This window comes from Microcella humidisoli, assembly GCF_024362325.1.
GTDB lineage: Bacteria > Actinomycetota > Actinomycetes > Actinomycetales > Microbacteriaceae > Microcella > Microcella humidisoli.
In genome coordinates this window covers 1691329-1748572 of the sequence record NZ_CP101497.1, presented here as the reverse complement: position 1 = coordinate 1748572, position 57244 = coordinate 1691329, and the positions used below count along the sequence as shown (strand labels likewise).

Here is a 57244-nt window from a genome sequence, read left to right as displayed (position 1 = left end):
AGTCGGGCCCGAGGGCGTCGACGGTGGCGGGGCTGAGTTCTTCGGCGATGAGCACGACCGGCTTGGGCACGGGGTGAGGTCCTTACGCAGAGAGGTACCGACAAGAGGTGCGGTGGTATGCGGTGGCCTACGCCAGTGGGGGCGACCGGTGCTCACAGGGTATCGCAGGGCGTGCGGGCAGAATGGCGGCCATGGTGCTGATGGCGGCGACGGATGCGGGGCTCGCGCCCATCGACCTCGCCCGTGTGATCACGGCCATCGTCTTCCTCGGCATCGGCGTCACCCACTTCGTGCCGCCCATCGTGCGGGGCATGGCGGCGATGGTGCCCGCGGTGTTCCACGGTCGGCCCTTCTCACCGGTGGCCTGGGTCTGGGTGACGGGCGTCGCCGAGATCGCGGGCGGGCTCGGACTGCTGTGGGAGCCGACGCGCGCCGCCGCGGGCATCGCGCTCGCGGTGTTCCTCGTGTGCGTCTTTCCCGCGAACGCCTACGCGGCCCGGCACCGGGATCGCTTCGGCGCGATCGCCGTGCCGTTCTGGCCACGACTGGCGATGCAGGTGCTGCTCATCGCCCTCGTGCTGTGGGTGGGGTTGGGCTGAGCGGCCTCAGAGCAGGATCGAGCCCGTCGCGAGCGCGATGAGCGACAGCCGCACGGTCGCCGTCGCCGCGAGGGCGACGATGAGCACGAGCGTGAATCGCGTGACCGTCTGACGCCGGGCGACGACGACCGCGACAGCGTAGAAGACGATCGGCAGCACGACGCCCACCCACAGCGGCACCCACGGCACCGCGGACGGATCGGCGCCCAGCTGGGCGTAGAGCGCGGGCAGGCCGATGAGCGAGCTGACCCCGTCGAACACGAACCACCCGGCGATGATCGACATCAGCGCGGCGACGCCGACGTGCGCGCGCGTCACGCGAGCACCCCCAGCACGACGGGCCACGGCACGAGCACGAGCGTGCCGAGCGCGAGCCAGCCGATGCGGTGCACCGCGCGACCGTCCCGCGTCAGCGCCACGACCGCCGCGAACCACAGGGCGCTCGCGATGATGGCGAGGAACTCGCTGAACTGGTAGAGCACCTCGAGCAGCACGGTCGGGCCGCTCAATGGCACGAGGCCGATGCCGATGATCCAGCCCACCGACCAGGCCAGGTAGACCACGGCGAAGAGGGCCGTGAGCAGGCGCAGACCTGCGGCGGGGCGCTCGGGGGCGGCGGGCTCGGTGGCGGCATCCGGCGCCCCGTCGGTCGCGGATGCGGCACCCGCCTCGTCGTCGTCGCCCGCCTCGGCAGCCGCGAGCGCGGCGATCGCGGCGTCGGATTCGACGTGGCTGGCATCGTCGAACTCATCCCACCGCAGCGCGGCGTCGTCGTCGGGCGCGGAAGGACGGGGCATGCTCCGAGCCTAGCGAGCGCCGCCTTGGCGGGCGCTCGGCGCGGAGGGCTCAGACGCGCGGCACCCCGAGCAGCGGCCCGCGGGACTGCGACTCGAGCGGCTCGGCCTCGGGGGCGGTGAGGGTGAGACCGGTCATCCCGAGTGCCTTCTCGTACTGCAGCGTCACGGGCACGGCGAACTCGTCGTCGGCGACGCCGTACCGGCCTTCAGCGCCGAGGGCGACGATGTTCCACGGCCGACCGTTCGACGGGCGGCTTTCGGCACCGTTCTCGAGCACGAACTGCAGGTAGTCGTAGGCGGTCGAGACGGTCGCGTCGAGCCGGGGCGAGTACGTGTCGACGAGCAGCTGACCGGCGGCGAGATCCCACTGCAGCAGGCGCAGGAAGCCCGTGGCGCGTTCGCCCGAGTCGGTGCGGAACTCCTGATAGTCGGCGAGCAGTTCGACGACGGTGTGCCCCTCGATGCCTCCGGCGTCGGGCGTGACGATCGCCCCGAGACCGTGGTAGTGCCCGGCGAGCACCGCGACGACGTTGCGGTTCGGTGCGACCACGCGCTCCCACAGCTCGTCGGCGCGGCTGAGCCAGCGGTTGTCCGTCGCGCGCCGCGCAGGATCCCATCGCGTGAGCGGCGTCAGATGCTCGTGCGTCGCGATGACGACGTTGTGGTCGGGATGCTGCTGCACGATGTGCTCGGCCCACGCGAGCTCGCGTTCGCCGTAGCCGTATCCGATCGACAGCACGAGCACGGGCGCCGGGCCGGCCTGCACGATCGTGTAGCTCGAGGTCGCGTCGTCCGGCGCGATCGGTGCGACGAAGCCGGGGGCATCGGCGTAGCGCTCGGGCCCGAAGCACTCGTTGTACAGCGCCGCGTCGATGCCGCGCTTGGTGTCGTGGTTGCCGGGCAGCACGGTCGTGACGAGCCCCGCCTCCTCGAGCACTGCTTGCGCCGTGGATGCTCGCGCGAACTCGATCCGCGCCCGAGCATCCGACTGGTCGGGGTCGACCCAGCTCTGCACGAGGTCGCCCGTGTGCACGACAGCCGCGAGACCGTGCCGCTGCCCGAGCTCGACGATCCACCGCGTCATGCGCTCGTACTCCTCGGGATACCCCTCGCTCAAGTACTGGGTATCGGTGAGGTGCACGATCGACGCATCGATGTCGTCGAGGCGCTCGAACTCGGCGTCGGGCTCGAGATCGGCCGTGGCGCGCGGCGCCGGCAGCACCTGCACGAGCACCGCCTCGGTGGTCTCGGCTGTGCCGGTCACGGTCACGACCCCCTGCGGGTCGGCGACGGCCTCGCCGACGAGGGACCACTGCCGCGCCGACGGGTTCCAGGCCGAGAGCGCAACGCGGTGGCGGGGGCTCACGGTGCCGGTCCACGCGACGGCGCCCTGGAGGGGGGCCGCGAGCTCGAGGCGCAGGGCGGGGTACTCGTGGCCCCCGGCCGTCGTGGCCGGGAGGGGGCTCGCCGCGTCGATGGCGACCTCGCGTTCGCTCGCGAGCTCCCACGCGACAGCAGGGTCCGGCCCCGTGGTGCCTGCGACGACGCGGGCGAGCGCGGGGCCGCTGGCGCTCAGCGGTTCGCCGCCGGGGGTGTCGACCCCGGCCACCGTCGCGGCATCGAGCGGAGCATCGGTGACCCGCGCGGCCTCTCCGGCGGGGCGCCGTCGCGGTTCATCGAGCGCCGCCGCGCGCGCCACGGCCGACTCGGGCACGCCCGGGCTCGCCGCGGCCGTCACGAAGTCGACGAGATCCACTCCCGACCGCCCCACGCGGTGGTACGTCTCGCCTCGCAGCCGGTCAGGCTGGAAGGTCACGAGCGACACGGCGTTCGTGCACGGCGAGGGCGGCTCGACACTCTCGTCCATCTCGTTCACGTGGTAGGCGCCGACCCGGTCGGCGACGCCGCCCTCGTCGGTCTCGACGAGCACGCCTGCGCCGAGGAAGTCGAGGGGGCGCGCGTACCGCAGTTCCGCATCCGTCGGCGTGCCCTCGGCGGCGATCACGATCGACGCGCCCGGTGCCAGCTCGGTGCCGGAGGCGAGCTCGGCGAGCGGCTCGGCGCGACGCATTCCGTCGCGATCGCAGGCCCACACGCGCCAGCCGCCCACCTCGACGGCACGGTCGGATCGGTTCGTGAGCTCGACGAAGTTGTGCGGGCGCGTGATGGCCCGAACGTCGAGCGGGTCGGTCGCGAGTTCCGAGATGACGACGCCGGTGTCGAGCACGCGCTCGGCGCGAAGCGACTGCTCGGCTCGCGCATTTGCGGCGCCGGGAGTGCGGGGGGCGACGATCCAGCCCCCGCCGTCGGGCAGCCGTTGGTGGCTCTCGTTGCGCACCGCATCGAGCGTCGCCGGCAGCTTCTCGGGGCCCGACTGGCACGCGCTGTCGCGCTGATGCGCCGAGGCGACCTCGTCGACCACCGCACCCGCAGCATCCCGCACCTGCAACCCGTAGGCCGCGTCGGCGAGCGAGGTGGCCATGACAGCGTCGGCATCGCGGATGCTCGACGCGGGCCCGACGACCACGAGCCGCTCGCCCGGGGCGAGCACGTCGCCGGCATCGAACTGCGCCTGGGGTGCGGCCATCGCGCGCTCGCCCGCGGCCGTGCACCGCACGAGGGCCCAGCCGTCGAGCGAGACGGCCTCCGCGCCGTCGTTGCGCAGCTCGACGAGGTCGTCGCCGCTGCCGCCCGACCCGAAGGGCGCGACCTCGGCGATCACGACGCCACTCGTCGACGGAGCATCCAGTCGACCCGCGCGGTTCGCGGAACCGGGAGTGGCGGGGGCGATGACGAAGCGGCCGTCGTCGGTGGCGGTGGCGCCGAGTCGCTGGTAGCTCTCTCCGGCAGCGGAATCGACGATGTCGGGGAGCGAGCCGCTCGGGTCGCACTCACTGCGCATCATCCACGGGGTCGTCGGGTAGACGGCGACCGAGTCGGCCACGCGCTGCTCGGGGTCTTCGAGCACGTAGCCGTAGCCGCCCGCGCCGAAGGGCGCGCTCATGACGTCGTCGGGCGTGGCGCCCGCGGGCCGCTCGCCCGCGCGGGCGATCAGGTAGTGCTGGCCGGGCGCGAGCACGACGCCCGAGAACTCGGAGTCGGGAGCGCCGCGCTTCGAGCGCAGGCCCTCCTCCGAGCAGCGGTAAAGGTTCCAGCCCGTGAGGTCGACGGGACCGGACGAGACGTTGCGCAGTTCGACGTAGCTCGCGTCAGGTCGGTCGCCCCATCCCGGAGCGATCTCGCTGATGATGACGGGGTGGTCATCGCGCCGCACGTGCGAGCCGCTGCTGCCCCCTTCGGGCTGCGCCGACGCCGGCATCGGTGCGAGCACGACGCCGGTCACGGCGAGCGCGATGGTCGCCGCGAGCAGCGGACGGAACCAGAGGCGGAGCGGAGTGCGCTCGATCGTCGCGGTCACGATGGCCACGGTGTCGCTCGCAGGTGAACGGACACCCCCCTCTACGGGTGTGTCGCGTGAACGACCGGGGTGCCGCACACGGCACGAGGCCGCGACCCCGGGTTGCGGGGGTCGCGGCCTCGTGGATTCCTCGGCGGATGGCCGAGGAGCTCAGCGACTAGCGCGCGGCGCTGCCGTCGACGTAGTCCGAGTCCTGCTGCTTCCACGCGAAGAGGGCGCGCAGCTTGCGGCCGGTCTCCTCGATCGGGTGCTGCTCGCCCTTGCGGCGCAGCTCCATGAACTCGACCGCTCCCGCATCCTGATCGTCGATGAAGCGCTTGGCGAACGCACCCGACTGGATGTCGGCGAGGACAGCCTTCATGTTCTCCTTCACCGAGGCGTCGAGCACGCGCGGGCCCGAAACGTAGTCGCCGTACTCGGCGGTGTCGCTGACGCTCCAGCGCTGCTTGGCGATGCCGCCCTCCCACATGAGGTCGACGATGAGCTTGAGCTCGTGCAGCACCTCGAAGTAGGCGATCTCGGGCTGGTAGCCGGCCTCGGTGAGCACCTCGAAGCCGTACTGCACGAGCTGCGAGGTACCGCCGCAGAGCACGGCCTGCTCGCCGAACAGGTCGGTCTCGGTCTCTTCGGTGAACGTGGTCTTGATGACGCCCGCGCGCGTGCCGCCGATGGCCTTGGCGTACGACAGCGCGAGATCCCAGGCGTGACCGGTCGCGTCGCGCTCGACGGCGATGATGTCGGGGATACCGCGACCGGCGACGAACTCGCGGCGCACCGTGTGGCCCGGGGCCTTGGGTGCGACGAGGATGACATCGACGCCCTCGGGGGCGTCGATGTACCCGAAGCGGATGTTGAAGCCGTGCGCGAAGGCGAGCGTCTTGCCCGGCTGCAGCGCATCCTTGATGCTCTCGCTGTAGATCGACCGCTGGTGCTGGTCGGGCGCGAGGATCATGATGACGTCGGCCCAGGCGGCCGCGTCGGCGACGGTCATGACGCTGAAGCCGTCGTCGCCCGCCTTCTGGATCGACTTCGAGCCGGCCTTGAGGGCGATGGCAACCTCGACGCCGCTGTCGCGCAGGTTCTGGGCGTGGGCGTGGCCCTGCGAGCCGTAGCCGACGATGGCGACCTTCTTGCTCTGGATGAGCGCGATGTCGGCGTCTTTGTCGTAGTAGATCTCGGTCACGATCGGGGTTCTCCTTGTTCGGTGGGGTGGTGTCGTTCGTGGGGCGGTGTCAGTTCTTGAGCACGCGCTCGCTGATGCTCTTCGAGCCGCGGCCGATCGCGAGCAGGCCCGACTGCGCGATCTCCTTGATGCCGTAGGGCTCGAGCACGCGCAGCAGCGCCTCGACCTTGGCCGTGTCACCCGTCACCTCGATGACGAGCGAGTCGGTGGCGACATCGACCACGCGCGCGCGGAAGAGGTTGGCCGCCTCGAGAATCTGCGAGCGGGTCGAGTTGTCGACGCGCACCTTGACGAGCATGTGCTCGCGCTGCACCGAGCTCGAGGGGTCGAGCTCGACGATCTTGAGCACGTTGATGAGCTTGTTGAGCTGCTTGGTGATCTGCTCGAGGGGCAGGCCCTCGACCTCGACCACGACGGTGATGCGCGAGAGCCCCTCGACCTCGGTCGTGCCGACCGCGAGCGAGCGGATGTTGAAACCGCGCCGGGCGAACAGGCCCGCAACACGGGTGAGCAGACCGGGCTTGTCCTCGACGAGGAGGGAGAGCACGTGGTAGGTCATGGCGGCTTACTCCTCGTACCAGTCGGGGGCGTGATCGCGGGCGTACTGCACCGACGAGTTGCCGACGCCCTGCGGCACCATCGGCCACACCATGGCGTCGCGGCTCACGATGAAGTCGATGACGACGGGGCGGTCGTTCGTCTCCATCGCCAGTCGGATGGCCGGCTCGACCTCTTCCGGCTTCGTCACGCGGATGCCGAGCGCGCCATAGGCGTCGGCCATCTTGACGAAGTCGGGCACCATGCGCGTCTGCTCACCGGCGCTCTTCGACCCGGTCTCGAGGTCGGTGAACGAGTGACGGCCGTCGTAGAACAGCGTCTGCCACTGCCGCACCATGCCGAGCGACGAGTTGTTGATGATCGCGACCTTGATGGGGATGTTGTTGATCGTGCAGGTGGCCAGCTCTTGGTTGGTCATCTGGAAGCAGCCGTCGCCGTCGATCGCCCACACGAGCCGATCGGGCTGCGCGACCTTGGCGCCCATGGCCGCCGGGACGGCGTAGCCCATGGTGCCGGCGCCGCCCGAGTTGAGCCACGCGCCGGGGCGCTCGTACTTGATGAACTGCGCGGCCCACATCTGGTGCTGGCCGACGCCCGCGGCGTAGACGGCTTCGGGCCCCGAGAGCTTGCCGATGGCCTCGATGACCGCCTGCGGAGCGAGCAGCCCGTCGTCGGGGTCGTCGACGTAGCCGAGCGGGTACTGCGACCGCAGGGTCTCCAGTCGCTTCCACCAGTCGACGATGTCGGGGGTCGACTGCGCAGCAGCGGCCTCGAAGGCGGGAAGGAGGTCGAGCAGCACCTCGCGGGCATCCCCCACGATCGGAACATCGGCGTGCCGGATCTTGCCGATCTCGGCCGGGTCGATGTCGATGTGGATGACCTTCGCACCCGGCGCGAACTCGCTCACCTTGCCCGTCACGCGGTCATCGAACCGCGAGCCGATGGCGACGAGCAGGTCGCTCTCCTGCAGGGCGAGCACCGAGGGGACGGTGCCGTGCATGCCGGGCATGCCGAGGTTCTGGCGGTGCGAGTCGGGGAACGCGCCGCGGGCCATGAGCGTCGTCACGACGGGGGCGCCGGTCTTCTCGGCGAAGGCCAGCAGTTCGCGGTGGGCACCGGAGCGCACGACACCGCCGCCGACGTACAGCACGGGCTTGCGCGACTCGACGATCAGCTGCGCGGCGGCCTGGATCTGCTTGCCGTGCGCCTTGGTGACCGGGCGGTAGCCGGGCAGCTCGACCTTCGGCGGCCAGATGAACGGCGCCGACTTCTGCTGCGCGTCTTTCGTGACGTCGACGAGCACGGGGCCCGGCCGACCGGTCGTGGCGATGTGCACCGCGGCGGCGATCACGCCGGGCACGTCCTCCGGCTTGGTGACGAGGAAGGAGTGCTTCGTGATGGGCATCGTGATGCCCGTGATGTCGACCTCTTGGAACGCGTCGGTCCCCATCGAGGTCGAGAACACCTGGCCGGTGATCGCGAGCAGCGGCACCGAGTCCATGTGGGCATCCGCGATCGCGGTGACGAGGTTGGTCGCGCCAGGGCCGGAGGTGGCGATGCAGACGCCGAGTCGGCCGCTCGCCGCCGCGTAGCCCTCGGCCGCGTGGCCAGCACCCTGCTCGTGGCGCACGAGGATGTGGCGGATGGCGGTCGACGACATGAGCTCGTCGTAGAAGGGCATGATCGCGCCGCCCGGCAGTCCGAAGACGTCGGTGATGCCGAGCTTCTCGAGCGAGGCGAGGATCGCACCCGACCCGGTGAGGATCGGCGGATCACCCTTCTTCGCGGTGCCGGCGGCGGCAGGACTCGGCACGGGGGTCGATTCCGTGGTCATCGTGAGGAACTTCCTTGGGAGTCGGTGATGCGAGAGCGGGAATGTCCGCGCTGCTACCCCGTCACGGCGCCCTGCGCAGCGGAGCGCACGAGCTTCGAGTACTTGGCGAGGACGCCACGGGTGTAACGCGGAGGCAGGGGCGCCCAGTCGGTGCGGCGCGCCTCAAGCTCGTCTGCGTCGACCAGTAGGTCGAGGGAGCGAGCAGCGATATCAACCCGGATCAGATCACCATCGCGCACGAAAGCGATAGGACCAGCGTCTACCGCTTCGGGAGCTACGTGGCCGATGCACAGTCCGGTTGTGCCGCCTGAGAATCGACCGTCCGTCAAGAGTAGTACATCTTTTCCGAGCCCCGCCCCCTTGATGGCGGCGGTCACGGCGAGCATCTCGCGCATGCCGGGGCCGCCCTTGGGGCCCTCGTAGCGGATGACGACGACGTCGCCGGCCGAGATCTCGCCCGCGGTCAGCGCATCCATCGCCGCGCGCTCGCGCTCGAAGACGCGGGCCGGGCCTTCGAACACGGCGGCGTCGAATCCGGCGGTCTTGACGACCGCGCCCTCGGGCGCCATCGAGCCGTGCAGGATCGTGATGCCGCCCGTCGCGTGGATGGGGTTGTCGAGCGTGCGCAGCACCTCGCCATCGAGCGGGTCGGGGTTCAGCTCGGCGAGGTTCTCGGCCATCGTCTTGCCCGTAACGGTCATGACGTCGCCGTGCAGGAGGCCCGCGTCGAGCAGGGCCTTGAGCAGCACGGGCAGCCCGCCCTGCCGGTCGACGTCGTTCATGACGTAGTTGCCGAAAGGCTTGAGGTCGCCGATGTGCGGCACGCGGTTGCCGATGCGGTTGAAGTCGTCGAGCGTGAACGGCACCTCGGCCTCGTTCGCGATCGCGAGCAGGTGCAGCACGACGTTGGTCGAGCCGCCGAGCGCCATGGCGACCGTGACGGCGTTCTCGAGCGCCTCGCGCGTGACGATCTGGCGCGCCGTGATGCCCTTGTTCAGCAGGTTCACGACGGCCTCGCCGCTGCGGTGGGCGTACATGTCGCGGCGGCGATCATAGGATGCGGGGCTCGCCGAGCCCGGGAGGCTCAGGCCGAGCGCCTCGGCCACGGAGGCCATCGTGTTGGCGGTGTACATGCCGCCGCAGGCACCCTCCCCGGGCGCGAAGGCGCACTCGATGCGGTGGGCGTCTTCGGCCGACATCTTGCCCGCCTTGACGGCGCCGACAGCCTCGAAGCTGTCGATGATCGTGATCTCCTTCTCGGTGCCGTCACTGAGCTTGACCCAGCCCGGCGCGATCGAGCCCGCGTAGAGGAACACGCTCGCGAGGTCGAGGCGCACGGCGGCCATCAGCATGCCGGGGATCGACTTGTCGCAGCCCGCGAGGAGCACCGAGCCGTCGAGGCGCTCGGCCTGCATGACGGTCTCGACCGAGTCGGCGATGACCTCGCGGCTCACGAGCGAGAAGTGCATGCCCTCGTGGCCCATCGAGATGCCGTCGCTCACGCTCACGGTGCCGAACTGCAACGGATACCCGCCCCCGGCGTGCACGCCCTCCTTGGCCGCCTGCGCCAGACGCGCGAGCGAGAGGTTGCACGGGGTGATCTCGTTCCACGAGCTCGCAATGCCGATCTGGGCCTTATCCCAGTCGTCATCGCCCATGCCGACCGCACGCAGCATGCCGCGCGAGGTGGTGGCTTCGATTCCGTCGGTAACGACGCGGGAACGGGGCTTGTGGTCGGCCTTCGACATGGCTCGAGTCTACGACCCGGCGCCCGCACCCTTCGACGGCTGGTCGTCACCCGGGGCGCGCTCGCCGCCCGCCGCCGGCCGGGGGCCCGGGGCGCGCTCGTCGGTCCACGATCCTCCGGGCAGCTCGGCACCGCGTGCGGCGTCGACGTCGGGGGCGAGCTCGTCGACGAGCAGCGAGTCGGGGTCGAAGTCGCCGTTGCGGTAGCCCGCGCGCCCCACCATGTGCGCCGAGATCGGCGCGGTCAGCAGCTGGAACACGACGACGGGCACGAGCAGCAGCAGCACCGTGCCGCTGCGCTCGCTGAGCGCGAGCGCGACGACGACGAGGATGAGCCCGAGGATCTGCGGCTTCGTCGCGGCGTGCAGCCGCGAGAGCGGGTCGGGGAAGCGCACGAGGCCGATGGCCGCAGCGAGGGTCAGCAGGGCCGCGACGATCAGGAGGCCGGCGGCGATGATGTCGAGGATGCCGTTCCAGGGTTCAGCGTCGAGCATCGTCGTCCTCCCCCTGCACGGCGCCGTCGGGCGATCCGGTTCCCGACTCGGTGGTCGTGCGCGTGATGAAGCGTGCGACCGCGACGCTGCCGAGGATGGCCGTGGCGGCGAGCACGACCATGAGCGGGATCGACCGCGTGTGCCCCGAGATGACCATCTCGGCCCCGATGACGAGGATGAGGGTCGTGAGCATGACGTCGCTCGCGATGAGCCGGTCGATGAGCGTGGGCCCGGTGATGAGGCGCACCAGCACGATGAGCACCGCGACGGCGGCGATCGCCCCCGCGACGAGGTAGGCGATGGTCATGGCCGCACCGCCTCCCACTCGGCGCGCGAACCCCACGCACGCAGCAGGTCGCGCTCGAGGCCGAGCACGTGCGCGCGGGCCTTCTCGACGTCGGCATCGGTGCGCACCGAGAGCGAGTGCACGTAGAGCACCGTGCTCGCGCGATCGACCTCGACGACGACCGAGCCCGGCACGAGCGAGACGGCGAGCGCCGTGCCCGTGAGGATGAAGTCGGACCGCGTCGTGAGATCGACCTTCACGAGCGCGCTGCGGTGACGCGCGCGCGGCCCGATCGCGAGCAGCGCGACCTGGAACGAGGCGACGACCATCTCGGCGAGCACGCGTGCGACGAAGACGGCGAACCAGAAGGGGTTGAAGCGGCCCGAGAGCTCGACGGCCGGCAGGTAGAAGGCGCGCGTGACGATCAGCGCGACGACGATGCCCGACAGGATCGTGAGGGGCGTCATCGAGCCCCACAGCATCATCCACAGCGCCACGAGCGCGGCGAGCAGCGGCAGCTGCTGCCGCACCGTGACACGGGCGCGCGCGGCGGTGGTCGAGGGTTCGCTCACGGCAGCTCCTCCCCCGTCGTCGCGCCGGGCAGCACGAGCTCGATGTAGTCGGCCGAGCCGTCGAGGTTCTGGGCGGCCCGGTCGGCGACGCCATAGAGCGGCCCCGCGAAGACCGTCAGGGCGAGGCCCACGATGACCATGCCCGCTGTGCTGAGCGTCATGAGACGCGGGGTCGCGCGGGTCTCCGAGCGCGCTCCCTCGTCATCGGGGGCCTCTTCGACCGCGCGCAGCAGTCGAGTCTCGTCGCCCTCCACATCGCCCGCGGGCCGCCAGAACGCGAGGTTCCAGACGCGCACGAGGGCGTAGAGAGTCAGCAGCGAGACGAGCGCTCCGGCGCCGATGAGCACGTAGGCAAGCGCATCCCCCTGCACCGCCGTGGCCTGGAAGAGGCCCAGCTTGCCGATGAAGCCCGAGAACGGCGGGATGCCCCCGAGGCTCAGCGCGGGGACGAAGAACAGCACGGCGACGAGGGGGGCGCTCGCGAGCAGTCCGCCGATACGCGTGATCGACGTGCTGCCGGCCTCGCGTTCGACGAGCCCCGCGGCGAGGAAGAGGGTGGTCTGCACGACGATGTGATGCACGATGTAGTAGATCGCCGCGGCCGTGCCCGCCACCGTGCCGAGGGCGACGCCGAGGATCATGTAGCCGATGTGGCTCACGAGCGTGAACGACAGGATTCGCTTGATGTCGGCTTGCGCGACGGCGCCGAGCGCGCCGACCACCATGGTCAGCAGCGCGAGCACCATGAGCGCCGGGTTGAGCTCGGGGGTCGGGAAGATGACGGTCTCGACGCGGATGATCGCGTAGACGCCGATCTTGGTGAGCAGGCCGGCGAAGGCCGCCGTGACCGGGGCGGGTGCCGAGGGGTAGCTGTCGGGCAGCCAGAACGAGAGCGGGAAGACGGCCGCCTTGATGCCGAAGGCGACGAGCAGCATGACGTGCAGCAGGATCTGCACGTCGACCGGGAGGTCTTGCACCCGCTCGGCCACCTGGGCGAGGTTCACGGTTCCGAGGGCGCCGTAGACCATGCCGATCGAGGCGAGGAAGAGGATCGACGAGAGCAGGCTCACGATGACGTAGGTGACACCGGCGCGGATGCGCGACTGCGTGCCGCCGAGCGTGATGAGCACGTAGCTCGCGACGAGCAGGATCTCGAAGCCCACGTAGAGGTTGAACAGGTCGCCCGCGACGAAGGCCACCATGACCCCCGTGGTGAGGATGAGGTAGGTCGGGTAGTAGATCGAGACGGGCGTCTCATCGTCACCGTCGGCCAGGCCCTGCCCGATCGAGAAGATCAGCACCGCGAGCAGCACGAGCGACGAGACGACGAGCATGAGCGCCGAGAGCCGGTCGACGACGAGCACGATGCCGAACGGCGCGGGCCAGTTGCCCGCCTCGACGACGATCGCGCCCCCCGCGTCGACGCCCACGAGCAGGGCGACGCTCATGCCGAGCACGATCACGAGGGCGAGCGCCGCCACGATGCGCTGGGGACGGGCGCGGCGGCCGAGCACGAGCGTGAGCGCCGCCGCGAGCAGCGGCACGAGCACGACGAGCGAGACGAGCGCAGCCATCATCGGCTGACCTCCACGGGGAAGTCGGTGTCGCCCTCGTCGGGGGAGACCTCCTCCATCGGCATCGTGAGCGCGCCTTCGCGCAGCGCGATGTCGTCGGCGTCGTCCGAGACGTCGTCGGCGTTGGCCAGCCGCCACGAGCGGTAGATGAGCGCGAGCAGGAAGGCGGAGACCGCGAAGGTGATGACGATGGCCGTGAGGATGAGCGCCTGCGGCAGCGGGTCGTTGTACTGGCTCGGGTCGAGGCTCTCGTCGTAGATGGGTGCGAAGCCCGACGGGCCGCCCATGATGAGGATGAGCAGGTTCACACCGTTGCCGATGAGCAAGAACCCGAGCACGACGCGCGTGAGGCTGCGTTCGAGCAGCAGGTAGACGCCGCACGCGATGAGCGCGGCCATGACGATGACGAGCACGAGCGAGACGGTCATCGGGCACCTCCCGCGGGCGCACTGGGCTCCATGATGAGCGATCCGGATGCGGCGCCCGAGCGCCCCGCCGGCGCGAGCTCGTCGCCGCCTTGGCGATCGACCTCGCCGCCGAGGCTGCGCAGCACGTCGAGCACGAGGCCGACGACGACGAGGTAGACGCCGATGTCGAAGATCGTCGAGGTGACGAACTCGATCTCGCCGAGCAGCCACACCTCGCCCTCCCAGTAGGTCGAGGTGAGCGGCGGCGCCCCGAGCAGCACGGGGACGAGCGCCGTGCCGGCGGCGATGATCAGACCGGTGCCGAGCACGGCGCCCGCGCCCACCGGCAAGGCGGCCCCGAGCTCGTAGCGGCCGCCCGCCAGATAGCGAGCGACGAGGGCGAGGCCCGCGACGAGCCCGCCCACGAAGCCGCCGCCGGGCAGGTTGTGGCCGGCGAACAGCAGGTAAAGCGAGATGACGATGATGGCGTGGAAGGTGAGCCGCACGACGACCTCGAGCAGGATCGAGCGGTGCCGCGGGTCGAGCGATGGGCCCGCGAGGATCCACGCGTTGCGCAGCTCGCCCTGCTCCCCCTGCTCGCGTACGCGGTCGAGGCGGGCCGAGATGCGCCGCTTGACGGCCGCCCGCCCGAGTCGGGGCGGGGAGTCGCCGCGACTGCGCAGGAACAGCAGGCTCGCGACCCCCGTGGCCGCGGCGATGACGACGGCGAGCTCGCCCATGGTGTCCCAGCCGCGCAGGTCGACGAGCGCGACGTTGACGGTGTTGCGGCCGTGACCGATCTCGTAGGCGAGTTCGGGCCACGCGAGCGAGATGGGCTGCTCGATGCGCGAGCCCGCGACGATGAGCGCCACGAGCGCCATGACGAGCCCGACGCCGATGCCGATTCCGGCGCGCAGCAGGCGGTGGCTGCTGCCGTGCTTGTCGCCGAGGCGGGCCGGCAGCCGCCGCAGCACGAGCACGAAGGCGATGAGCGTGACGACCTCGACGAGAATCTGCGTGAGGGCGAGATCGGGCGCGCCCTGCAGCGCGAAGATCGCCGACATGCCGAAGCCCGTGACCCCGACGACGACGAGGGCCGCGAAGCGCTTCTGCGCCTGGGTTGCGGCGATCGCGGCGATGATCATGACGACGCCGATCGCGAGCTGCGCGGGGTGGTCCCACAGCCGCAGCTCGCTCGGCCAGCTGTCGCCGAGCAGCAGCCCCGCCGTCGTGACGGCGACGAAGACGACGAGGATCACGCCGAGGTAGAACGGCAGCGAACCGCGCTGCGTGAGGCTCGTGACGCGCACGGCGAGCCGGTCGACGGCTCCCATCGCATCCCAATAGGCCTCCGAGGCCGTGTACTCGCTCGCGAGCCGTCCCTGCAGCCGCGCGACGGGGGCGCGGGCGGCGAACAGCAGCGCGCCGAGGCCGATGGCGAGGGCCGAGAGGCCGAGCTCGGGGGTGAGGCCGTGCCAGAGCGCGAGGTGGTACGCGACCTCACCGGGGTAGGGGAAGAGCGCCGGGTAGCCGGCGAGCCCGGCGTCGACGACACCGGCGAGCGGCCCGAGCAGGAGGCTGGCGACCGCGAGCACCGCGGGGGCGAGCAGGAACCGGCGGCTCACGACGGCGAGCGCCGTGACGTCGTCGACGCCCTGCTTGCGCGCGAAGGCGCCCCAGAAGAAGCGGATGCTGTACGCGACCGTGAGCACCGACCCCACGACGACGCCGACGAGCGCGACGGCGGCCCAGACCTGTGCCGCGGGGTCGAGCGGTGCCTCCCCCGTCTGCCCGGTCGCCGCGGCCAGCAGCGCGTACAGCACGGTCTCTTTCGCGACGAAGCCGAAGACCGGCGGCAACCCCGCCATCGAGGCGAGCACGACCGCTGCGATCGCCGCGAGCCAGGGCGATCGCCGCCCGAGACCCGACAGCTTGCGCAGGTCGCGCGTGCCGGCCTCATGGTCGATGATGCCGACGACGAGGAACAGCGCCGACTTGAACAGGGCGTGCGCCAGCAGCAGCGCGAGCGCGGCGAGCGCGGTATCGCGCGTGCCGAAGCCCGCCACGACGACGAGCAGCCCGAGCTGACTGACCGTGCCGTAGGCGAGCAGCAGCTTCAGGTCGGTCTGCTTGAGGGCCGCCCAGCCACCCAGCAGCAGCGTGACGAGGCCGAGCACGATGAGCACCTCACGCCATCCGGGCACGTCGACCCCCGCGGGCGCGAGGCGCAGGATCAGATAGATGCCCGCCTTGACCATCGCGGCGGCGTGCAGGTAGGCGCTCACGGGAGTGGGGGCGGCCATCGCGCCGGGCAGCCAGAAGTGCAGCGGCACGATCGCCGACTTCGAGAGCGCGCCGACGAGCACGAGCATGATCGCCGTCGTCGTGAGCGGCCCCGCGGGCAGCTCGGCGAGGATCGCCGTGAGACTCGAGGTACCCGCCTGCACGGCGAGCAGCACGAGGCCGACGAGCATGACGAGTCCGCCGAGGGTCGTCGTGACGAGCGCCTGCAGGGCCGCGCCGCGACTGGCCCGCCGATGCGTGTAGTGGCCGATGAGCAGGTACGAGAAGACGCTCGTGGCCTCCCACAGCACGAACAGCAGGTACACGTCGTCGGCGATCACGAGCCCGTACATCGCGCCGGCGAACGCCAGCAGCACGGCCGCGAACCGCCCGAGCCCCGGCTCGTCGTCGCGGAAGTAGCCGGCGCAGTAGAGCAGCACGAGGCTGCCGACGCCCGTGACGACGAGGGCGAGCACCCACGACAGCGTGTCCATGCGCACGTCGAGGGTGAGGTCGAGCTGGGCGATCCAGGTGAGGCGCTCGACCGGCACCCGCGCGGCATCCTGCGAGAGCACGGCGGGCGCCTGCAGCAGGGTGTGCACGAAGGCGCCGAGCGGCACGAGGGCCGCGACCCAGAACACCCGGGCGCCGAGCGGCCGTGCGAGCGGCAGCAGGGCGATCGCGGCCGCCCCGAACACCATCAGGACGATGAGCATGCGTCCTCCCTCGGTGTCGGCGGTTCGGCAAGGGGGTAGGGCGTCACGGCGCGATCGCCGGATGCCCCCAGTCTACCGAGCGCTGTCGCGCTCGACTCTCAGCAAGCGGACCGCCGACTCGCCAGGTGCTGCAGCACACGCGCCATCGCCTCGGGGCCGTCGACGCGATGCGCGGCAACCGAGGGGGCGGGGCCGACCTTGATGCCGACGTCGCCGGGCTCGAGCACGGCAAGGGCGTCTTCATCGGTCACGTCGTCACCCGCGAACAGCACGGCGTCGGGGGCGAACCGCGCGCGGAGGGCGCGCAGGCCGTCGCCCTTGGTGGCGTCGCGCACCGAGAACTCGACGACGTTCTTGCCATCGCGCACGGTGAGCGCCGCATCGGCGTCACGCGCGAGCGCGCGCACCTCCGTGGCGAGCGCGGATGCGGCGGCCGGGTCGACGAGGCGCGTATGAACCGCGAACCCCGCGGGCTTGTCCTCGATCCACGCCCCCTCGGTCGCGGCGACGAGCGGCTGCAGCCGCGATCGTAGGGCGCGGACGCGCGCGCGGTCGGCGTCATCGACGGCCGGCCGGGCATCCCCCGCCGCGAACCGCACCTCGAGACCGTGCGAGCCGACGAGCGGCGCATCGTCGGGCAGGCCCCCGACGGCGGCGAGGCTCGCGAGCGAGCGCCCCGAGACGAGCGCGACGGTCGTGCCGGGGAGCTGCCGCAGCCCCAGCATCGCCTCGAGCGCCGCGGGGAGGGCCCGGGCGAGCTCGGGGTCGTCGACCTCGGGCGCGAGCGTGCCGTCGAAGTCGAGCGCCACGAGCACCCGCTCCCGCGCCGCGAACGAGTCGAGCGCCGCGAGCAGCAGGGGGTCGAGCGCCACCTGCTGCGTCATCGCGCGTCCGAGTGGTGGTTCGCGTGCCGCAGCGTGTCGAGGAACGTCGCCGACCAGCGGGCGACGTCGTTGTCGCGCACCCGGCGGCGCAGCGCCCGCATCCGGGTCGTGCGTTCCCGCTGCGGCATGCGCACCGCCGCGACGATCGCCTCCTTCAGGCCGTCGATGTCGTGCGGGTTGACGAGCAGCGCGTTCTTGAGCTCGTCGGCCGCGCCGGCGAACTCGCTCAGCACGAGCACGCCGTCTTCATCGAGCTGGCAGGCCACGTACTCCTTCGCCACGAGGTTCATGCCGTCGCGCAGCGCGGTGACGAGCATGACGTCGGCGGCGAGGTAGAGCGCCACCATCTCTTCGCGCGGGTAGCCGTGGTGCAGGTACGCGACGGCGCTGTGGCTGATCGTGGCGTACTGACCGTTGAGCCGCCCGACGGTCAGCTCGATCTCGTCGCGCAGCTGCATGTAGGCCGCCACGCGCTCGCGGCTCGGGCTCGCGACTTGCACGAGCACGGCGTCTCCCACCGCGAGCGTGCCGTCTCCCAGCAGTTCGCCGAAGGCCTTCAGGCGGTGACGGATGCCCTTCGTGTAGTCGAGGCGGTCGACCCCGAGCATGATCGTCGACGGGTTGCCGAGATCGTCACGGATCTGCTGAGCACGCTGCTGCACCTCGGGCCGCCGCGCGATCTGCTCGAAGCTCTCGACGTCGATCGAGATGGGGAACGCCTTCGCGATGACCGAGCGATGCCCGCCGAGCCCGTCGGGGACGCGGATCTCGGGAGTGCGCGTGGCATAGCCGAACAGCCGGCGAACGGCGCGCGAGAAGTTGCCGGCGTCGGCGACGCGCTGGAACCCGATGACGTCGGCACCGAGCAGGCCTTCGATCACCTGCTTGCGCCACGGCAGCTGCGCGTAGATGCCGTACGGCGGGAAGGGGATGTGGTTGAAGAACCCGATCGTGAGATCGGGCCGCTGCTCGCGCAGCATGCGGGGCACGAGCTGCAACTGGTAGTCCTGCACCCAGACGGTCGCCCCGGGTGCGGCGACGCGCGCGCTCGCGTCGGCGAAGCGCTGATTGACCTCGACGTAGGCCTCCCACCACTCGCGGTGGAAGCTCGGCGACGCGATGACGTCGTGGTAGAGCGGCCACAGGGTGTCGTTGCTGAAGCCCTCGTAGTAGTACTCGATCTCGAGCGGGCTCAGCGGCACCGGCACGAGCGTCGCATCGTCGGAGTCGAAGGGCGCGAGGTCGAGGTCGGGCTGGCCGGCCCACCCGACCCAGGCGCCGTGGGAGGCGCGCATGACGGGCTCGAGCGCCGTCACGAGTCCGCCCGGCGAGCGCTGCCAGCGCTCCGTGCCGTCGGCGTCGATGACGCGGTCGACGGGAAGTCGGTTCGAGACCACGACGAAGTCGTAGTGCGGGAGGTCGGTCATGTCGCTCGCTCGTCTCCGGGGGGCTGTCCGGGGGTGATCGTTCGGTGCGGGGCTGTCCGGCACCGACCACGGTATCAGCCGAGTCTCAGAGCGTTCTCAGCATCGTCCGGCCTTTCCGCCGGGCCCTCCGCTCGGCCCCTCGGCCCCGTCCCGTCGCCCCGGGGTTCGACCGATCGTCACGCGGCGTTCACCCGACCCTCCGTGGTCGGCGGGCACCGCCGCCGTACAGTGGCGATGTGATGAGCATCGGCATGGGCACCACGAGCGTTCTGCCGCGGCGTCTGCACGACGCGTTCCGACTGGCAGCCGAGGCCGGCTTCGACGGCGTCGAAGTAATGATCACGAGCGACCGCGACACGCACGACCCCCGCGTCATCAGCGCGCTGAGCGAGCGGTTCGGGATGCCCGTGCTCAGCATCCACGCCCCCGTGCTGTTCTTCAGCACCTTCGTGTTCGGCCGCAACCCGCGCGTGAAGCTCGAGCGCAGCCTGGCCCTCGCGCGCGAGGTCGGAGCGACCACGGTCGTCGTGCACCCGCCGTACCGCTGGCAGCGCCGCACGGCCGCCGGTTTCGTCGAGACGCTGCGCGAGCTGCAGGCGGCCTCGGGCGTGACGATCGCCGCCGAGAACATGTTCCCGCTCACGGTGCGGGGCCGCGACCGGCACCCCTATGCCCCGCACTGGGATCCGGGCGCCCTCGACATCGCGGCCCTGACACTCGACTTCTCGCACGCCGCCCTCGCCGGTGTGAGCGCGCTCGACCTCGCGCGGCAGTGGGGCGACCGGCTGCGGCATGTGCACCTGTGCGACGGCTCGAGCACCGAGCCCAACGCGCGCGTGCTCGACGAGCACCTCGTGCCGGGGCGCGGCGCGCAGCCGGTCGCCGAAGTGCTCGCGCTGCTCGCCCAGCGCGGCTTCGACGGCGCAATCATCGCCGAGATCAACTCGCGCGCGTGCGGCAGCGACGACGCGCGGCGGCTCGCCTGGTTGCGCGAGACGCTGGAGTTCGCGCGGCGGCACAGCACCGTGACGGGCCCGGGTGCGGCCGCCTCCCCCGCCGACGGGGCGGGTGCGCTCAGCTGAGGAAGGCGCGCAGCAGCGACTGCGAGCCCTCGAGGTGCTCGGCCATCGCGGTCGCCGCCCGGTCGGCATCGCCGATGAGCACCGCCCACACGATCTGCTCGTGCTGCTGGTCGGAGTGGGCGATGTTGGGCGCGAGCAGGGGGATGCGGTCGAGCAGCCGGTTGACGCTCATGCGATTCTCGGCGACGAGCGAGACGAGGCTCGGGCTGCCCGAGAGCTCGGCGATCGTCAAGTGCAGGCGCGAGTCGAGCCGCCGGTAGTCGGCGGGGTCGGCGGCCGCGAGCTCGTGCAGCCGCGCGCCGAGCGACTCCCGCTCGGCCGCCGTGAGCGTGCGAGCGGCAGCGGCACGCGCGGCCCCCACTTCGAGCACGGCACGCAGGGTGAGGATGTCGTCGAGCTCGGCGGGCGTCACCGGCGGAGCGGGGTCGCCGCCCGCGACGGGCAGCGGATCGCAGACGAACGTGCCCCCGTAGCGGCCGCGCCGAGACTCGAGGTAGCCCGCCTCGGCGAGCGAGCGGATGGCCTCGCGCACGGTGTCACGGCTGACTTCGAACCGTGCGGCGAGCTCGCGCTCGGGCGCGAGGGCCTCCCCCGGCCCGACGAGGCCCAGTCGGATGAGCTGCAGGAGGCGCGCGAGGGTCTCCTCGAACGCGTTGCCGCCGCGCACGGGGCGCGAGAGCGCCTCGTGCGCGAGCGACTCGAGCGGCTCAGGCGCGCCCGCGGGCTCGACGAGTCGCTCCGCGCCCGCGCCGTCCCCCGCCATGACCGCGACCCTACAGGGGCGTGACGTAGGCGCCGCTGATGCCGCCGTCGACGAGGAACGTCGAGGCGGTGATGAACGAGGCGTCGTCGCTCGCGAGGAAGGCGACCGCCGCGGCGAGCTCCTCCGCCTCGGCGAACCGGCCCTTCGGAATGTGCACGAGGCGGCGCTGCGCGCGCTCGGGGTCTTTCGCGAAGAGCTCCTGCAGCAGCGGCGTGTTCACCGGGCCCGGGCACAGAGCGTTGACGCGGATTCCCTGGCGCGCGAACTGCACGCCGAGCTCGCGCGTCATGGCGAGCACGCCGCCCTTGCTCGCGGTGTAGGAGATCTGGCTCGTCGCGCTGCCCATGACGGCGACGAACGAGGCGGTGTTGATGATCGAGCCCGACTGCTGCGCGACCATGTGGCGCAGCGCCGCGCGCGAGCACAGGTACACGCTCTTGAGGTTGACCTCCTGCACCCTGTCCCAGGCGGGCAGCTCGGTCGTCTCGATCGAGTCGTCGTCGGGCGGCGAGATGCCGGCGTTGTTGAAGGCGATGTCGAGCGAGCCGTAGGTGGCCTGCGCGGTGTCGAAGAGGTGGTTGACCTCGGCCTCATCGGTCACGTTGACCTTCACGAACAGTCCGCCGACCGCGGCGGCGGCGGCCTCGCCCGATTCGGGATTCATGTCGCCGATGACGACGATGGCGCCTTCGGCAGCGAAGCGGCGCGCGGTCGCGAGCCCGATGCCGCTCGCGCCGCCCGTGATGACGGCGACTTTGCCCTTCAGGCGCTGGGTCAGGTCGATGGGAGTGATGGTCATGGTGGTGAACTCCTTAGCTGTGGGAGAAGAAGACGTTCTTGGTCTCGGTGAAGGCGAGCGGAGCATCCGGACCGAGCTCGCGCCCGAGCCCGCTCTGCTTGAACCCGCCGAAGGGGGTCGCGTACCGCACGGAGGAGTGCGAGTTGACGCTGAGCGCACCGCTCTCGACCCCGCGGGCGACGCGGATGCCGCGGCCGAGGTCGCGCGTCCAGATCGAACCCGACAGGCCGAAGATCGAGTCGTTCGCGAGGGCGATCGCGTCGGCCTCGTCGTCGAAGGGCAGCACCGAGACGACGGGACCGAAGATCTCCTCCGTCGCGACGCGGTCGGTGCGAGAGGGCAGCAGCACGGTGGGCGCCATCCAGTAGCCGGGGCCTTCGGGCGCCGTGCCGCGGAAGGCGACCGCGACGTCGTCGTTGAGGAACGCCGCGACGTTCTCGAAGTGGCCCTTCGAGACGAGGGGCCCCATCTCGGTCGCCTCGTCGTTCGGATCGCCGACGCGGAACCCCTGCACGGCGGGCTCGAGCAGTTCGAGGAAGCGGTCGAGCACGCTGCGCTGCACGAGCAGGCGCGAACGCGCGCAGCAGTCCTGGCCCGCGTTGTCGAAGACCGAACCGGGGGCGCCGGATGCCGCGGCCTCGAGATCGGCGTCGGCGAAGACGATGTTCGCGCTCTTGCCGCCGAGCTCGAGCGTGACGGGCTTCACCTGCGCCGCGCATCCCGCCATGACGTGCTTCCCGACTTCGGTGGACCCGGTGAAGACGACCTTGCGCACCTGCTCGTGCGTGACGAACCGATCGCCGACGACCGAGCCGCGGCCCGGCAGCACCTGGAAGAGATGCTCGGGCAGCCCCGACTCGAGGGCGAGCTCGCCGAGGCGGATCGCCGTGAGCGGGGTCCAGTCGGCGGGCTTCAGCAGCACGGCGTTGCCCGCGGCGAGCGCCGGCGCGAAGCCCCAGCCCGCGATCGGCATGGGGAAGTTCCACGGCACGATGACGCCCACGACGCCCAGCGGTTCGTGGAAGGTGACGTCGAGGCCGCCCGCGACGGGGATCTGCTGGCCGATGAGCCGTTCGGGCGCGCCGCTGTAGTAGTCGAGCACGTCGCGCACGTTGCCCGCCTCCCAGCGGGCGGCGCCGATGGGGTGGCCCGAATTGCGCACCTCGAGCTGCGCGAGCTCCTCGATGTGCGCATCGACGGTCGCGGCGAAGCGGCGCAGCGCGCGAGCCCGATCGACGGGCGCGAGGGCCGCCCAGGCGCGCTGCGCGATGACGGCGCGCGCGACGGCCGCGTCGACCCCCTCGAGGGTCGTGTGCCGCACCGTTCCGATGACGGTCTCGTCGGCCGGGTTGATGAGGGTGGTCTCGCTCATGCGCGGGCCTTCCGGTTCTGGCGGTACTCGTGAGCGGCCTCGACGAGGCCCGCGAAGAGGCGCGCGTCCTCGGCCGCCGTCTCCTCCGGGTGCCACTGCACCGCAATGCCGAAGGTCATCGCGTCCACGTCAACGGCCTGAATGACGCCGTCATCGCCCCGCGCGCTCACCGTGAGCCCCGGCGCCACCGCGTCGAGCGCCTGGTGGTGATAGCTCTGCACGGTCACGCGGTCGCCGAGCAGCTCGGCCGTGCGGGTGCCCGGCACCGTGATGGCCGGGTTGGGCGTGAAGACGCCCCCGCCCGCGTTGTAGCGCGTCGACCCGATGGCATCGGGCAGGTGCTGGATGAGGCTGCCGCCGAGCGCCGTGTTGAGCACCTGCATGCCGCGGCAGATGCCGAGGAAGGGCAGGTCGCGCGCGATCGCCCGCGCGAGCAGGGCGTCTTCGAGCGCGTCGCGATCGAGGCGGGGGGTGTCGTTCGTCGGATGCGGTTCCTGACCGTACCGCCGCGAGTCGACGTCCTTGCCGCCCGTGATGATGAGCCCATCGAGGCCGTCGAGGATAGCGTCGGCGCCGGCCGCGTCGATCGGTTGCGGCGGAATCAGCACGGCGAGCCCGCCCCCGCGCGCGACGGCGTCGAAGTAGACCTTCGGCAGGAACGCGGCGGGAACATCCCACACCCCGCACTGCGTCTGCTCGAGATAGGTGGTGAGTCCGATGACCGGGCGGGGCGCGGCACCCGCACCGGCGTCAGAACCGTTCGAAGCCACGGATGCGCTCCCAATCGGTGATCGCCGCGTCGAAGGCCGACAGCTCGACAGACGCCATGTTGAGGTAGTGCGCCATGACCTCGTCGCCGAAGGCGGCGCGCGCGAGCTCGGAGCCCGCGAAGAGCTCGGCCGCATCGCGCAGGGTCGAGGGCACGCGCGGCAGGTCGGCCGCGTAGGCGTTGCCCTCGAAGATCTCGGGCAGCGTCAGCTGGTTCTCGATGCCGTGCAGGCCCGCCGCGATGATCGCGGCCGTGGCGAGGTAGGGGTTGACGTCGCCGCCCGGCACGCGGTTCTCGATGCGCAGGCTGTGGCCCTTCCCGACCACGCGCAGTGCGCACGTGCGGTTGTCGAAGCCCCAGGCGATACCCGTCGGGGCGAAGCTGCCGGGCACGTAGCGCTTGTACGAGTTGATGGTCGGCGCGAAGAACAGGCTGAGCTCGCGCATGGCGGCGAGCTGGCCGGCGAGCCAGTGCTCCATGAGCGGCGAGAAGCCGTGCGCGCCGTCGCCCGCCATGACGGCCGAGCCGTCGGTGCCGCGCACGCTGAGGTGGATGTGGCAGCTGTTGCCCTCGCGCTCGTTGAACTTGGCCATGAAGGTGAGCGCCTTGCCATGGGCGTCGGCGATCTCTTTCGCCCCGTTCTTGTAGATGACGTGGTTGTCGCACGTCGCGAGCGCGTGGGCGTAGCGGAACGCGATCTCCTGCTGACCGAGGTTGCACTCGCCCTTGACGCCCTCGCAGTACATCCCCGCGCCATCCATGCCGTTGCGAATATCGCGCAGCAGCGGCTCCATGCGCGTCGAGGCGAGCAGGGCGTAGTCGATGTTGTAGTCGCTCGCGGGCGTGAGGTTGTCGTAGCCCTTCGCCCAGGCCTGGCGGTAGGTCTCGTCGAAGACGATGAACTCGAGCTCGGTGCCGACGTAGGGCACGAGTCCGTGCTCGGCGAGCCGGTCGATCTGGTGCTGCAGGATCTGGCGCGGGCTGGGCGCCACAGCGTCGCCGTCCATGCGCAGCAGGTCGGCGATGACGAGCGCGGTGCCGGGCAGCCACGGGATGCGCCGCAGGGTGCCCAGGTCGGGCTGCATGACCATGTCGCCGTAGCCGGTCTCCCACGACGAGAGCGCGTATCCCGCAACCGTATTCATCTCGACGTCGACCGCGAGCAGGTAGTTGCAGCACTCGGCGCCGTGCGCGGCGACCTCCTCGCGGAACAGCCGTGCGGAGACGCGCTTGCCGACGAGTCGGCCCTGCATGTCGGCGAAGGCGACGATGACGGTGTCGATCTCACCCGCATCGATGAGCTGCTCGAGCTCGGCGATCGTCAGGTTTCCGGAGCGGACCGTCGACGGCGCTGCAGACATGGGGCCTCCCTTGGCTCGAGTGTCGACCATTAGTACCACAGCGGCCCGCGGTGCATTGCGAACACGACTGAACTTTTCGTTTCTAATGGTGGACAACTCCGACCTTTGCGGCCATGCTCGTGTGCCAAGGCGCGACGCGGCGTCGTCGCCCGCGTGCCGACCCATCCCCACCACCCCCCAGGAGGACTGAATGGCGGAAACAACGAAAGCGACGGGCGGTGTCACGTACACCAGCGTCGACGACACGTACTTCGAGAAGCGCGGGCTGCGCCGATCGGCAGGCGTCTGGGGCCTCTGGGGCCTCGCCGTCGCCGCGGTCATCTCCGGCGACTTCTCGGGCTGGAACTTCGGCATCGACTTCGCGGGCTTCGGCGGCATGCTCATCGCCTTCGTCGTGCTCGTCGTCATGTACTACGGCCTGACCTTCTCGATCAGCGAGATGTCGGCGGCCATGCCCCACACGGGCGGCGCCTACTCGTTCGGTCGATCGGCGATGGGACCGTGGGGAGGCCTCATCACCGGTGCCGCGGAGACCATCGAGTACGTCGCGACCACGGCCGTCGTCGTGTTCTTCTCCGCCCAGTACCTCGACGGCGTGACGAGCGGGCTGCTGAACTTCTCGCTCGCCGAGTCAGGCAACATGTGGATCTGGTGGATCGTGCTCTACGTCGCGTTCGTCGCCCTCAACGCCGCGGGTGCGCACATCTCGTTCCGCTTCGCCATCGTCGTCTCGATCATCGCCATCGGCATCATCCTGGTGTTCTCGGTCATGGCGCTCGCCTCGGGACTCTTCTCGTTCGACAAGCTGTGGGACATGGCGCCGAACCCCGACGTCGCCGGATCGTCGACGTTCCTGCCGGAGGGCTGGCTCGCCATCCTGTTCGCCCTGCCGTTCGCGATGTGGTTCTTCCTCGGCATCGAGGAGCTGCCGCTCGCGGCGGAGGAGTCGCACACGCCGGAGAAGGACATCCCCCGGGCCGGCGTCATCGCCCGCGGAACGCTCATCGTCACCGGTGTGCTCGTGCTGTTCCTCAACACGGGCGTGCTCGGGGCCGAAGCGACGGGCGTCTCGCTCGAGCCGCTGCTCGACGGCTTCCGGGCCATCGTCGGCGACGAGCTCGCGGCGCTGCTCGCGATCTTCGCCCTCATCGGCCTGCTGGCCTCGCTGCACGGCATCATGTTCGCCTACGGGCGGAACATGTACTCCCTGTCGCGGGCCGGCTACTACCCGAAGTTCCTGTCGCTCACCGGCAAGAACAAGACCCCGTGGGTCGCGCTCACCGTGGGAGCGGTCGTCGGCTTCGTCGCGATCGTCGTGCTCGACCTGCTCGGTCGGGCCGACCCGGAGGGCCTCGGCGCGGTGGCCGGAGCGATCATCCTCAACATCGCGGTGTGGGGCGCGGTCGTCGCGTACTTCCTGCAGATGGTGTCGTTCCTCATCCTGCGCCGGAAGTTCCCCGACGCCAACCGCCCCTACAAGAGCCCGTGGGGCACGTTCGGCGCCTACAGCGCCGCCGCGATCGCCGCTCTGGTCTTCGTGGGCCTGCTCATCAACCCGGCCTTCCAGGCGGCCATCGTGGCGATCATCATCGTCTACGTGCTGATCCTGCTCGGCTTCGGGCTGCACTACCGCAAGCAGCTCGTGCTGTCTCCCGAAGAGGAGTACGCCATGAGCGGCGGAACCCACGAGCTCACCAAGGAGTGATGCTCGGCGAGCACTGACCGGCGCGGGTCGCGGGCTTCGAGCCCGCGGCCCGCGCTGCTGCGTGGGGGCGGTGAGCGCGGTGCCGGGGCGGCGATGCGGGATGCTCGGCCGGAGCATCCCGCACCTCACACCGCGGCGGTCGCGAGGGTCGGGGCGAACGCGGCGAGGGCATCCCGTCGGCGGGCGCGCCCCGCCGCGAGGCGCGCGACGAGCAGCGACACCCCGCCGAGCAGGGCCATGGCGGCGACGGCCGCGACGATGCGCGCGGGGTCTCCCCCGGCGAAGAGCGCCTGCATGCCGTCGACGGCGTAGGTGAGCGGCAGCACCGCGCTCAGCGCGGGGAACGGGTCGGCGAGCGCCGCGATCGGGATGAGGCCACCCGTCGCGACGATCTGCACGGCGAGCAGCAGCAGCGAGACGACAAGCCCGGCCCGCCCGAGCGTGAGCGTGAGCGCCGCGTGCAGCGCCGTGAACGCGAGCGCGATGATGCTCGTGAGCGCGAGCGTCGCGGGCAGCAGCGCGAGGTCGATGCCGCTCACGGCATGCACGAGCACGGTCACGAGGGCGGCCTGGGCCAGCGCGATGAGGGATGCCCGGCCGACGGCCCGACGCACGATGATGCCGCCCGCCGCCGAGGTGCCGATGACGCCGCGCGCCGCCGGCCGCAGCGCGAGGAAGGTCGCGAGCGCGCCGATCCAGAGCCCGATGGGCACGAGCGTCTCGGCGATGACCGATCCGACGCCGTCGACGGCGTTGACGCGCGTCGACTCGACGACGACAGGCTCGCTCGCCACGCTGCTGTCGCCCGCCTCGGGCACCTGTCCCGCACCGGAGGAGAGCCCCGAGGCGAGCTCGTCGACGCCCGAGGCGAGCGACTCGGCGCCCGAGGTGATCTCCGAGGTGCCGCCCGCGAGCGCGCCGAGCCCCCCGGCGAGGTCGGCCGCGCCCGAGCGCAGCGCGGGCCCGCCGGCGGCGAGGGCCGCCGCTCCGCTCGCGCTCTGCGCGATGCCCGACTGGATGCCGTCGAGTCCGCCATTGAGCGGCGGAATCACGGCGGAGGCTGTTCCCGCAAGCACTTGCGCGTCGGTGATGGCGTCGAGGAGCGCCTGCTGGTCAGCCGGGCTGAGGTTCGAGGCCGCGATCGCGGGGGCGAGCGCGGCGAGGTCGCCCGCGAGGGCGCCCGCGCTCGACGGGATGCTCGCCGCGGCCTGCTGCAGGGGATCGAGCTGGCGGGCTCCGGCCCGCAGCTCGCCGAGACCGCTCGAGAGGCTGCTGACGCCCCCCGTGTACTCGCCCACCCCTGCCGAGAGCGCGCGCGCACCGCTCGCCGAGGCGCTCGCGCCGGCGCTCAGCTCGCCGAGACCCGCGCTGAGCTCGCTCGCGCCGTCGCCGAGCTGCGTCGCGCCGTCGGCGGCCTCGCCGAGGGCCGCACCGAGCTCGCCGAGGCCCGTCGTCAGTCCGTCGAGGTACTGGGCCGTGATGGCGGCGCCGAACTGCTGGGCGAGTCCGCTGCCGACGGCCTGCACGACCGAGCCCGCGAGGTAGCTGTGCGCGTCGTCGGTCTCGATCTCGAGCTGCGCCTGCACGGGGTCGGGAGTGCCGATCGTCAGCAGGGAGGCCGAGAAGTCGGTGGGGATCGTGAGCACCGCGTAGACCTCGCCGCGCTCGAGTGCCGCGGCGGCCTCGTCGGCGCCCGTCACGCGCCAGTCGAACCCGGTGCCGTCGCCACCGGTGAGCTCGGTCACGAGCTGGCGGCCCGCGAACACGATCTGCTCCTCGCCGTCGGCGGTGGTCGTCGTGAGCAGCTCGTCGTCGTTGACGACGGCGGCGGGGATGCGCTCGAGCGCGCTCGACTCGCTGCCGACCGCGGCGAGCGCGATGCCGACGAGGGCGAGGGGCACGGCGACGGCGGCGACCATGGTGAGCCAGCGGCGCAGTCGCCCGCGATGGGCGAGCGGCGTCGGAGTAACCGGCGCGGGGGCGAGGGGCGAGGCGGCGGTCATGCGCCGCTCCTTTCGATGAGGGTGGATGCGGAGTCGAGGTCGACGGTCAGCGCGCCGTCCGCGGCCGGGCTGCCGGGCTCGCGGCCCCACACCCGCACGACGGGAGCGGGGGCGAGGCGCTGCACGAGCGCGTCGAGCAGGGCGATGTCGTCGCCGGTCAAGGCGTCATCGCGATGGTCGAGCACGATCACGGGGGTCGCGTCGAGCGTGGCGACCGCGGCGAGCACGAGCGCGCGACGGCGGGGGTCGAGCGCCGCGACGGCCGTCTCGGGGTCGGCGACACCGAGCGGCTCGACGCCGAGGGAGGCGAGCGCGGTCGTGAGGCGGGCGATCCAGCGCCGGGTTCGGCGCAGGCCGCGCGGGTAGCCGGCCGCGAGCGCGATGCGCTCGCTCACGAGCGCGGCGATCGTCACGGTCGGCGCGAGCCGGTCGCCGCTCACGTCGACGAGCGTCACGCGGCGCGAGGCGCGTCCGGCTTCGGAGGGGAGCACGGCATCGGCGACGACCGCGCGGCCCGAGCGCGGCGGCAGGTAGCCGGCGAGCGTCGCACCCGCGAGCCGGCGGGTCGCGCCCTCGCCGACCAGGTCCACGCGCGTGCCGGGGCCGGCGACGAGCGTGAGCTGCGCATCCGTGCCCTCGAAACCGAGGCGATCGGCCACGATGACGGCGTCGCCCTGCTCGGCCGCCCACGCGCGGTGGTCGCGGTGATGGCGCAGCTTCTCGCCTTCGACGTCGAGGTCGGGCAGGGTGCGGTCGAGCGCGCGCGGGAACCACCAGGCCGCGCGCCCGAAGAGCGCCATGAGCGCGGGGCCGAGCGTCATGCGCACGACGAAGGCGTCGATCGCGATGCCGACCGCGAGGCTCAGGGCGATGGGCTTGATGAGGCCCGATCCCTCCGGCACGAAGGCCGCGAAGACGAAGAACATGATGAGCGCCGCGGCCGTGACGACGCGCGCGCCGTTCGCGAAGCCGTCTTCGATCGAGCGGCGCGGCTCGCCCGTGCGCACGAACTCCTCGCGCATGCCCGAGACGAGGAAGACCTCGTAGTCCATGGCGAGCCCGAACAGCACGGCCATGAGGATGATGGGCATGAAGCTGAGGATGGGGCCGGGCTCGGCGTGCAGCAGCTCGGCGCCCCATCCCCACTGGAAGACCGCGACGGTGACGCCCATCGCGCTGCCGACCGAGAGCAGGAAGCCCAGTGCCGCCTTGACGGGCACGAGCACCGAGCGGAACACCGCCATGAGCAGCACGACCGACAGTCCCACGACGACGAGGCCGAAGGGGACGAGCGCGTTGGTCAGCCGCGTCGAGATGTCGATGCCGACCGCGGTGACGCCCGTCACGGCGAGCGGCGTGCCGAACTCCTCCTCGATGGCGTCGCCGGCCGCGCGCAGGTCGGCGACGACGAGCTTGGTCGCCGGGTCGTCGGGCGCCGTCTCGGGCGCCACCTGGAAGATCGCGGTCTCGAGGCCCGGCGACGGGATGCCGGGGCTCACGCTCGCGACCCCGTCGACCTGCTCGAGCTCGCCCCGGATCGCCGCGAGGTCGTCGAGGATGTCGGTCGTCTGCGTGATGTCGAGCGTCACGAGCAGAGGGCCAGCCGTGCCGGGCCCGAAGGCGTCGGCGATGATGTCGTAGGCCTCGCGCTGCGTCGAGCCGGCGGGCTCGCTGCCGCCGTCGGGCAGGTTGAGATCGAGCGAGAAGGCCGGGATCGAGAGCACGCCGAGCACGGCCACGACCGAGATGCTCGTGAGCACGGGGCGCTTCATGACGCCGCGCACCCACCTCCGGCCCATGGTCGGCGCCGTCGTGGCGTCGGGGTGGGCGCGCTTCCAGGCTCGCGAGCCCTCGCGCGGCACGAGCTTCGCGCCGGCGACGCCGAGCAGGGCGGGCAGCAGGGTGACCGCGGCGGCGATGGCGATGAGCACCGCGAAGGCCGCGCCGACGCCCATGACCGAGAGGAACGGCACGCCGACCACGAGCAGACCGAGCAGCGCGATGATGACGGTCGCTCCCGCGAATACGACAGCGCTGCCCGCCGTGCCGACCGCGACGGCCGCCGACTCGGCCGGGTCCATTCCCCGGGCGAGCTGACCGCGATGCCGCGACAGGATGAAGAGCGCGTAGTCGATACCAACGGCGAGGCCGATCATGACGGCGAGCAGGGGCGCCGAACTCGAGACCGGCAGGAACGCCGCGAGCCCGAGGATGGCGCCGACGACGATGCCGACGCCGATGAGCGCGGTCGCGAGGGGCATCCACGCCGCGCGCAGCGAGCCGAAGGTGATGATGAGCACGGCGCCGGCGAACAGCACGCCGAGCACCTCACTGACCGTGAGGCCGACCGTCGTGTCTTGGAACACCTGCCCGGCGAATTCGACGCGCACGTCGACCGTCTCGGCCGTCGCGACGAGCGCCGCGATCGTCTCCTCCGAGATGTCGGACGACGCGCCGTCGAGCTGCACGCGCACGATCGCCACGGCCTCGTCGTCGCTCACCTGGCCGTCGGCGAACTCGTCGAACGGACCGAGCACCGAGTCGACGCCGTCGACGCCGATGAGGGCGCGCTCGAGGGTGTCGATCTGGTCGCGAATGCCGGCATCCGTCACCGCTGCACCCTCGGGCGCGACGACCACGGCTTGCGCGCTCGCCCCCGAGACGGCCGGGAAGAGCGCGTTGAGCTGGTCGAGCGCGACCTGCGACTCGGTGCCGGGGATGCTGAAGGTCTCGTCGGTCTGCCCGCCGAGCGCGAGGCCGCCGCCGATCGTCGCGGCGAACACCACGAGCCAGGCGACGATGACGAGGCGGGCGCGGCGGTAGGAGAACCGGCCGAGCCGGTAGAGGAGCGTGGCCATCGGGGCGTCCTTAGGGGGTTCGGGAGTCGGCGGGCACGAGCAGGTCGTGCAGGATCTCGAGCAGTGCAGAGCGCACCTCGTCGATCGGGATCTCGCCGTTGAGTCCCAGTCGTTCGGCGGCCGCCAGCGTGTAGGCGACACCGCCGAACGCCACGCCGAAGCGCAGCTTCTCGATCGTGGAGCCGCTCGCGAGCCGGAACAGCTCGGCCACGCGGCGCATGAGTTCGGTCGCCCGGTGCATGACGGGCACGTCGTCGAGCGTCGCCCCCTGATTGATGACGAGGGGCACGACCTGGCGATGCAGTAGCAGCAGGTCGACGAAGCGCTCGACGAAGTCGGCGCGCCGCAGTCCACCGTGGTCGTCGAGGGGCGTGATGAGCTGCTCGAGGTCGTCGAGCGCGGGGCTCACGATCTCGGCGAGCAGCTGCTCCTTCGAGGCGAAGTGGTAGAGCACGCTCGCTTTCGAGGTCCCCGCGAGATCGGCGATGCGCTGCAGCGAGGTCGCCGCGTATCCGGCGGCCGCGAACTCGGCGAGCGCGACAGCGCGAAGCTGGTCATGGAGGGACATGCCTCCACGCTACTGACCGATCGGCCAGCCCTCTGACCAGTCGGTCAGTTTCGAAGGATGCTCTGGGCATGGTCACAGACTCCGTGTCAAGCCGCCCCTCGCCCGGGCCCCAGCCGCTAGCGTGGAGCAGAACCTAGGAGGCCGCATGCGCAGGTACATCTTCAACGGAGCCGTCATCGGCGCCGCGTTCTCGGCCGTCGGCGTCATCAACGCGACCCGCACCGGCCCGCGCGACTGGCGGCTCGCCCTCATGTGGGTCAGCTGGGGCATCAGCGTCGCCGTCGCCGTGGGCACCGTGATCGAGGAGAACCGGGCGAACGACCCGCTCGAACTCGACGACTAGGGCCCTCGCCCGCATGTTCGCGAAGCGAACATGAATCGGGACTATCCCCCGTTTTGGGTGACCAACGTCCCTATCGCGGGCGCGCTCACGAGAGCACACTGTGCGTGTATCGGCGAATCCGGTTCACCATCACTCGTGAGGAGTCCACCCCATGAACAAGAGATCCCGCGCGGCGATCGCGCTCACCATCGGCACCGCCCTCGCGGTCGGCCCCGCTTTCACCGCGAACGCAGCGAGTTCGACCATCACCAACGGAGGGTTCGAGGCCGACGCGATCGGCTCCACGAGCATCACGGGATGGACGACGGTCAACCAGGCCATCGACCTCGGCGTGACGTCGCTCGGTGGCTGCACGACCGTCGACACCTCCGACTACACCAACCTGCGCGAATACGCCGACGAGGCCGAGGCCGTGTGGGATCGCACCTACGCGAACGTGCCCGATCTCGACTCGGACCACTACTACGTGCACGACGCCTTCACCGGCGACCCGATCACGATCCTCGGCGACCGCCTCGTCTGGAACGACTGGGACGGCTACTACCTGCTCGAGGTGGCGATGGCGCCCGTCGGCGAGCCCGACTTCTCGTTCTCGAGCGTGCCCGACCCCGGCGAGGGCGAACCCGGCCCGGAGACCGAGCCGGCCCCCGAGACCGAACCGGCACCGCAGCCGGAGGAGACGACGCCGGTCGACCCGGAGCCGTCTGAGCCGACGCCCAGCGATCCGACGCCCAGCGAGCCGACCCCGGCTGACCCCGCTCCTTCCGAGCCCGCGCCCGGCGAGCCCGCGCCGAGCGACCCGGCTCCCGAGAACGAGCCTGCGCCGGTCAGCCCGGTCGAGGCCCTCTACAGCTACCTCGCGGAGTGGGATTGGAGCAGCGACCAGTCGAACGCCTTCGACGTAGCGGAGAGCGCCATCCCCGACCCGACCCTGCGCGGTGACACGCCCGCCTACGCGGGTCTCGACGAGGAGTCGTACGAGATCTCGATCGTCGACGGCGCCGACGTGGGTCGCGCGGGCAAGGTCCTCGAGCTGTACAGCGATCTCGGGGGCGACTACGACGGCTACGTCATCCACGGGCCGGCGATCGTCAGCGCACCGTTCACCGTGGCGGCCGGTCGGCAGATCAGCCTCGACTGGAAGGCGGTCGACGACAGCGACGACTTCCACGTGTTCGGCTACCTGCTCAACACGAGCACGTGCGCGCAGACCGAGGTCATCGACGCGACCGGCGAGGTGCAGGACTGGACGACGACCTCGGTCGCCATCCCGTCCGCCGGCACCTACCGCTTCGTCTTCGTCTCCGGCAGCTACGACAAGAGCTGGGGCGGCGCCGCGGGTGCCTACATGTACATCGACAACATCGTGCAGGCGCCCGTCTTCTCGAGCCCCGGCATCGACCTCTCCCTCGCCGCGGGCGTGGGCGACTACCTTCCGGGCAGCGATGTGCAGGTCTCGGGTGGCGGTCTCGAGCCCGAGTCCGCCTACGACCTCGTGCTGCGCTCGACGCCCGTGACGGTGACCGAGGGCGTGACCGACCTGGACGGTCGGTTCGTGCAGGTTGTTCCGCTGCCGCAGAACATCACGCCGGGAGCGCACACGATCACGCTCACCGGGCAGGGGCCCTCCGGACGACTGACCGAAGTGGCCTACATCACGGTCGGGACGGACGGCACGCTGCTCTACCTCTCGATGGACGGGCCGCAGCCCGCGCTCGCCATGACCGGTCCCGCCGAGAACGCCGGCCTCATCGGCCTCGCGCTGCTGCTCACGCTCACGGGCGCGGCGGCGGTCGAGCTCGAGCGGCGCCGTCGCGGGCCGTTCAGCACGGTGTACGTGCGGTAACGCGCTTCATCCCCGCGCCCCGCGGTCGACCTTGGTCGACCGCGGGGCGTCGTCGTGCGGGGCACGATGCATGACCAAAGACCCCTGGGCGCGCGGCCCTGCGAGGCCTACCCTGGGGGTGCCCCAGCGCGGGCGCCGGGGCGCTCGGGGAGGGGGTCGCATGAGCGCAGCATCCGCCCCGCGCGCGGTGTTCTTCGTCTCCGACGGCACCGCCATCACCGCCGAGACGCTCGGCAACGCACTGCTCGTGAGCTTTCCCGGCGTGCCGCTCGCGCGGCACACGATTCCGTTCGTCGACGACGCCGTCGCGGCGGCCGAGGCCGTTGCCACGATCGCCGCGACCCCCACCGGCGCTCCCCCGCTCGTGTTCACCACCATCCGCGACCTCGCCGTGCGCCAGACCGTCGCCGCCGCCCCCGCGATCGTCGTCGACCTGCTCGGCGGGCACCTGCGCGAGGTCGAGGCCGCGCTCGGCGCGAGCGCGCAGCCCGGCCGCGGCACCGTGCACAGCCTCGGCGACCTCGACCGCTACCACGAGCGCATGTGGGCCATCGAGTACGCCATCGAGCACGATGACGGCCAGAGCCTGCGCGCGCTCGACCGGGCGCAGGTCGTGCTCATCGCTCCGTCGCGCTGCGGCAAGACCCCCACCTCGATGTACCTCGCCCTGCAGCACGGTGTCGTCGTCGCCAACTACCCGCTGACCGACGACGACCTGGCGGCCGGGAGCGGTTCCGCCGAGCAGCTCCCCGAGCCGCTGCGGCCGCACGTCGACCGCCTGTTCGGGCTCACCGCCAACCCGCAGCGGCTCAGCCAGGTGCGCGAGGCCCGCCGACCGGGTTCCCCCTACGCATCGCTCGCCCAGTGCACGCGCGAAGTGCGCTGGGCCGAGCGCCTCTACCGGCGCCACGGCATCCCGCACCTCGACTCGACCGACCGTTCTGTGGAAGAGATGGCGGCCGTCATCACCACCACCCTGCGCAGGCGCGCTGCGAGCGCGCCGGAAGGAGCACTGCCATGAGCGCGAGCATTCTGTGGTTCACCGAGATCGGCATCGACGACATCGGCCAGGTGGGCGGCAAGAACGCCTCGCTCGGCGAGATGGTGAGCGCCCTCGCCGAGAAGGGGGTGCGGGTTCCCGGCGGCTTCGCGACGACGGCGGATGCGTACCATCGCTTCCTCGCCGGCGACGGGCTCTACGACCGCATCATGGCGGCCGTCATGCCGCTCGATGTCACCGACGTCGCCGAGCTCGCCCGCACGGGCGCCATGATCCGAGGCTGGATCGAGCAGCAGCCGTTCCCGGCCGACCTCGAGGCCGAGATCCGCGAGGCCTACACCCGCCTCGTGCGCGACGACCCCGACCCCGACGGTGTCTCGTGGGCGGTGCGCTCGAGCGCAACGGCCGAAGACCTGCCCGACGCCTCTTTCGCCGGTCAGCAGGAGACCTTCCTCAACATCGCGGGCATCGACAACCTGCTTGAGGCGATCCGCAGCGTCTTCGCCTCGCTCTTCAACGATCGCGCGATCGCCTACCGCGTGCACAACCGCTTCGCGCACGACGAGGTCGCGCTCTCGGCGGGAATCCAGCGCATGGTGCGCGCCGACGTCGGCGCGTCGGGCGTGCTGTTCACGGTCGACACCGAGTCGGGGTTCACCGACGCCGTGTTCATCACCTCGTCGTACGGGCTCGGCGAAGCGGTCGTACAGGGCGCCGTGAACCCCGACGAGTTCTACGTGTACAAGCCCGGCGTGCGGGCCGGCCGGCCCGCCATCCTGTCGCGGTCGCTCGGCGAGAAGGCCGTGAAGATGGTCTACGCCGGCGGCGCGAGCACGACGACGAGCACGGTCTTCACCGACGTCGACCCCGCCGACCGCGGCCGCTTCTCGATCACCGACGACGAGGTGCACGAGCTCGCCCGCCACGCCCTCACCATCGAGGAGCACTACGGGCGCGCGATGGACATCGAGTGGGCACGCGACGGGGTCGACGGCCTGCTCTACATTCTGCAGGCGCGGCCCGAGACGGTCGTCTCGCGCGCGGGTGCCGTGCTGCGCCGGTTCACCCTGCGCGAGCGCAGCGAGGTGCTCATCACAGGCCGTGCGATCGGGCAGAAGGTCGGTGCGGGTCCCGTGCGCGTGCTCGACTCGATCGCCCACATGGATCGCTTTCAGCCCGGCGACGTGCTCGTCGCCGACATGACCGACCCCGATTGGGAGCCGATCATGAAGCGCGCATCGGCGATCGTCACCAACCGCGGGGGGCGAACGTGCCACGCGGCGATCATCGCCCGCGAGCTCGGCATCCCCGCCGTCGTCGGAACGGGAGACGCCACGGGCACCCTCGTCGACGGCGCCGACGTCACCGTGTCGTGCTCGGAAGGGGATGAGGGGCGCGTCTACCGCGGACGACTGGAGGTCGACGAGGTCGAGACCGCCCTCGACGCCATGCCCGCGATCGCGACGAAGCTCATGATGAACGTCGGCACGCCCGACCAGGCGTTCTCGTTCGCGCAGCTGCCGAACCGCGGGGTCGGCCTCGCGCGGCTCGAGTTCATCATCAACACGCAAGTGGGCATCCACCCCCGGGCGCTGCTCGAGCGCGACACCCTGCCCGACGACCTGCGCGCGATCGTCGACGCACGCACCGCCACCTCGGGGTCACCGCGCGAGTACTTCGTCCAGCGCGTCTCAGAAGGTGTCTCGATGATCGCCGCGGCCTTCGCGCCCGAACCCGTCATCGTGCGCATGAGCGACTTCAAGACCAACGAGTACGCCGGGCTGATCGGCGGCACGCGCTACGAGCCGGACGAGGAGAACCCCATGCTCGGCTGGCGCGGCGCATCCCGCTACGCCTCGCCCGAGTTCCGCGCCAGCTTCGCCCTCGAGTGCGCGGCGATGCGCCGGGTGCGTGACGACATGGGCCTCACGAACGTCGAGCTCATGATCCCGTTCGTGCGCACGGTCGCCGAGCTCGAGGCCGTCATCGCCGCGCTCGCCGAGAATGGCCTGCGTCGTGGCGAGAACGGGCTGCGCATCATCATGATGTGCGAGATCCCGTCGAACGCGCTCACCGCCGCCGCGTTCCTCGAGCACGTCGACGGCTTCTCGATCGGCTCGAACGATCTGACGCAGCTCACCCTCGGGGTCGACCGCGACTCGGCGCTCGTCGCCGCATCGTTCGACGAGCGCGATCCGGCGGTGCTCGCGCTGCTCGCGATGGCCATCGAGGCGTGCCGCGCGGCGGGCAAGTACGTGGGCATCTGCGGGCAGGGGCCGAGCGATCACCCCGATCTCGCCGATTGGCTCGTCGATCAGGGCATCGAGTCGATGTCGCTCAACCCCGACACGGTCGTCGAGACCTGGACGCGCCTCGCGGCGCGCGAGGCGGCGAGCACCGCCTAGAGCTGCCAGGGCAGCAGCACGCCGATCAGGATGAAGAGACCGCCGGTCGCGCGGTTGAACCAGCGGCCGGCGCGGGCGAGCAACGGCTGCAGCGACTGCGACAGCGCCGCCACGACGAGCTCGAACACGATCTCGATGACGATGAACGTGCTCGCCATGATGATGAATTGCACGCCCAGATCGCGCTGCGGGTCGATGAACTGCGGCAGGAAGGCGACGAAGAACAGGATGCCCTTGGGATTCGTCACGGCGGCGAGGAGTCCCTGCTGGAACAGCGACCAGCCGGAGGCGGTCGGGCGGTCGCCGCTCGCCGCCACGGCAATGGCGGGAGCCCGCCACACCTGCACGCCGAGGAACACCAGGTAGGCGCCGCCCACCCACTTGAGCACCGTGAGCACATCGGGCGCGACGAGCAGCAGGGCGCCGATGCCGAACATCGACACGGCGATCACGATCAAGAAGCCGAGCGCCCCGCCGAGCACCGTGAAGACCGTGCGGCGCACGCCGTAGATCGCCCCGTGGGTCAGCGCCAGCAGCCCGTTCGGCCCGGGGGTGAACGAGAGGCCGATGGCCGCGACCAGAAAGATCAGCCAGGTGTCGATGCTCACGGCACCATCCTGCCGCCCCGCGGCGGGGTCAGGGCACCATCCAGCCGAGCGCGGCGGGGATCGACTGCAGCACGATCAGCACGGTGATGAGCGCGAGCAGGCCGATGCTCCAGGGCAGCAGCTTGCGCAGCAGCGTTCCTTCCGAGCCGACCATGCCGACCGCGGCCGCGGCCACGGCCAGGTTCTGCACCGAGAGCATCTTGCCGAGCACGCCCGCCGAGGAGTTCGCCGCGGCCATGAGCACGGGCGGCAAGCCCACCTGCTCGGCGGCCGCCACCTGCACGGGGCCGAAGAGCACGTTCGACGAGGTGTCCGACCCCGTGAGCGCCACGCCGATCCACCCGATGATGGGCGACAGCACGACGAAGAATCCGCCCGCGGAGGCGAGCGCGACGCCGAGCGAGGTCGCTTGGCCCGAGAGGTTCATGACGAACGACAGGCCGAGCACGGCCGTGACGGTGACGATCGTCCAGCGCAACTGGTGCAGCGTGGCGCCGTAGGCGGCGACGCCCGTGCGAGGCACTATGCGGTAGACCGCCGCGGTGATGAGCCCCGAGATCAGCAGCAGGGTGCCGGTGGCCCCGAGCGTGTCGAGGTGGAACTGCTGCGCTCCGGCCGGCACCCCCGCCGCCGTGACGACATCGAGCCCCGGCCAGGCGAACGTCAGGCTGAGCGCGGCGAGCCCCTGCTTGAGGGCGGGAATCTGCGCGAGCGAGAAGACGGCCATGATGATGAGGTACGGCGCCACCGACATGAGCACCTCGCGGGCCGGCGGGCGCTGCACCGCGACCGAGTCCGTCGACACGGCGCCCGAGATGCCCACGAGCTCGGCCGGCTGCCACACCCGCAGCATGAGCAGCACGGCCGCGATCGTCGCGACCGCGGCGACGACGTCGGTGAGCTCGACGGCGAAGTAGTTCGACGTGATGAACTGCGCGAGGCCGAACACGAAACCCGCGACCAGAGCAACCGGCCACGTCTGCTTCAGGCCGCGGCGGCCATCCACGAGGAAGACGAGGATGAGCGGCACGAGCAGGGCCATGAACGGCGTCTGGCGGCCCGCCATCGAGGCGAGATCCTGCAGCGGCAACCCCGTCACGCCCGCGAGCGCGATGACGGGTGCGGCGAGCGCCCCGAACGCGACGGGCGCCGTATTGGCGAGCAGCGAGACGAGCGCGGCCTTGAGCGGCGCCATGCCCGCCGCGAGCAGCATCGCCGCCGAGATCGCGACCGGGGCCCCGAAGCCCGCGAGCGATTCGAGCAGCGCCCCGAAGCAGAACGCGATGAGGATCGACAGGATGCGCAGATCGTCGCTCACCGATCGGATCGTGCGGCCGAACACCTCGAACCACGGCGTCACCGTGGTGAGGCGGTAGACCCAGAGAGCGTTGACGAGAATCCAGAGGATCGGGAAGAGCCCGTAGAACACTCCCGCGCCGGCGGCGCTGAGTGCCTGCACCGGCGGCATGTTCCACCCGACGATCGCGAGCACGATCGAGAGCCCGAGCGCGGCGAGAGCGGCGAACGGCGCCCGAACCTTGAACACCCCGAGCAGCACGAACAGCAGCACGAGGGGCAGCGCGGCGGCGATCGCCGAGAGGGCGAGCGATCCGAACACGGGGGCGATATCTTGCTCGAACACGGGTGGTGGCTCCGCTCGCGAGGGGTGGCGCGCCACTGCGGCGCCGCCCCAGTCTGCGGGCGCGAACGCCGTTGCGCACCTGGTTCACGAGGATTCGTGACTTTGGTCCCGATCGATCGCCGGTCGCCCGGAGATGCGAAAGGCCCCGCGCTGGCGAGAGCAACGGGGCCGTTCGTACACCCCCCGGGACTTGAACCCGGAACCCACTGATTAAGAGTCAGTTGCTCTGCCAATTGAGCTAGAGGTGCGCAGCCCGACGAGCGGGCCGAGAGGAAACACTACCACCCGCGCGACCACGGTCTCCACTCGGCGATCGCTCAGCCGTTGCGAGACGGATCTTCATACACTGTGCAGGTCGAGCACACGACACGACCAGGAGGAGCATCCCATGGCAGCGACCCGCCTCGAAGCCGGAGCCCCGGCCCCCGCGTTCACCCTCCCCGACAAGGACGGCGCGCACGTCTCGCTCGCCGACTACGCCGGCAAGAAGGTCGTGCTGTACTTCTACCCCGCCGCGAGCACCCCCGGCTGCACGACCCAGGCGTGCGACTTCCGCGACAACCTGGCCTCGCTGCAGGCGGCCGGCTACGTCGTGCTGGGCGTGTCGAAAGATGCTCCGGATGCCTTGCAGAAGTTCGCCGCCGAGGAGCACCTCCCCTTCCCGCTGCTCAGCGACCCCGAGCTCACGGTGCACAATGCGTACGGCACCTACGGCGAGAAGTCGATGTACGGCAAGACGGTCATGGGAGTCATCCGCTCGACCTTCGTCATCGGCGAGGACGGCACGCTCGAGCACGCGCTCTACAACGTCAAGGCGACGGGCCACGTCGCGAGCCTGCGCAAGAAGCTCGGCCTCGACTAGCGTCCCCGCGAGCGTCGCGCAGCTTAGTCGCGCGCGTCGAGGTACCGCGTGACGGGCGTGCTGAGGATGAGCACGAGGCCGAGCACGGCCGTCGCGATCACCCACCAGCCGATGTCGGGGCGCGGGATGAAGCCCTGCACGCTGCCGACGCCGATCGCGAGCTGCAGGAACTGGTAGGTCAGCACGCTCCCCCGCGTCCAGGCGCGGCCGCGATGCACGCCCACGGTCATGGCGACGAGCCACACGGCGACGAGCAGCACGAGCACGATGAGCGCGATCGCCGTCGGCGGGAACTGCGCCTCGGCGAGCAGCAGCTCGATCACGAGAAAGCCCGTGATGCCGACGATGAGCGCCGTCTGGCCCGCGAGCAGGATGACAAGCAGGGTGACGAGAGGCGAACGTCGGGTGTCTTCCATGCGAACCATCCCATGCGTACCTATTGATTTGACAACCAGCCTATGGGAACCTATACGAGGTTGATGTGACGCCTACAGAGCGGTGGGCGACGTTCCCAGAACCTTCTCTCTCACCGAAATCGTTGGTGCGAGCACCGACGATGTAGCGCGTCTGTCAACCTTCGGCGCGTGCTACCTGACCCACACAAAGGAGCACTTCCCCATGGATTGGCGCGACAAAGCAGCCTGCCTCACCGCTGACCCCGAGCTGTTCTTCCCGGTCGGCAACACCGGCCCCGCGGTCGACCAGATCGAGAAAGCGAAGGCTGTCTGCGGCCGCTGCTCGGTGACCGAGACCTGCCTGCAGTACGCCCTCGAGACGAACCAGGACTCGGGCGTCTGGGGCGGCCTCAGCGAAGACGAGCGCCGCGCCCTGAAGCGCCGCGCCGCCCGCGCCCGCCGCGCCTCCTAGCGCTCCACTCGACAGCACGCCCCGGCGCTGCATCCGCTGTGATGCGACGCCGGGGCGTCGTCATGCGCGGCGCTTGAGGTAGTGCAGCGGCACGTCGATCGTCACTTCGGTGCCCTCGCCCTCGAGCGTGTGCCAGTCGATCGTGCCGCCGAGCTCGCCCTGAATGAGGGTGCGCACGATCTGAGTGCCGAGACCCGAGCCCACTTTGCCTTCGGGCATGCCGCCGCCGTTGTCGCGCACCTTCACCGAGAGCGCGGTCTCCGTGCGCGAGGCGATGATCTCGACCTCGCCGTCGGGCCGGCCCTCCAGGCCGTGCTCGACCGCGTTGGTGACGAGCTCGGTGAGTGCGAGCGCGAGCGGCGTGGCGTACTCGCTCGGCAGGATGCCGAAGCTGCCGGTCGACGTCGGCCGCACGACCGTGTTGTGGCTCGACGCCACTTCGGCGATGAGCATGAGCACGCGCGAGAACACCACGTCGAAGTCGACGTTCTGGTTGAGGCCTTCGCTGAGGGTGTCGTGCACGACGGCGATCGCGGCCACGCGGCGCATGGCTTGCGTCAGAGCATCCCGTGTCGCGTCGGCGTGCGATCGACGAGCCTGGATGCGCAGCAGCGACGCGACCGTCTGCAGGTTGTTCTTCACCCGGTGGTGAATCTCGCGGATCGTCGCGTCTTTCGTGATGAGCTCGCGCTCCTGGTGCCGCACCTCGGTGACGTCGCGCACGAGGATGATGGCGCCGATGCGCCGGCCGTCGCGCAGCAGCGGGATCGTGCGCAGCGTCACGGTGACCCCGCGCGACTCGATGTCGGTGCGCCACGGCGCGCGGCCGGTGACGACGAGCGGCAGCGATTCGTCGACCTGCTGCGGGCGCCCGGTGAGCAGGCTCGTGGTGACCGTGGCGAGCGATTGCCCTTCGAGCTCGCCTGCGAAGCCCATGCGGTTGAAAGCGCTCAGGCCGTTGGGGCTCGCAAAGGTGACGATGCCGTCGAGGTCGAGCCGGATGAGGCCGTCGCTCGCGCGCGGGGCGCCGCGGCGCGGACCGCTCGGCGCGGCGAGGTCGGGGAAGTCGCCGGCGGCGATCATGGCGAACAGGTCGTTGGCGCACTCGTTGAAGGTGAGCTCTTGCCGGCTCGGCATGCGCGCCTCGCTGAGGTTGGTGTGCCGCGTGATGATGGCGATGGGATGCTCGCTCACGCCCTTGCCGCCGCGCCCCGGTCGCCGCATGACGGGAACAGCCCGCACGCGCGTCGGCGTCTCCTCGTACCAGTCGGGCGCCGACGAGTCGACGATCTGTGCCGTCTCGGCGGCCTGCGTCACCTGACGCCGCCACTCGGGCTTGACCTCCTGCCCCACGAAGTCGCGGTAGAACAGGGTGGCCGAGCTGCTGGGGCGCGCGTGGCCGACGGCGATGAAGCTGCCCGTGCGCGTGGGAACCCACAGCACGATGTCGGCGAAGGCGAGGTCGGCGATCAGCTGCCCTTCGGCGAGCAGCAGGTGCAGCCACTCGATGTCGACCTCGTCGGCATCGCCGTGCTCGTGCACCAGATCTGAGAGCGTCGACACGGCTCCAGGCTAGTCGCTGCGCGGTGCCGTGCAGCCCGCGCGGTCTCAGCCGGTGCGGTGTCAGCCCGCGCGGCCGGCCACGAGTCGCCGAGCCCAGCGCGGGCCGGCGCCCGTCGCCGGCCCGCGCGCGTACCCGAGCGCGTCGGCGAGTTCGGCGATGCCGCGGGCCAGCGCCGACCGGGGCGCGGCTGCCGGTGCCGGGCGGGCCGTGAGCACGGCGGCGTCGGCCGCATCCCGATCGTCATCGATCAGTACGGCGTCGCGGATGCCGGCGAACCGCTCGAGCGTCTGCCGCACCTGCCCGTGCGGGTCGATGCCGAGCACGGATGCCCGCACGCGGTTGACCGCGATGCGCACGTGCGCGGTCTCGATCGTCTCGAGCAGGTCGGCGTGCGTGCGCAGCAACCGCGCGAGTCCGAGCGGGTCGGCCGCACCGACCGCGACGACCTCGTCGGCCGCGCGCAGCGCGGCGATCGTCGCGGCGTTGCGTCGGGGCGCGAGGAGGTCGCTGCTGAGCTCTTCATCGCTCTCGAGGTTGAAACCCGCGTCGACGACCACGACCGACCGCCAGCGCCGGCAGTGCTCCAGCACGGTGGTCACGCGCGATGCCGAGAGCTCGGGCCACCGGTGCGGGCGCCCGATCCCGGTGAGCACCGAGAAGGGCATGCCGCCCGCCGCCGTCGCCGACTGCGCGACGCGGTCGAGCTCGCTCGCCGTGAGGGCATCTGCCCCGGCGAGCCGGCACGCCGCTGCGAAGCCGGGCGACTCGTCGAGCAGGCCGAGGGCGGGAGCGATCGTGCCGCCATAGGTGTCGGCGTCGATGAGGCACACGGCCTCACCCCGCGCGGCGAGCTCGGCGGCGAGTCCGATCGCGATCGTCGTGCGGCCCGGCGCGCCCGCGGGGCCCCAGACCGTGATGATGCGCGGACCGCGCGGACTCGACGCAGCGGTCAGAGGTGACGCAGCGGGCAGTGGTGACGCAGCGGGCAGTGGTGACGCATCGGTCGACGTCGCCGCGGCCGGCATCGCAGTTGCGAACGACCTGAGCGGATCGAGGGCCGGGGCGCTGGGTGGCCGGGCACTGGGTGTCCGGGCACCCGCCGGCGCAGCGTCCGGGGCCATCGACGCATCCGGGGCCATCGACGCGTTCGACGTCGACGAGGCCGGCTCCGGCCCCGCGGGCATCGGCCCGAGCGGCGGCTCGCCGAGCAGACTCACGTCGACCGACCCGTCTGCGCGCATGTGCAGCACGTCGTGCAGCCCGAGGCGCTGGGCGCCGACCGACAGCGGGGACTCGTCGCCGACGACGAGGCAGCTGCGCACCCCGAGCAGGTCGCACGATCCGACGACCGTGGCCGAGGCGACCGCGGGATGGTCGGCGAGCAAGATCGCGTCGGGTGCGCGCTGGGCGAGCTGCGCGAGTACTTCGTCCTGATCCAGCGCACGCCAGATGACCCGGTGCCCGGCACGCAGCACGGCGAGCTCCACCGCATCCGCGTCCATGCCCGGCACGGCGATCGCGACGAGCACCTCAGCCCCCGATCGCGAGCGACGCGGGAACGGCCGAGAGCGCGTCGCCGTTCGCCAGGGCGTGCAGGATGCGCGCCACATCCCGCCGGGGAACGAGCAGCTCCACGCGACCCGCCTCGGTTCCCGCCACGATCCCCTCGGCCGCCACCGTGCGCACGAGCAGGGTGCCCGGGGCGATGACGACGGGCGCCCCGAACCGACCGGCCTCGAGCGCGGGTGCCGACCAGAGGTCGAGCGCGTCCCCGGGTCGCACGGTCGCGCCGAGCGCCGTCGACAGGGCGACGACGATCGTGGTCTCGCTCGGCCCGCGAACATCGCCGACGGCCGCGATCGGCACGAGCTCGCCCGCACCGACGGTGCGCGTGACGACGATGCCGGCCTCGGGCACGTCGGCGGGACGCAGGTAGCCGTGGCCCTCGACGCCGAGGGCAACCCGACGCACCTCGAGATCGTCGATCGTGAGCACCTGGCCCGCCGTGAGCAGGCGGGGCGCCGCCAGCACATCCTCACCCTCGTCGGCCGCGGTCACGATGCCGACGACCGCGGCGATGGACGCCGCCACGAGCGCGAGGCCGACGAGGAGCCGGGCGTCCGGGCGCCGCCGAGCGCGCACGGGGGCGGGCGCAGTGGGGGTCGAGGCGTCGTGCATGTCTCCTCCAGGTCTCGCGGAGCGGAACGCGACCGATCCTGACGATTCCCCGGGATCTGCCGGAGCAGTTATCCACATCCGGGGTCGACACCGCCTGGGCGGTCGATAATCGAGGCATGACGGATGCGGCGAGCAGCCCCCTGGGTCACCTGCTGACCCTCACCGACGTAGCCGAGGTGCTTCGCCTCACCGCCGCAGAGGTTCTCGAGCTCATCCGCTCCGGTGAGCTCCCCGCATTTCGACTCGGATCGCTCGGACAGTGGCGCATCGAACAGGGCGCCCTCGAGTCGTTCATCGCCACGCAGTACGACGAGGCTCGGCGGCTCGCCATGTGGCAGGAAGCGCAGCAGGCCGACGTCACCGAGCTGTTCGGTTCTCGTCGAGCGCACCGCCCCAGCGCCTGAGCGGATGCCGCCCCGGCAGCAGGTCGCGTCGGGAGAACGCTCAGAGGCGAACGAGGAGGATCTGGTCGGTCGGGATGACCCGCACCTGCTGAACGTGCTGCGACCGGCGCGGCACATCGCGATCGTGCTCGGCCAGGTCGACATGATCGCGCCCGACCCGGTCGATCGTGCCCGTGACGTCGCCGGCGAGCGTGCGGATCATGACGATTGAGCGTCGGCGGCACAGATCGCGCAGCAGGAAGGCGATGCCGAGCCGTGCGGCGAGCTCGGAGCGCTCAACAACGGGCTCGAGCGATCGCGCCGCCTGCGCGGGCGTCACGAGCAGCGCATCGACCGCCAGGAACGGGACGATCGCCTGATCGCGACCCGGGGGTTCCTCGATGTCGCCCGCGAGCCAGTCGCGCCCGACCGTGCGGATGCGGAGGCGCAGCACGGCCCCCGACCGCAGTCGGCACCGGATGCTGTGCATCGCGGGATCCTCCGCGTCTCGCAAAGCCACGAGCCGCTCGCGCAGCGGGAGGCGACCGAGGCGCAGCCGCTCCTCCTCGTGACGCAGGTCGGCCTGCTCCGCCTGCAGCTCATGTTCGAGCTGGCCGGCGAGGTCGTCGAAGAGGTGATCCCAGCGCATGCCGAGACGGTATCGACGGCCCCCGACGCCGCCGACCGAGTTCTCCACAGTTCGAGGATTCCTCTTTACGAATGAGGAATCTTTTGCTTGAGTGGTGCTGCCCCGCTGGGGTGCACCAATCGGTCTACCGTCCGGGGAGGGGGCGGGGCCGCCGCGACACCCGCGTGCACGAACGCCGTGCGCGCGTGGCCACCGTCATCGACACCCCGTCCACGAGGCCTCCCCCTCGGAAGGAGCCGACCGTGATCGCCGCTTCGTCCCCCGCTGCTTCGTCCGGCGCTGCTGCGTCTCCCCTCGCTCAGCCCGCCCCCGTCTCCGGTCGGGCCCCAGGCGCTCCCCCGCGCGGCCGGGGCTCGCTCGCGCGCATCGCGCATGAGGAGTACTTCGACTACCAGCCCACCTCGACCGCCGATCTGCCCGATCCGCGGCCGCTCGTCGAGAACCTCACGCGGTGCGTGATCGAGATTCTCGCCGGAGCGCGCGAGCTCGAGCAGGTCGCGCGGTGGGTCACCGACGACGTGTACCGCACCCTGCTCGCTCGGGCCTCGATCAGCGCTCGCGCTCGCGCAGCCCGCGGTGCCCCGGCGGTGCGTCCGACCTTCTCGGTGGGGGCACCGAGACTGACCGAGCCGCGCGATGGCGTGGTCGAGGCGGTCGTGATCGTGACGAGTCGAGCGCGCGCCCGTGCCGTCGCCATCCGACTCGAAGGCCTCGACCGACGCTGGCGCGCGAGCGCGATCAGCGTGCTCTGAGCCGCCCCCGGCGACTCATCGAGAGCCGGCGTTCGTGGCATGAGTCCCCGACCATTCGGCGACTCATGCCACCGACGACGACTCTCGGACGGCAGCGTGGCGCGGAGACCCCGTATCGGGGCTCGCGCGGCTAGCGGCTCTTCTTCTTCTCCTGCGCGCGGCGCTGGGCGCGGTTCACGGGCGCAGCGCCGGAAGGCGCTGCGGGGGTCTTCTGGCCGAACGCACCCGTCGCCTGCGCGCCCCCCTGGCCCTGCCCGTTCTGCGGCTGGCCCTGGGGAGCACGACGCGTGGGCGCGGCGGCCGGGGCCGCGGCCGGGCCCCCGAATGCGGCAGAGACCTGCGGTGCCGCCTGGCGGGCCGCATCCGTCGGCGCCTGCAGCACCTGGCCGCGCTGGTTGCGCACCTCGACGTCACCGTCGGCCGACGGCGCCGTGTAGCTGAGGTTCTGCGGCGTCTGCGGCTGGTTCAAGCCCTTGGCCGTGACCTGCGCGGTGCCCTTGCTGCCCGTGACCTCGACCTCAAGGTTGAACAGGAAGCCGACCGCGTCTTCGCGGATCGCGCTCATCATCGACTGAAAGAGCGCGTAGCCCTCACGCTGGTATTCGACGAGCGGGTCACGCTGCGCCATGGCGCGCAGACCGATGCCGTCTTTCAGGTAGTCCATCTCGTACAGGTGGTCGCGCCAGCGGCGGTCGACCACACTCAACACCACACGGCGTTCGAGCTCACGCGTCGCCGTGCGGCCCAGGCTCTCTTCGCGCCGCTCATAAGCGAGCTTGGCGTCGCTGATGATCTCGCGAATGAGGAAGGCCGGGGTGAGCTTGGCCCCACCCTCACTGATGACCTCGTCGATCGTCAGCGAGATCGGGTAGAGCGTCTTGAGCTCTGTCCAGAGCTGGTCGAAATCCCACTCGTCACTGTGGCCCGCCGCGGTGTGGGTCTCGACGATCTCGGTGACGACCTGCTCGATGAAGGTCTGCACGCGGTCTTTGAGGTCGTCGCCCTCAAGAATGTGGCGACGGTCGGTGTAGATCGCCTCGCGCTGCCGGTTGAGCACATCGTCGTACTTGAGCACGTTCTTGCGAATCTCGGCGTTACGCGCCTCGACCTGCGACTGCGCCGAGCGGATGGCACGACTGACAACCTTTGACTCAATGGCGAGGTCGTCGGGAACGTTCGAGCGGCCCATCAGAGCCTCGGCCGCGCCCGCGTTGAACAGTCGCATGAGATCGTCTTGCAGTGAGAGGTAGAAGCGGCTCTCGCCCGGGTCACCCTGGCGGCCCGAACGACCGCGCAGCTGATTGTCAATGCGACGCGACTCGTGGCGCTCGGTGCCCAGCACGTAGAGCCCGCCGACCTCGATGACCTTCGCGGCCTCAATGGCGACCTGCTCTTTGACGCGTGAGAACACGGCATCCCACTCGGCCTCGTACTCGTCGGGGGTGTCGACGGGCGAGAGGCCCTTGGCGTTCATCTCGGTGACGGCGAGAAACTCGGCATTGCCGCCGAGCATGATGTCGGTGCCGCGACCGGCCATGTTGGTGGCAACGGTGACGGCGCCGAGGCGACCGGCCTGCGCGATGATCGAGGCCTCACGCGCGTGGTTCTTGGCGTTGAGTACCTCGTGCTTGACGCCGCGCTTGGCGAGCAGGCGCGAGAGCAACTCGCTCTTCTCCACGCTTGTCGTGCCCACCAGTACCGGCTGACCCTTGGCGTGACGCTGCACGATGTCATCGGCAGCCTGCTCAAACTTGACCTGCTCGTTCTTGTACACGAGGTCAGACTGATCGATGCGCTGCATCGGCAGGTTGGTCGGAATCGGCACGACACCGAGCTTGTAGGTGCTCATGAACTCGGCGGCCTCGGTCTCGGCCGTACCCGTCATGCCCGACAGCTTGGTGTAGAGCCGGAAGTAGTTCTGCAGCGTGACGGTCGCGAGCGTCTGGTTCTCGGCCTTGACCGTGACACCCTCTTTCGCCTCGATCGCCTGGTGAATGCCCTCGTTGTAGCGGCGGCCCACGAGAATGCGGCCGGTGTGCTCGTCGACGATGAGCACCTCGCCGTTCATGACGACGTAGTCTTTGTCGCGCTTAAACAGGGCGGATGCTTTGATCGCGTTGTTGAGGAACGAGATGAGGGGCGTGTTGGCCGACTCATACAGGTTGTCAATGCCGAGGTGGTCTTCGACCTTCTCGATACCCGGCTCGAGTACGCCCACGGTGCGCTTCTTTTCGTCGACCTCATAGTCGACGCCGGCCTGCAGGCGGCTGGCGATGCGCGCGAACTCGGTAAACCAGCGGTTGGCCTCGCCCGACGAGGGGCCCGAGATGATGAGCGGGGTGCGCGCTTCGTCGATGAGAATCGAGTCGACCTCGTCGACCACGGCGAAGAAGTGGCCGCGCTGCACCATGTCGGCGGTCTGCCAGGCCATGTTGTCGCGCAGGTAGTCAAAGCCGAACTCGTTGTTGGTGCCGTAGGTGATGTCGGCGGCGTACTGCTGGCGACGCACCTCGGGCGTCTGGCCCGAGAGGATGCAGCCAGTCGTCATGCCGAGGGCGCGGAAGATGCGACCCATGAGCTCGCTCTGGTAGCTGGCGAGGTAATCGTTGACGGTGATGACGTGCACGCCGCGCGACGGAATCGCGTTCAGGTAGGCGGCGAGGGTCGCCACCAGGGTCTTGCCCTCGCCCGTCTTCATCTCGGCGATGTTGCCGAGGTGCAGGGCAGCACCACCCATGAGCTGCACGTCAAAGTGCCGCATGCCGAGGGTGCGCTTCGAGGCTTCGCGCACGGCGGCGAAGGCCTCGGGCAACAGGTCGTCGAGCGATTCACCGTTGCCGTAGCGCTCGCGCAGTTCGACGGTTTCGTTGCGCAGTTCGTCGTCGGTGAGATCGCTGAAGTCATCTTCGAGCTGGTTGATCGCTTCGGCGTAGGCCTTCAGTCGACGCAGCAACCGGCCTTCGCCAACCCGCAGAACACGCTCGAGAACATTCGCCACTTCGGTTACTCCACTCGTCGGGTCGCACACGGTGCCGTGCGGCCGGGTCTGGGCACGCCGCAGACCGCCGCAGAACACGGCTCGCTCATGCTAGCAAGTGCGGCCATGCAGGGGCCGTGCGCGACGGAGTCGGCACACGGGACAGCCGGTCGGGGGCGTCGGTGCGGTACCGACGCCCCCGCATCCGTCAGCGACCGCGGCGCCCCGCGGCGGCCGCGACCGGCTGTTCGGCCTCGAGGCCGATGACGCCGTAGTTCCAGCCCTGGCGCCGGTAGACGACGCTCGGGCGGTCGGTGGCGGCATCGATGAAGAGGAAGAAGTCGTGCCCGACGAGTTCGAGCTGGTCGACCGCCTCGTCGACGGTCATCGCGGCCGCCGGAAACACCTTCTGCCGCACGACGACGGGCGAGTAGATCTCTTCGGCCTCCTCCACGGCCTCCTGCACGGGGATCGCCCCCGTCGCGACCTTCTGGATGATCTCGGGATCGGCCGGCGTGATGTCGAGGGCGGTGAAGCCATCGGCCGAGGCCTCGTGCAACGAGACCGGCCGGTGATTGCCGCGGTGCACCTTGCGCTTGTCTTTCGCCCGACGCAGCCGTTCGAGCAGCTTGTCGATCGCGAGGTCGAACGCGACGTACTTGTCACTGCCCGGCGATTCGGCCCGCACGACGGGGCCGGGGCCGATGAGCGTCATCTCGACGCGATCATCCGGGGCGCGGCCGCCGCCCTTCTCGTGATGACGAGAGACCTTGATCTCCAGCACCTGGGCACGATCGGCGAGGTGCTCGATCTTCTCGGCCTTCTCAGTCGCGTAGTCGCGGAACCGGTCGGTGATGCCGATGTTGCGTCCGGTGATGGTGATGTCCACGTCAACCTCCTGAGCCGTCAGCGTGTCGCCTGTCGGTCAGGCGATCGTCACGCCTCCTTTCCCTCACGGTAGTCCTCGCCGGGCTCATTGTCACCGGGACGTTAGTCATCGTCAGCCATGAATCTCCAGGGGATGCTCGACACGCCTCGTCGACGCGGCGTCGCGGCGATCGCAGCGGCGCCCGCGACCTCGGCGCCAGCCGCGCGCAGGGCGCGCGCGGCCGCGCGCAGCGTGGCACCGCTCGTCACGACGTCGTCGACGAGCAGCACGCGGCGGCCCTGCACGCGGTCCGACGCGCGCCAGCGCCCCTCATCGATCGCGAGGCGCTCGTCGAGGCTCAGCCCCTTCTGCTCGCTCGCGCTCGACGCCGCACGCAGCGCGGGCACGACCGCGAGCCCTGCTCGACGGGCGATGAGCGCGACGGGGGCGAACCCTCGTCGTGCCGCGCCCGCGCGTGAGCCGGGAACCGGCACGAGCAGCTCGGCGCCCGAGCCGCTCCACGCCGCGGTGACGGCGTCGCGCAGCGGGGCCGCGAGCGAGCGTGCGAGCTCCGTGCGGCCCTCGTGCTTGAGGCCGAGCAGCGTCGCGCGCACCACGCCCGCGTAGGGCAGGGCGGCCACGACCGTGAGCGGGGCGAGGACGGGCGGCCCGACCGGGAGCGCGGAGCGGGAGGACGACTCGAGGGGGGCGCACCGGAGCCGCGATCGCAGCGCGGGAGCGCACGCCGCGCACAGCGCGCGGTCGGGAGCACCGCATCCCGCGCAGTAGACGGGGGCGATGAGCGCCCAGGCCTCGGCGAGCGCCGCGCCGATGAGGGAGCGGGTGTCGACCATGTGCGCACTCTGGCAGGAGGTCGCCGGCCATGGCGGTCGAGCGGACCGCACTGGGGACGGCGCCTACTGCTGCGTGCCGAGGAACGAGGCGCGCAGCCCCGCGTTCTGCCAGCCCGAGCCGCGCGGCTCGAAGACGATGCCATCGGCGCCGAGCACGCGAATGCCATCGACGCCGGAGTTGCCGCCAACGATCTGCACCGGGCCCGGCGGGAGGCCGAGCGGCCGGCTGCGGCCTCCGAGCTCGTGCAGCTCGACGAGCGACTGGTCATCGCTGCGCGTGACCGACGCGACGCGCACCTCGTCGACCCAGGTGGCGTCGACGGCCGTGTCGCCGTTGAGCGGCAGATCGCGCAGCTCGCCGAGCCGCACGGGCACGCCCGACGCTTCGTCGCGGATGACGGCGGCATGCACGAGGCGCGGTCCGCCTGCGCCGTCGAGCATGAGCAGCACGCGCGCGTCATCGCGCGAGATCTCGAGGGAGACGATGCGCGCGTCGGCGGGCAGGGCGGCCTCGACGACGTGCACGGTGCCGTCGAGCTCGGTCGCGCGAATCTCGGCCGACGAGCTCGACGGGGCCGACCACACGAACTGGTAGCCGTCGATGCTCGGTGCGACGAGCCGCTCGCGCGCGTCGAGCAGCACGGGGGGCGAGTCGCCCGAGCGCACGGCGAAGACACCATCGGGGGTCAACACCGCGGCCAGCGTCTGGCTGGGCGCGAGCGAGACGGCCGTCGCTCCCAGCTCGAGCACGCGCGCGCTGAGCGTGCCGACGGGCTCGATCTCGCCGCCGGTCGCGAAGCCGAACTGGTCCTCCGTGCCCAGCAGCAAGCGCGGGTCGACCTGCGGCACGATGTCGGGCGAGCCCGAGGTCCACTCGGGGATGGCGACCGCGTTCTGGTCGACGGTGATCTGCACGCCGACGACGCCGCTGACCGCGCGCAGGCTCGCCGCGAGCTGCAGGCGAAGACGCTGCCGCTCGCGGTCGCTCAGCGACAGCACCTCGCTCGTGAGGTCGATCTGCGCGATGCCTCCGGCCACCGAGACGGGGGCGAGTGCCAGCGCGGTGCCCTCGGGAATCGCCGACACCGTCGCCCCCTGGCCGAGCCAGCTCGTCGGCGGCTCGAGCACGGCGCGCACGATGCGCGTCGCGACCTCAGACCGCGAGGGGAACCACCGCAGATCGGGCACGAGATTGCGGAAGGCGGCGTCCCAGTAGAAGAGGGCGTGCTGGCTGAACGCGCTCGGGAACGCCTGCTGCGAGATGAGGATGCCGTCGCCGAGCTCGGCGATTCGCCACTCGCCGTCCTGCTCGACGAAGCGGAACGGCGGCAGCGTCTGCGTCGCGGCGTCGTCGGCGACCGAGTAGCGCCCGACCTCGTCGACCGCGGCGACGATCGGAACACTGTAGGTGAGGGTCGTGTCGTTCGTGCGCTCGACGGATCCCTCGCGACTGCGCACGAGCGTGCTCGCGTACGGGTTCCAGGCGTCGGCGACGTCGTCGGCCAAGTACGAGCGGGCGATGCGGTAGTTGTTCTGCGCCGCCGTCGTCGCCGCGAGGAAGTCGCGCAGAATCTCTTCTTGCGTCGCGCCCGCCGAGGGGCCGGAGGGCAAGAAGTCGACGTCCACGTCGACGCCCGAGTCGATCTCGCCGCCGAGCTCGACGCCGCCCGAGAACGGCACCGAGACGCAGCCGGTCAGCAGCAGGGCGGGGACGACGGCGAGCGCGAGCAGCAGCCGGCGCAGGTGACGCGAGCGCTCACGCATCGTCATCACCTCCCCCGCTGTCGAGCACCGGCTCGAGCGGATCGACCGGAGGAAGCTCGATGGGCGAGTGGTCGATCGTCGCGCCGCGCTCACGGGGCAACGTCACGCGGAAGCACGTGCCCTCGCCGGGCACCGACCACACGTCGATGTTGCCGCCATGAAGCTGCGCGTCTTCCGTCGCGATCGCGAGGCCGAGACCGGTGCCCCCCGTCGTGCGCTGGCGGGAGGGGTCGGCGCGCCAGAACCGGTCGAAGACGCGCTCGAGCTGCGCAGCATCCATGCCCACGCCGTAATCGCGCACGGCGATGGCGACGGCCTCGCGGTCGCTGTCGACGTAGACGACGATCGGATGCCCCTCGCCGTGGTCGACGGCATTGCCGAGCAGATTCTGCAGGATGCGGCGGATGCGCCGCGCATCGACCTCGGCCTCGAAGTACCCGCCGGGGGCGACGAGCCGCAGCTCGCTGCCGCGCTCCTCGGCGATCGGGCGGATCGCCTCGAGCGACTCTTCGACGAGGCGCACGAGGTTGGTCGGCTCGGTGTCGATCTCGACGGCGCCGGCGTCGTAGCGGCTCATCTCGAGCAGATCGGCGAGCATGACCTCGAAGCGGTCGACCTGCGCGTGCAGCAACTCCGCCGTGCGGGCGGTCGTCGGGTTGAACTGGTCGCGCTGCTCGTACAGCACGTCGCCCGCGAGGCGGATGGTCGTGAGCGGCGTGCGCAGCTCGTGGCTCACGTCGCTCACGAAACGCTGCTGCACGCGCGAGAGGGCGGCGAGCTGGGTGATCTGCCGCTGCAGGCTGTCGGCCATGCGGTTGAACGAGCGGCCGAGGGTCGCGATGACGTCTTCTCCCCTGACCGGGATGCGCTCTTCGAGCTGGCCGTCAGCCAGCTTCTCGGCCGTCTCGGCAGCGACCCGCACGGGGTTGATGGCCAGCCGCGTGACGAGGAAGGTGACGAGACCGATGGTGGCAACGAGCAGCAGCGAGCCGATGACGAGGGTCTGCTGCACGAAGTCGAGGGTCTGCTGCACGTCGCGCACGTTGTACACCAGGTACAGCTCGTACTGCCCGGCGGTCGGCACCTCGAACACGCTGCCGACGACGAGGCCCGGGTCGAGGGCGTCCTCGCCGTCGAGCGACACCGCCTGGGTGTACAGAAGGCCGTCGTCTTGTGCGACCTGGTCGCGCAATTCTGGCGTGATCACGCTGATGTCGAGTCCGCCCGTGCTTCGGGGCGTCATCGTCACTGCCGTGGTCTGGCCCGGTGTACGAAGAATCGCGAACTGTGTGCCGCCAGGGCTCGACGCCACGCTCCGGATGGTGGTGACCGCTGTCTGGTTCACCGCCTCGACGTCGATCGTGCCATTCGGTGTCACCGAGCTGTCGAAAAGATCTTGCGTCGTCACCGTGGCTTGCCGCGCCTCGGCGATGGCTTGGCTCTTGCGCGCGTCGTAGAGGTTGGTGGCGATGCTGATCGACATGTAGCCGCTGATGATCGTCACCGCGATGGTCGAGAAGAAGACCGTGATGGCCACCGTGCGCAGCTGCAGCGAGCCACGCCAGAGCTGGCGCGCCCGTTGCACGAGGCTGCGCCAGGTGTACGGAGGCATGGGCTGGGCCGACTCGCCCTCAGCGGGCCGCGCCGGCCCGGTAGCCCACGCCCCGCACCGTCATGACGATGCTCGGGTTGTCGGGGTCGAGCTCGACCTTCGCCCGCAGCCGCTGCACGTGCACGTTGACGAGCCGCGTGTCGGCCTTGTAGTGGTAGCCCCACACCTGCTCGAGCAGCATCTCGCGCGTGAAGACCTGGTTCGGCTTCATCGCGAGGGCGAGCAGCAGGTCGAACTCGAGCGGCGTGAGCGAGATGGAGGTGCCGTCGCGCGTCACCTCGTGCCCCGTCACATCGATGATGAGGTCGCCGATCGGCAGCCGCTCGACGTCGGACTGGGTGCTCGGCCGCAACCGGGTGCGGATGCGGGCGACGAGCTCTTTCGGGTTGAAGGGCTTGACGACGTAGTCGTCGGCGCCGCTCTCGAGCCCGCGCACGACGTCGGTGCTGTCGCTCTTCGCGGTCAGCATGATGATAGGCGTGCCGCTCGACTCGCGAATGCGAGTGCACACCTCGATGCCGTCGATGCCCGGCAGCATGAGGTCGAGCAGCACGAGGTCGGGCTTGACGGTCGCGAACGACTCGAGCGCGGCGGCGCCGTCGTACGAGAAGTGGGGCTCGAAGCCCTCGCCGCGCAGCACGATGCCGATCATCTCGGCGATGGCGGCGTCGTCATCGACGACGAGGATGCGCGCGGTCATCGGGCGACCTCCGGTTCGTGTTTGGCCCCAGCCTAGACGAGTGTGACACCATACGTTCCGAGCAGACCTCAGGCGACGACGAAGGGCCAGCACGTGAGCGACTCCACCTCTTGGGCCTCACCCGGAGACCCCTCCGCGGCATCTGGGCCCGCGCCCGTGAGCCCGGGCCCCTACGGCCCCGCGGGCGACGCGAGCCCCGCCGCCGCGCCCACCCCGGGCGCGGGCGGATGGACGCCGCCGCCGAAGCCCGGGCTCATCCCCCTGCGCCCCCTCGAGTTCGGCACCGTGCTGGGCGCGAGCTTCCAGGTGCTGCGGCGCAATCCGCGCCCCACGTTCGGCGCAGCCCTGCTGCTCAACGCCCTCGTCGTGTTCCTCTCGACGGGCATCACCACGGTCATCGTCGTCTCGGGCATCGACCGCGCCTCGCGCGCGAGCTTCGCCGACTCCGAGACGATCATCGTGGGCACGCTCGCCCTCACGCTCGTGGCGACGCTGCTCGCCGTCGGCATCTCGATCGTCGCGCAAGCCCTGCTGCAGGGGGTCATCTCGCTCGAAGTGTCGCGCGCGACGCTCGGTGAGAAGCTGACGCTGCGCCAGCTGCTCGACCGGGGACGCGGTCGCTGGTGGCCGCTCATCGGCTGGACGGCCCTCGTCGGTGTTGCGGTCGTCATCGCCTTCTCGGTTCTGGCCGGCATCAGTATCGGCTTCTTCGCGCTTGGCGACCCGCTCGCGATCGCGGGCGGGGTGATCGTGCTGATCGTCGGCGTGCTCGGCCTCATCGTCGTGAGCGTCTGGATCTCGACGATGCTCGCCTTCGTCCCCGCGGGCATCATGATCGAGCGCCTCCCGATCCTGACTGCCGTGCGCCGCTCGTGGGGCCTCGTTCGCGGCGCCTTCTGGCGCATCCTGGGCACTCTGCTTCTCGTCTCGGTGATGGTCAACGTCGCGGCGAGCGTCGTGACGACGCCGTTCCAGTTCGCGGCGACGTTCGCGGCACCGCTCGTCAACCCCGCCGGCCAGCTCGAGACCGATCTGACCCTGTTCCTCGTGCTCAACGTCATCGTCATCGCCATCACCGCGGTCGTCGGCGCGATCGGCGCCGTGCTGACGACCTCGGCCGCCTCGCTGCTCTACATCGACCGACGCATGCGCACCGAGGGGCTCGATCTCGAGCTGCAGCGCTTCGTCGAGGTGCGCGCGAGCGGCGCGGCGGCCGATGACCCCTACCGTCGCGCGCCGTGATCCGAGGCGTGCCGGTCGAGCCCGATGCTCCGGATGCTCGCGAGCTGCTGCTCGACGAGCTCAGCGACCC

50 protein-coding genes and 1 tRNA gene (2 of these 51 running past the window's edge) are annotated in these 57244 nt (G+C 70.9%); 13 read left to right on the top strand and 38 right to left on the bottom strand.

Translation table 11 applies throughout. The features are described from left to right. A protein-coding gene (gene serA / locus NNL39_RS08455) for a phosphoglycerate dehydrogenase (protein WP_255158826.1) crosses the window boundary here: on the bottom strand, positions 1–70 show its 5' end (the start). It extends 1523 nt beyond the left edge of the window; only the first 70 of its 1593 coding nucleotides appear in the window; it begins with the start codon at positions 68–70; its stop codon lies off the left edge, out of view. Positions 71–191: 121 nt separating this feature from the next. On the opposite strand from serA, the gene NNL39_RS08450 reads away from it, so the two are divergent. Further along, on the top strand, positions 192–599 hold the full coding sequence (locus NNL39_RS08450) for a DoxX family protein (protein ID WP_255158825.1): 408 nt from the start codon (positions 192–194) through the stop codon (positions 597–599). A 6-nt stretch (positions 600–605) separates the two neighbouring features. Here the strand turns inward: NNL39_RS08450 and NNL39_RS08445 are convergent, their stop codons facing one another. The 15 genes from NNL39_RS08445 to otsA all read right to left on the bottom strand — a co-directional run bounded on the left by NNL39_RS08445 (position 606) and on the right by otsA (position 18778). Further along, positions 606–917: a hypothetical protein gene (locus tag NNL39_RS08445; RefSeq protein ID WP_255158824.1), complete on the bottom strand. Its 312-nt coding sequence runs from the start codon at positions 915–917 to the stop codon at positions 606–608. Continuing rightward, positions 914–1396 (bottom strand): hypothetical protein, encoded by a 483-nt coding sequence (locus NNL39_RS08440; RefSeq protein ID WP_255158822.1) that lies wholly within the window; start codon positions 1394–1396, stop codon positions 914–916. The genes NNL39_RS08445 and NNL39_RS08440 overlap by 4 nt, the downstream gene beginning before the upstream one ends. A 49-nt stretch (positions 1397–1445) precedes the next feature. After that, positions 1446–4823, bottom strand: coding sequence for a lamin tail domain-containing protein (locus NNL39_RS08435; protein ID WP_255158820.1), 3378 nt, complete (start codon positions 4821–4823; stop codon positions 1446–1448). Positions 4824–4971: 148 nt separating this feature from the next. Next, on the bottom strand, positions 4972–5997 hold the full coding sequence (gene ilvC, locus NNL39_RS08430; RefSeq protein WP_255158818.1) for a ketol-acid reductoisomerase: 1026 nt from the start codon (positions 5995–5997) through the stop codon (positions 4972–4974). Between the two features lie 49 nt (positions 5998–6046). Continuing rightward, positions 6047–6556 carry an acetolactate synthase small subunit gene (gene ilvN / locus NNL39_RS08425; protein ID WP_255158816.1) on the bottom strand — a complete coding sequence of 170 codons (510 nt, stop codon included), beginning with the start codon at positions 6554–6556 and terminating at the stop codon, positions 6047–6049. Positions 6557–6562: 6 nt separating this feature from the next. Further along, positions 6563–8389 (bottom strand): acetolactate synthase large subunit, encoded by a 1827-nt coding sequence (locus NNL39_RS08420; RefSeq protein ID WP_255158814.1) that lies wholly within the window; start codon positions 8387–8389, stop codon positions 6563–6565. A 53-nt stretch (positions 8390–8442) separates the two neighbouring features. Beyond that, on the bottom strand, positions 8443–10137 hold the full coding sequence (ilvD, locus tag NNL39_RS08415) for a dihydroxy-acid dehydratase (protein ID WP_255158813.1): 1695 nt from the start codon (positions 10135–10137) through the stop codon (positions 8443–8445). 9 nt (positions 10138–10146) lie between these two features. Beyond that, positions 10147–10629, bottom strand: a complete 483-nt coding sequence (gene mnhG / locus NNL39_RS08410; RefSeq protein ID WP_255158812.1) for a monovalent cation/H(+) antiporter subunit G — start codon at positions 10627–10629, stop codon at positions 10147–10149. Next, positions 10616–10936 carry a monovalent cation/H+ antiporter complex subunit F gene (locus tag NNL39_RS08405; RefSeq protein ID WP_255158810.1) on the bottom strand — a complete coding sequence of 107 codons (321 nt, stop codon included), beginning with the start codon at positions 10934–10936 and terminating at the stop codon, positions 10616–10618. The genes mnhG and NNL39_RS08405 overlap by 14 nt, the downstream gene beginning before the upstream one ends. Beyond that, positions 10933–11487, bottom strand: coding sequence for a Na+/H+ antiporter subunit E (locus NNL39_RS08400; RefSeq protein WP_255158808.1), 555 nt, complete (start codon positions 11485–11487; stop codon positions 10933–10935). Before NNL39_RS08400 ends, NNL39_RS08405 begins: the two co-directional genes overlap by 4 nt. Further along, positions 11484–13061, bottom strand: coding sequence for a Na+/H+ antiporter subunit D (locus tag NNL39_RS08395; protein WP_255160916.1), 1578 nt, complete (start codon positions 13059–13061; stop codon positions 11484–11486). The genes NNL39_RS08400 and NNL39_RS08395 overlap by 4 nt, the downstream gene beginning before the upstream one ends. Continuing rightward, positions 13061–13489: a Na(+)/H(+) antiporter subunit C gene (locus tag NNL39_RS08390; RefSeq protein ID WP_407665105.1), complete on the bottom strand. Its 429-nt coding sequence runs from the start codon at positions 13487–13489 to the stop codon at positions 13061–13063. The genes NNL39_RS08395 and NNL39_RS08390 overlap by 1 nt, the downstream gene beginning before the upstream one ends. Further along, positions 13486–16467, bottom strand: a complete 2982-nt coding sequence (locus tag NNL39_RS08385) for a Na+/H+ antiporter subunit A (RefSeq protein ID WP_255158806.1) — start codon at positions 16465–16467, stop codon at positions 13486–13488. The genes NNL39_RS08390 and NNL39_RS08385 overlap by 4 nt, the downstream gene beginning before the upstream one ends. 98 nt (positions 16468–16565) lie before the next feature. Beyond that, complete coding sequence (gene otsB / locus NNL39_RS08380) at positions 16566–17351, bottom strand: trehalose-phosphatase (RefSeq protein ID WP_255158804.1); 786 nt, start codon at positions 17349–17351, stop codon at positions 16566–16568. Further along, a complete protein-coding gene (otsA, locus tag NNL39_RS08375; protein ID WP_255158803.1) occupies positions 17348–18778 on the bottom strand; it encodes an alpha,alpha-trehalose-phosphate synthase (UDP-forming) in 1431 nt (476 codons plus the stop codon). The genes otsB and otsA overlap by 4 nt, the downstream gene beginning before the upstream one ends. A gap of 239 nt (positions 18779–19017) precedes the next feature. Here otsA and NNL39_RS08370 point away from each other — a divergent pair, with 239 nt between their 5' ends. Beyond that, on the top strand, positions 19018–19860 hold the full coding sequence (locus tag NNL39_RS08370; protein ID WP_255160915.1) for a sugar phosphate isomerase/epimerase family protein: 843 nt from the start codon (positions 19018–19020) through the stop codon (positions 19858–19860). Here NNL39_RS08370 and NNL39_RS08365 read toward each other — a convergent pair. Genes NNL39_RS08365 through NNL39_RS08345 form a run of 5 tightly spaced genes read right to left on the bottom strand, consistent with a single transcriptional unit; the run spans position 19853 to position 24924 of the window. After that, positions 19853–20623: a FadR/GntR family transcriptional regulator gene (locus tag NNL39_RS08365; protein ID WP_255158801.1), complete on the bottom strand. Its 771-nt coding sequence runs from the start codon at positions 20621–20623 to the stop codon at positions 19853–19855. The two genes, NNL39_RS08370 and NNL39_RS08365, sit on opposite strands and share 8 nt — an antisense overlap. A 10-nt stretch (positions 20624–20633) precedes the next feature. Next, the gene (locus tag NNL39_RS08360) at positions 20634–21422 is read right to left on the bottom strand and encodes a 3-oxoacyl-ACP reductase (protein ID WP_255158799.1); all 789 of its coding nucleotides are present in this window, start codon (positions 21420–21422) and stop codon (positions 20634–20636) included. A gap of 13 nt (positions 21423–21435) precedes the next feature. Continuing rightward, complete coding sequence (locus NNL39_RS08355) at positions 21436–22794, bottom strand: aldehyde dehydrogenase family protein (RefSeq protein WP_255158797.1); 1359 nt, start codon at positions 22792–22794, stop codon at positions 21436–21438. Then, a complete protein-coding gene (locus NNL39_RS08350) occupies positions 22791–23564 on the bottom strand; it encodes a gamma-glutamyl-gamma-aminobutyrate hydrolase family protein (RefSeq protein WP_255158795.1) in 774 nt (257 codons plus the stop codon). The genes NNL39_RS08355 and NNL39_RS08350 overlap by 4 nt, the downstream gene beginning before the upstream one ends. Further along, positions 23545–24924 carry a glutamine synthetase family protein gene (locus NNL39_RS08345; RefSeq protein WP_255158793.1) on the bottom strand — a complete coding sequence of 460 codons (1380 nt, stop codon included), beginning with the start codon at positions 24922–24924 and terminating at the stop codon, positions 23545–23547. The genes NNL39_RS08350 and NNL39_RS08345 overlap by 20 nt, the downstream gene beginning before the upstream one ends. Positions 24925–25114: 190 nt before the next feature. On the opposite strand from NNL39_RS08345, the gene NNL39_RS08340 reads away from it, so the two are divergent. Continuing rightward, entirely contained in the window at positions 25115–26629 is a 1515-nt protein-coding gene (locus NNL39_RS08340; protein WP_255158791.1) for an amino acid permease, read from the top strand. A 125-nt stretch (positions 26630–26754) separates the two neighbouring features. On the opposite strand, the gene NNL39_RS08335 is transcribed toward NNL39_RS08340, so the two are convergent. The 3 genes from NNL39_RS08335 to NNL39_RS08325 are packed head-to-tail and all read right to left on the bottom strand — an operon-like array spanning position 26755 to position 32058. Next, the gene (locus tag NNL39_RS08335) at positions 26755–28632 is read right to left on the bottom strand and encodes a YhgE/Pip family protein (protein ID WP_255158789.1); all 1878 of its coding nucleotides are present in this window, start codon (positions 28630–28632) and stop codon (positions 26755–26757) included. Further along, entirely contained in the window at positions 28629–31490 is a 2862-nt protein-coding gene (locus NNL39_RS08330) for an MMPL family transporter (RefSeq protein ID WP_255158787.1), read from the bottom strand. The genes NNL39_RS08335 and NNL39_RS08330 overlap by 4 nt, the downstream gene beginning before the upstream one ends. Positions 31491–31500: 10 nt before the next feature. Then, complete coding sequence (locus NNL39_RS08325) at positions 31501–32058, bottom strand: TetR/AcrR family transcriptional regulator (protein ID WP_255158785.1); 558 nt, start codon at positions 32056–32058, stop codon at positions 31501–31503. Positions 32059–32203: 145 nt separating this feature from the next. Here NNL39_RS08325 and NNL39_RS08320 point away from each other — a divergent pair, with 145 nt between their 5' ends. The 4 genes from NNL39_RS08320 (at position 32204) to ppsA (ending at position 37652) form a co-directional block, all read left to right on the top strand. Next, positions 32204–32401 (top strand): hypothetical protein, encoded by a 198-nt coding sequence (locus NNL39_RS08320; RefSeq protein WP_255158783.1) that lies wholly within the window; start codon positions 32204–32206, stop codon positions 32399–32401. A 151-nt stretch (positions 32402–32552) separates the two neighbouring features. Next, positions 32553–34247 carry a hypothetical protein gene (locus NNL39_RS12995; protein ID WP_265748823.1) on the top strand — a complete coding sequence of 565 codons (1695 nt, stop codon included), beginning with the start codon at positions 32553–32555 and terminating at the stop codon, positions 34245–34247. 160 nt (positions 34248–34407) lie between these two features. Continuing rightward, entirely contained in the window at positions 34408–35268 is an 861-nt protein-coding gene (gene ppsR / locus NNL39_RS08310; protein WP_255158781.1) for a pyruvate, phosphate dikinase/phosphoenolpyruvate synthase regulator, read from the top strand. Next, the gene (gene ppsA / locus NNL39_RS08305) at positions 35265–37652 is read left to right on the top strand and encodes a phosphoenolpyruvate synthase (protein ID WP_255158779.1); all 2388 of its coding nucleotides are present in this window, start codon (positions 35265–35267) and stop codon (positions 37650–37652) included. Before ppsR ends, ppsA begins: the two co-directional genes overlap by 4 nt. Here the strand turns inward: ppsA and NNL39_RS08300 are convergent. The 3 genes from NNL39_RS08300 to NNL39_RS08290 form a co-directional block, all read right to left on the bottom strand. After that, the gene (locus NNL39_RS08300; protein WP_255158777.1) at positions 37649–38260 is read right to left on the bottom strand and encodes a LysE family translocator; all 612 of its coding nucleotides are present in this window, start codon (positions 38258–38260) and stop codon (positions 37649–37651) included. The two genes, ppsA and NNL39_RS08300, sit on opposite strands and share 4 nt — an antisense overlap. A 28-nt stretch (positions 38261–38288) precedes the next feature. Next, complete coding sequence (locus NNL39_RS08295) at positions 38289–39902, bottom strand: L-lactate permease (RefSeq protein ID WP_255158775.1); 1614 nt, start codon at positions 39900–39902, stop codon at positions 38289–38291. Positions 39903–40077: 175 nt separating this feature from the next. Next, positions 40078–40150 (bottom strand) — tRNA-Lys (locus NNL39_RS08290). 140 nt (positions 40151–40290) lie between these two features. Here NNL39_RS08290 and bcp point away from each other — a divergent pair. Further along, a complete protein-coding gene (gene bcp / locus NNL39_RS08285) occupies positions 40291–40764 on the top strand; it encodes a thioredoxin-dependent thiol peroxidase (protein WP_255158773.1) in 474 nt (157 codons plus the stop codon). A 23-nt stretch (positions 40765–40787) separates the two neighbouring features. On the opposite strand, the gene NNL39_RS08280 is transcribed toward bcp, so the two are convergent. Further along, the gene (locus NNL39_RS08280) at positions 40788–41180 is read right to left on the bottom strand and encodes a hypothetical protein (protein WP_255158771.1); all 393 of its coding nucleotides are present in this window, start codon (positions 41178–41180) and stop codon (positions 40788–40790) included. Between the two features lie 202 nt (positions 41181–41382). Here NNL39_RS08280 and NNL39_RS08275 point away from each other — a divergent pair, with 202 nt between their 5' ends. Beyond that, positions 41383–41631: a WhiB family transcriptional regulator gene (locus NNL39_RS08275; protein ID WP_047562402.1), complete on the top strand. Its 249-nt coding sequence runs from the start codon at positions 41383–41385 to the stop codon at positions 41629–41631. A 60-nt stretch (positions 41632–41691) separates the two neighbouring features. Here the strand turns inward: NNL39_RS08275 and NNL39_RS08270 are convergent, their stop codons facing one another. Genes NNL39_RS08270 through NNL39_RS08260 form a run of 3 tightly spaced genes read right to left on the bottom strand, consistent with a single transcriptional unit; the run spans position 41692 to position 45373 of the window. After that, positions 41692–43194 (bottom strand): sensor histidine kinase, encoded by a 1503-nt coding sequence (locus NNL39_RS08270; protein WP_255158769.1) that lies wholly within the window; start codon positions 43192–43194, stop codon positions 41692–41694. A gap of 60 nt (positions 43195–43254) precedes the next feature. Continuing rightward, the gene (locus NNL39_RS08265; RefSeq protein ID WP_255158767.1) at positions 43255–44724 is read right to left on the bottom strand and encodes an AAA family ATPase; all 1470 of its coding nucleotides are present in this window, start codon (positions 44722–44724) and stop codon (positions 43255–43257) included. Position 44725: 1 nt separating this feature from the next. Beyond that, positions 44726–45373 carry a CpaB family protein gene (locus NNL39_RS08260; RefSeq protein WP_255158765.1) on the bottom strand — a complete coding sequence of 216 codons (648 nt, stop codon included), beginning with the start codon at positions 45371–45373 and terminating at the stop codon, positions 44726–44728. A gap of 116 nt (positions 45374–45489) precedes the next feature. On the opposite strand from NNL39_RS08260, the gene NNL39_RS08255 reads away from it, so the two are divergent. After that, on the top strand, positions 45490–45777 hold the full coding sequence (locus NNL39_RS08255) for a helix-turn-helix domain-containing protein (RefSeq protein WP_255158763.1): 288 nt from the start codon (positions 45490–45492) through the stop codon (positions 45775–45777). Positions 45778–45817: 40 nt separating this feature from the next. Here the strand turns inward: NNL39_RS08255 and NNL39_RS08250 are convergent, their stop codons facing one another. Then, complete coding sequence (locus NNL39_RS08250; RefSeq protein ID WP_255158762.1) at positions 45818–46405, bottom strand: hypothetical protein; 588 nt, start codon at positions 46403–46405, stop codon at positions 45818–45820. Positions 46406–46647: 242 nt separating this feature from the next. Here NNL39_RS08250 and NNL39_RS08245 point away from each other — a divergent pair, with 242 nt between their 5' ends. Beyond that, positions 46648–47157: an Rv3235 family protein gene (locus NNL39_RS08245; protein WP_255158761.1), complete on the top strand. Its 510-nt coding sequence runs from the start codon at positions 46648–46650 to the stop codon at positions 47155–47157. Between the two features lie 130 nt (positions 47158–47287). On the opposite strand, the gene secA is transcribed toward NNL39_RS08245, so the two are convergent. The 6 genes from secA to mtrA form a co-directional block, all read right to left on the bottom strand. Beyond that, entirely contained in the window at positions 47288–50155 is a 2868-nt protein-coding gene (gene secA, locus NNL39_RS08240; RefSeq protein WP_255158760.1) for a preprotein translocase subunit SecA, read from the bottom strand. Between the two features lie 187 nt (positions 50156–50342). Then, positions 50343–51023: a ribosome hibernation-promoting factor, HPF/YfiA family gene (gene hpf / locus NNL39_RS08235; RefSeq protein WP_255158759.1), complete on the bottom strand. Its 681-nt coding sequence runs from the start codon at positions 51021–51023 to the stop codon at positions 50343–50345. Between the two features lie 101 nt (positions 51024–51124). Continuing rightward, complete coding sequence (locus NNL39_RS08230) at positions 51125–51856, bottom strand: ComF family protein (protein WP_255158758.1); 732 nt, start codon at positions 51854–51856, stop codon at positions 51125–51127. Positions 51857–51919: 63 nt separating this feature from the next. Beyond that, a complete protein-coding gene (locus NNL39_RS08225; protein WP_255158757.1) occupies positions 51920–53626 on the bottom strand; it encodes an LpqB family beta-propeller domain-containing protein in 1707 nt (568 codons plus the stop codon). Continuing rightward, positions 53613–55232, bottom strand: a complete 1620-nt coding sequence (gene mtrB / locus NNL39_RS08220) for an MtrAB system histidine kinase MtrB (protein WP_255158756.1) — start codon at positions 55230–55232, stop codon at positions 53613–53615. The genes NNL39_RS08225 and mtrB overlap by 14 nt, the downstream gene beginning before the upstream one ends. Before the next feature lie 19 nt (positions 55233–55251). Further along, the gene (gene mtrA / locus NNL39_RS08215) at positions 55252–55932 is read right to left on the bottom strand and encodes an MtrAB system response regulator MtrA (protein ID WP_255158753.1); all 681 of its coding nucleotides are present in this window, start codon (positions 55930–55932) and stop codon (positions 55252–55254) included. 156 nt (positions 55933–56088) lie between these two features. On the opposite strand from mtrA, the gene NNL39_RS08210 reads away from it, so the two are divergent. Together NNL39_RS08210 and NNL39_RS08205 are read left to right on the top strand one after the other, a co-directional pair. Next, positions 56089–57174, top strand: a complete 1086-nt coding sequence (locus NNL39_RS08210; RefSeq protein WP_255158746.1) for a hypothetical protein — start codon at positions 56089–56091, stop codon at positions 57172–57174. Beyond that, positions 57171–57244: the 5' portion of a DUF4129 domain-containing protein gene (locus tag NNL39_RS08205; protein WP_255158743.1), read on the top strand. Its footprint extends 583 nt past the window's final position; the window shows 74 of its 657 coding nt (coding positions 1–74); it begins with the start codon at positions 57171–57173; the stop codon falls past the right edge of the window. The genes NNL39_RS08210 and NNL39_RS08205 overlap by 4 nt, the downstream gene beginning before the upstream one ends.

Bases quoted from the DNA above. Each gene is read 5' to 3' on its own strand.
- NNL39_RS08450 (WP_255158825.1), top strand. From the start codon at position 192: ATGGTGCTGATGGCGGCGACGGATGCGGGGCTCGCGCCCATCGACCTC.
- NNL39_RS08440 (WP_255158822.1), bottom strand. From the start codon at position 1,396: ATGCCCCGTCCTTCCGCGCCCGACGACGACGCCGCGCTGCGGTGGGAT.
- ilvN (WP_255158816.1), bottom strand. From the start codon at position 6,556: ATGACCTACCACGTGCTCTCCCTCCTCGTCGAGGACAAGCCCGGTCTG.
- NNL39_RS08420 (WP_255158814.1), bottom strand. From the start codon at position 8,389: ATGACCACGGAATCGACCCCCGTGCCGAGTCCTGCCGCCGCCGGCACC.
- ilvD (WP_255158813.1), bottom strand. From the start codon at position 10,137: ATGTCGAAGGCCGACCACAAGCCCCGTTCCCGCGTCGTTACCGACGGA.
- mnhG (WP_255158812.1), bottom strand. From the start codon at position 10,629: ATGCTCGACGCTGAACCCTGGAACGGCATCCTCGACATCATCGCCGCC.
- NNL39_RS08405 (WP_255158810.1), bottom strand. From the start codon at position 10,936: ATGACCATCGCCTACCTCGTCGCGGGGGCGATCGCCGCCGTCGCGGTG.
- NNL39_RS08395 (WP_255160916.1), bottom strand. From the start codon at position 13,061: ATGGCTGCGCTCGTCTCGCTCGTCGTGCTCGTGCCGCTGCTCGCGGCG.
- NNL39_RS08390 (WP_407665105.1), bottom strand. From the start codon at position 13,489: ATGACCGTCTCGCTCGTGCTCGTCATCGTCATGGCCGCGCTCATCGCG.
- NNL39_RS08385 (WP_255158806.1), bottom strand. From the start codon at position 16,467: ATGCTCATCGTCCTGATGGTGTTCGGGGCGGCCGCGATCGCCCTGCTG.
- otsB (WP_255158804.1), bottom strand. From the start codon at position 17,351: ATGACGCAGCAGGTGGCGCTCGACCCCCTGCTGCTCGCGGCGCTCGAC.
- otsA (WP_255158803.1), bottom strand. From the start codon at position 18,778: ATGACCGACCTCCCGCACTACGACTTCGTCGTGGTCTCGAACCGACTT.
- NNL39_RS08370 (WP_255160915.1), top strand. From the start codon at position 19,018: ATGAGCATCGGCATGGGCACCACGAGCGTTCTGCCGCGGCGTCTGCAC.
- NNL39_RS08365 (WP_255158801.1), bottom strand. From the start codon at position 20,623: ATGGCGGGGGACGGCGCGGGCGCGGAGCGACTCGTCGAGCCCGCGGGC.
- NNL39_RS08360 (WP_255158799.1), bottom strand. From the start codon at position 21,422: ATGACCATCACTCCCATCGACCTGACCCAGCGCCTGAAGGGCAAAGTC.
- NNL39_RS08355 (WP_255158797.1), bottom strand. From the start codon at position 22,794: ATGAGCGAGACCACCCTCATCAACCCGGCCGACGAGACCGTCATCGGA.
- NNL39_RS08345 (WP_255158793.1), bottom strand. From the start codon at position 24,924: ATGTCTGCAGCGCCGTCGACGGTCCGCTCCGGAAACCTGACGATCGCC.
- NNL39_RS08340 (WP_255158791.1), top strand. From the start codon at position 25,115: ATGGCGGAAACAACGAAAGCGACGGGCGGTGTCACGTACACCAGCGTC.
- NNL39_RS08335 (WP_255158789.1), bottom strand. From the start codon at position 28,632: ATGACCGCCGCCTCGCCCCTCGCCCCCGCGCCGGTTACTCCGACGCCG.
- NNL39_RS08330 (WP_255158787.1), bottom strand. From the start codon at position 31,490: ATGGCCACGCTCCTCTACCGGCTCGGCCGGTTCTCCTACCGCCGCGCC.
- NNL39_RS08325 (WP_255158785.1), bottom strand. From the start codon at position 32,058: ATGTCCCTCCATGACCAGCTTCGCGCTGTCGCGCTCGCCGAGTTCGCG.
- NNL39_RS08320 (WP_255158783.1), top strand. From the start codon at position 32,204: ATGCGCAGGTACATCTTCAACGGAGCCGTCATCGGCGCCGCGTTCTCG.
- NNL39_RS12995 (WP_265748823.1), top strand. From the start codon at position 32,553: ATGAACAAGAGATCCCGCGCGGCGATCGCGCTCACCATCGGCACCGCC.
- ppsR (WP_255158781.1), top strand. From the start codon at position 34,408: ATGAGCGCAGCATCCGCCCCGCGCGCGGTGTTCTTCGTCTCCGACGGC.
- ppsA (WP_255158779.1), top strand. From the start codon at position 35,265: ATGAGCGCGAGCATTCTGTGGTTCACCGAGATCGGCATCGACGACATC.
- bcp (WP_255158773.1), top strand. From the start codon at position 40,291: ATGGCAGCGACCCGCCTCGAAGCCGGAGCCCCGGCCCCCGCGTTCACC.
- NNL39_RS08280 (WP_255158771.1), bottom strand. From the start codon at position 41,180: ATGGAAGACACCCGACGTTCGCCTCTCGTCACCCTGCTTGTCATCCTG.
- NNL39_RS08275 (WP_047562402.1), top strand. From the start codon at position 41,383: ATGGATTGGCGCGACAAAGCAGCCTGCCTCACCGCTGACCCCGAGCTG.
- NNL39_RS08260 (WP_255158765.1), bottom strand. From the start codon at position 45,373: ATGCACGACGCCTCGACCCCCACTGCGCCCGCCCCCGTGCGCGCTCGG.
- NNL39_RS08255 (WP_255158763.1), top strand. From the start codon at position 45,490: ATGACGGATGCGGCGAGCAGCCCCCTGGGTCACCTGCTGACCCTCACC.
- NNL39_RS08250 (WP_255158762.1), bottom strand. From the start codon at position 46,405: ATGCGCTGGGATCACCTCTTCGACGACCTCGCCGGCCAGCTCGAACAT.
- NNL39_RS08230 (WP_255158758.1), bottom strand. From the start codon at position 51,856: ATGGTCGACACCCGCTCCCTCATCGGCGCGGCGCTCGCCGAGGCCTGG.
- NNL39_RS08225 (WP_255158757.1), bottom strand. From the start codon at position 53,626: ATGACGATGCGTGAGCGCTCGCGTCACCTGCGCCGGCTGCTGCTCGCG.
- mtrB (WP_255158756.1), bottom strand. From the start codon at position 55,232: ATGCCTCCGTACACCTGGCGCAGCCTCGTGCAACGGGCGCGCCAGCTC.
- mtrA (WP_255158753.1), bottom strand. From the start codon at position 55,932: ATGACCGCGCGCATCCTCGTCGTCGATGACGACGCCGCCATCGCCGAG.